Source organism: Desulfobacterales bacterium, from assembly GCA_021647905.1.
Lineage (GTDB): Bacteria > Desulfobacterota > Desulfobulbia > Desulfobulbales > BM004 > JAKITW01.
In genome coordinates this window covers 1-56,951 of sequence record JAKITW010000004.1, presented here as the reverse complement: position 1 = coordinate 56,951, position 56,951 = coordinate 1, and the positions used below count along the sequence as shown (strand labels likewise).

Below are 56,951 nucleotides of genomic sequence, written 5' to 3'. Positions count from 1 at the left end.
GGCGGCGATGTATTCTCCTTCCTGATGCAGTATCACCGGATGACCTTTCCCGAGGCCCTCAAAACCCTGGCCGAGCGCTACCAGATCACCCTGCCGGAGCGGGAGTATTCGCCGGCTGACCAGGCCCGGGCCCGGAAACGGGAGATTCTCTACCAGGCCAACGAACGGGCCGCCTCGATCTATCAGGAGTTTCTCCGCTCGGACCCGGCCGCCGAACCGGCCCGTGCCTATCTCGAAAAACGGGGCATCCCCGGGGAGATCATCGACTCCTTCCGGCTCGGTTATGCCCCGCCGGGCTGGGATTTCCTGAGCAAAAAGATCGTTTCTTCCGGGTTTGCGCCGGAGCTGGCCGAGGAGGCGGGCCTGATCGTGCGCAAGCCCCAGGGCGGGGCCTATGACCGTTTCCGCGACCGGGTGCTCTTCCCGATCAGCGATCTCACCGGCCGGGTGGTGGGGTTCGGCGGCCGGATTCTCGGGCCGGGGAACCCCAAATACCTCAACTCCCCGGAAACCCTGATCTATGACAAGGGCCGGACCCTGTTCGGGCTGTTTCAGCATAAGGAGCAGATCCGCCGGACCCGGCGCTGTCTGATCGTGGAGGGCAATTTCGACCTGCTTGCCCTGGCGGCCCATGGGGTGGAATATGTGGTCGCCCCGCTGGGCACGGCCCTGACCCGAGCCCAGATCCGGATACTCAAGGGATTTGCCGATGAGCTGATCCTGCTCTTTGACGGCGACAGCGCCGGGGTCAAGGCCGCCCTGCGCGCGGCCCCGCTTTTCCTGGCCGAGCAGGTCACGGCCAGGATCGCGATGCTGCCCGCTGAACATGATCCCGACACCTTTGTCCGGGCCCATGGCCGGGAATACCTGGAGAATTTTCTCAACCAGGCCCAGGGACTCCTGGAATTCGTCTTTGGCCGGCTGGTGGAAAAACATGGCCAAGATCTGGAAGGCAAGTTCCGGGTCCTGGCCGAGCTGCGGCCGTTGCTGGAGGCAACGGCCGATAATCCGCTCCAGCGTTCGGTGCTGGTTTCCCATTTCAGCGACAAGCTTAAGCTTGATCCGGAGCAGGTGGAGCGCGGCTTCCGGGCCGCGGCCCGGGCCGAGACCCGGGGACCGGCCCGGCCGCCGGCTGAAAAGGGGGCTGAAGGACCCATGACCCTCTCCCGGGTCCAGCGGCAGATGCTCGAATTTCTGGTTCTCTACCCCTGCTTTCTGCCCCGGTTCCTTGAGCAGGGCCTGGAAGAGATCCTGGCCGAGCCGGGCGCGCGAACCCTGCTCGCCGCTTTGCAGGAGCTGGTTGCCGCGGCTCCGGACCCGAATCCGGAACAGCTCCTCGACGTGCTGCCCGCCGGTCCGGAGCGGGCCTTTGTCACTTCCTTGTTTACCTCGGGCCGGGTTTATAGTGATCCTGAAGAAGATGATGATGGAAAAGCGATGGCAGAGGATCATCTCAGATGGCTCAGAAGGATCGGTCTGGAAAGGGAAATCCGTTCTCTTTCCGAGGCGACTGAAGAAGCCAGGAAGGCCGGTGACCAGGAGCTTATTCTACAGCTCTCCGCCAGAAAGGTCGAGTTGAACCAGGCCCTGGAGAAGAATGTTGTCAGCGATTGATGGGGAGCGGTATTGAGCGATAAAACAGGGCAGCACATTCTGGCCTGGCTGACCCTCCACCTTCTGCCCGGCCTGGGCGCGGTGGGCGGCCAGGCCCTGGTGGAACATTTCGGATCGCCCGAGGCGGTGCTGACCGCGGACCGGTCCGCCCTGGGCCGGGTTGAAGGGATCCGGTCGACAACCATCGCGGCCCTTGCCGGTCCGGCCCGGGCCCGGGCGGCCGCTGCCGCGGACCTGGAACTGGAGCGGACCGGCCGGATGGGGATTTTTATTATTGCCTGGGACGATCCCCGTTACCCGGAGTTGCTTAAGGACATCTACGGTCCGCCCCTGCTGCTCTACGTCAAGGGCGATCCGGCCGCTCTTGCCGACGGCCCGGCCCTGGCCCTGGTGGGATCGCGGGCCTGCACCGACTATGGCCGGCGGATAGCCTATCGCCTGGCCCATGATCTGGGCCGCCGGTTTGTGATCATCAGCGGTCTGGCCCTGGGCATCGATGCCCAGGCGCACCGGGGCGCCCTGGCCGGCGGCGGCCGCACCGTGGCGGTACTCGGCTGCGGTCTGGACCTGGTCTATCCCTGGGGCAACCGGGACCTGTTCGACAAAATTCCCAGCCAGGGCGCCCTGGTCAGCGAGTATCCCCTGGGCACCAAGCCGGACGGGTTCCGTTTTCCGGCCCGCAACCGGATCATCAGCGGCCTGGCCCTGGGAGTGGTGGTGGTGGAGGCGGCCAGGAATTCCGGCTCGTTGATCACCGCCCAGCATGCCCTGGAACAGGGCCGCGAGGTCTTTGCCATTCCCGGCCGGGTTGATTCCTGCAAGAGTACCGGCAGTCACGGTCTGCTCCAGCAGGGGGCCAAACTGGTGCAGGGCGTGGCTGACATCATCAACGAACTGCCCGGGGAGATGCTAAGTGATAATCCGGTGGAACCGGCCCTGCCCCGGCTCGCCGTGGAGATCAATGACCAGGAGCGGCGGTTGCTCTCCTGTCTTGACGTCTATCCCCGGACCATTGACGAGATTGCCGTGGCCGCGTCCCTGCCCGGGGCCAAGGTCAGTGAACTGCTCCTGCTGCTCGAGCTGAAAGGCGCGGTGCGCAGCCTGCCCGGGGCCTGTTACCAGCTTGCCGTCTCTTTGGAATAAGTTGTTTTTTCCCTCTTTATCTTTACCCTTCCGTCATCCGTCATCCGTCATCCGTCATCATCGCTTCTTCCGCGGTTTTGCCCTGCTGGTCGGTGCGGCGTTGAGCGGGTCCCCGGGCCAGTAGTGCCTGGCATAGCGGGCCCGCAGGTCCTTGCGCACTTGCGGGTAGGTGTTTTTCCAGAAACCGGCCAGGTCCCGGGTCACCTGCACCGGCCGGCCGGCCGGAGAGAGGAGGTGGAGCAGGACCTGGACCTGGCCGCCGCCGATCCGCGGTGTATCGCTGGCCCCGAACATCTCCTGGAGCCGCACCGCCAGTACCGGCGTCTCGTCGGGCCGGTACTGCAGCCTGATCCGCGAGCCGCTGGGTACGGTGAGATGGGTGGGCGCCAGTTTTTCAAGATTTTTTTGCTGCGGCCGGTTCAGCAGGCTGGTCAGGGCCGACTTGAGATCAAGGCGGGCAAGGTGGGCGCAGCCGCGCATCCCGGTAATATACGGAGCGAGCCACTCCCCGAGCGTGGCTTGTAACCCATTGTCGCTGACGTCGGGCCAGCCGGCCCGCGGCGCAAGCCGGCGCATAAGCAGGACCCGGGCCTGCCAGGAGCGCAGTTCTCCGGTCCAGGGCAATACCTCCAGCCCCATCTCCCGGATGCCGCTGATCAGGGCATTGATAACTCCGGGATCATCATTGCCTGCCAGCGGTTCGTCCCATAGGACCAGATGGCCCAGTTTTTTCTGTTTTCGGGCCAAGACCGACCGGCTGCGGCTGTCCCAGGCCACAATTTGCCGCCAACTGATCGCGTCTCGCCACTGTTCCTCCAGCTCGGCCCGGGTAACCGGCGCGCCGAGAAAGATCCGGGCCTCTTTTTTTCCGCCGTCCAGGGCCGCGGCCACCAGATAGTCGGCCCGGGCCAGGAAGGAGGCGGCCGGAACAATGCCGCCGCGGCCGTTGGCCAGGAGAAACCGGCCCGTCCGGCCCGGCCGTTTTTGCCCGATCCGGTCCGGAAAGGCAAGGGAGAGCAGCAGCCCGGCCCGGTCCGGGTCGCTGTTTTCCCGCGCGATTTGAAGCTGTTTGCGCCACCTGGCCGCGGTTCTGATTATCCGTTTTTTCGCCCCCCGGTCATGGGCTGCCGGGTGGCGTTGATCGGCCAGGATCTCCAGCCGGGTCCGGATATCCGGGTCATTGTTCCCCTGGATGATGTCCCGCTCGCTGATCAGCGCGGCCAGGTCGCAGGCCAGGCTGCCCAGGCCCTGTTTTTTGCCGGCCAGCACCATCCGGGCCAGGCGGGGATGCATGGCCAGTTGCGCCATCCTCCGGCCCTGTCCGGTGAGCCGGCCCTGACCGTCCAAGGCCCCCAGTTCGGTGAGCAGTTCCCTTGCCTGATTAAAGGGGCCGGCCGGCACCGGGTCGAGCCAGGCCAGTGATTTCGGATCACCGACCCCCCACCGGGCCAGTTCCAGGGCCAGGGGGGCCAGGTCCGCGGTCAGGATCTCCGGGCCGGTTTGTTCCCTCAACTGGATCTGGGTGGACCTGGTCCACAATCGAAAGCAGACCCCGGGTCCCAGGCGGCCGGCCCGGCCGCGCCGCTGGTCGGCCGCGGCCCGGGATACGGGGAGGGTTACCAGGCGGCTCATCCCGCTGTTCGGATCGAAGCGGGAAACCCGCATCAGGCCGGAATCGATCACCACCCGGATCCCGTCAATGGTGAGGCTGGTCTCGGCAATGGAGGTGGCAAGGACGATTTTGCGGCTTGCCAAAGGACAGGGCCTGATCGCCCGGTCCTGCTCAGGGCGGGTAAGGTTGCCGTAAAGCGGGGCCAGGTGGACATTGGCCGGAAGGCCCGCCTCTTGCAGGAGCGCGGCCACCCTGCGGATCTCGCCGACCCCGGGCAGAAAGACCAGGATGGAGCCCTCTTCTTTCGCCAGGGCCCGGAGCACGGTGGTGATTGTCAGTTGTTCCGGATGGAGGCGCGGTTCAGCACCAAGGTAATGGGTGGTCACTGGAAAGGAGCGGCCCTGGCTGGTAATCACCGGTGCCTGGCCGAGCAGCTCGGCTATCGGTTCCGTGCTAATGGTGGCGGACATGATCAGCAGCCTGAGATCCGGCCGCAGGATCGACCGGGTCTCCAGACAGAGGGCCAGGCCCAGGTCGGCCTGCAGGCTGCGCTCGTGAAACTCGTCAAAGATCACCAGACCCGTCTCTTCCAGGGCCGGATCGTCCTGGAGCATCCGGGTGAGGATCCCCTCGGTGATTACCTCGATCCGGGTCCGGGCACCGACCCTGCTGTCCAGCCGGGTGCGGTAGCCCACGGTTTCGCCTACCTGCTGGTTGCGGAGTTCGGCCATCCGGTTGGCCGCGGCCCGGGCCGCCAGCCGCCGCGGTTCGAGCAGGATGATCTTTTTATTCTCCAGCCATGGTTCTTCCAACAGGGCCAGGGGCACCAGGGTGGTCTTGCCGGCCCCGGGCGGGGCCTGGAGCACGGCCCGGCCGGCAATGGCAATGGCCTCTTTGATATCCGGCAGGAGCGGTTCGATGGGCAGCATTTTTGTCAACATCAGCCGGGGAGTCAGCTGGCAGGGCCGGGGGAAACCGGTTTTGTTTATATCCTGAATCGTAACCGTTCACCAGGGGCTACAAATTTACGGAACCCACCGGCCTGTAAGTGGTTACGCACCCCCTGTTTAACCAGTGCCCATCCAGAAATGGCCCTTTCGCCCAATCTCGGCGTCATGCTCAAAAAATAATCCTCGTAATATCATTTATATGATGAACTCGTAACAACCCGAAAGGCTTCAAATGCCACCCAATAAAATCAACAAGTTACAAGACGAATCACGTCCGTCGAGCGGGTTGTTGCGAGACCGACATTTATATGACTCCGGTTATTTTTTTCGCGATCCTTGATCTTGAACGAAATTGCTCATTTCTGGACGGACACTAACCAGGAGTTGAACAGTACCCGAAAGCAATGGCGCCGACAAGCCGGGATCATGTTGCCGGACCGGGTCCTAGCCCTATCATGGTGTTTATATGAAAGTCGTCACCAAGCCCCGGCCTTGCCATGCCGGAGTGAGGTCTTTGATTATTTCGTTGTGGCTGGGCAAATATGGTCCAGCCATGCTGGTTAGCCGGGGTTAGCTGTAATCCGCGGCTGCAATAACGGAATATCGGCCGGATCGACAGTTTTTGTTTTACTGGCCCCTTGTTTCCGAATATACTCCTTGCAGGTGCCCTGCGGACTTTTTTGCCTGACGGAAAAGATGCTTTCCTCTTGAAATCAACCGGTGGCGAGCCGGTTCTCCGTCAAGGGATTGATTCCATTCCGGACTGGCGGGGCGCCGAGGGGGTGAGCAATGGGTTTTTACTGCTGCAAAATGGTGCAGGGCATAACAGTGGCCCTGTGTTCTGTTCTCTTTGTGGTCTTTCTTGGTCCTGCTGTTGTCCTTTCCGGCAAACCGCCGCGCTATGTCGGCTCCGAGGCCTGTCGCGACTGCCATCCGGCCGAGTATGCCAGTTTCATGACCTATGCCAAGAAGAGCAGATCGTTCGAGAGTATCGACAAGCTGAAAAAGGGGCTGACCGAGGCAGAGATCGAGAAGTGCTACTCCTGCCACACCACCGGCTACGGCAAGCCGGGCGGTTTTGTCAGCCCCGAGACCACCCCGAACCTGAAGAACGCCGGCTGCGAGGTCTGTCACGGCCCGGGCAGCAACCATTGTGCCAGCAAGGATCCCGCTGATATCAAGAGCGTCCTGACCACCGGGGACTGCGAGGGATGCCATATCTCCGAACGGGTCAAGGCCTTTCGCTACAAACCGATGATTCACGGGGGGGCGCACTAGCGATGATCAACCTGCCTCCGTTCATCAGCAAGCGGCTCAGCGTCAAGATCCTGCTGGCCCTCACCGTGGGGGTGGCCATTGTCATGGGGGTGATTATCTGCCTCGGGGTGACCAGCCAGCGCCGGCAGATCCGGGAACGGATGACCACCTCGGCCCAGGAACTCCAGTTTCTCGCCTATGCCGGAATCAAACACCCGATGTCGGTGGGCGACAGCGCCTCGGTGGAAAAACAGCTCCTTGACGTAAAAGAGCATCTCCATGACGCGGAAATTGTCATCTGCGACTTTAACCAGCGGATCGTTTTTGCCACCCATGCCGAACGGATCAATGCCACGGTTTCCGGCTTTATCCATAACCCCGCGGCGATCACCGCCCTGGGGGTCCTGCTGGAAGGCGGCGCCTCGCCGGGTGAAAAATATTTTGAAGAAAAGGTGGGTGGAAAGCGTTTCCTGGTCACCATCCACAGCATGCCCAATGAAAAGGAATGCCATCACTGCCACGGCGCCTCCCGCAAGGTCCTGGGCGGGATGATCATCCGCCAGTCCACCGATGAAACCTATGCGGTAATCGCCGCCCTCAGGAACCGCACCATCCTGGTCAGTGTTCTCGGGATCGGCGCTCTGATCGCGATCATCTATTATATGCTGGGCCGGCTGGTGACCCGGCCGGTGGACGAACTGGCCAGCAAGGCCGAACAGCTTGCCCAGGGGGATCTCTCCGTCTCGGTTGCGGTCTCCACCGAGGATGCCATCGGCGTACTCGGCCGTTCGTTCAATGCCATGGTCGCCAGCATCAAGGACCAGATCGAGTATGCCTCCAGCCTGAAGGAGGCCATTGCCGATCCCCTGTTCATGGTGGACACCGGGATGGTCATCACCTATATGAACGAGGCCTGCGCCCAACTCACCGGGTACAGCAAGGAGGAGGTGGAGGGCCGGATGACCTGCCGGCAGGTGTTCCGGAGTGATATCTGCGAAAGCACCTGTCCGCTCCGCTACTGTTTTGACAGCGGCAAGCCGGTGAGCGGGGTCAGGGCGACGATGACCAGCCGGACAGGGAAACCGGTGCCGCTGATGGCCAGCGCCAGCCCCTTGCGGGACGCCCACGGCGCCCTGGTCGGCGGGGTGGAGATCTGCCGGGACATCACCGAGGTGCTGGAGGCGGAACGGCTCCAGTATATCAAAAAGGCCGCGGCCCGGGAGGAGGAACAGCGCCGGTACCTGGAGGAGCGGGTGACCAGCCTGCTCAACACCCTTTCCCTGGTGGCGGAGGGCGATCTCAACAAGCGGGCCGAGGTGCTGGACAAGAACGACATGATGGATGAGATCGCCGGAAACATCAACCTGATGCTGGACGACCTGGAAAAGCTCTATGAGCGGATCTCCTCCTTCAGCAAGGACCTGGAACTGGAGGTGGCCCGGCGGACCATGATGCTCAGGGAAAAGACCCTGCTGCTCGAACGGGCCAACCGGGAACTCCGGGAACTGGACCGGCTCAAGTCCGCCTTCCTGGCCAACATGTCCCATGAACTGCGCACGCCGATGAACTCGATCATCGGTTATACCGACCTGCTCCTTGACCGGATCGACGGCGAGATCAACGAGGAGCAGGAGAAGAGCCTGCGCAAGGTGGTGAATAATGCCAGGCATCTCCTGCAGTTGATCAACGATATTCTTGATATGTCCAAGATCGAATCAGGCAAAATCGAGCTTGATCCCCATGAGGCCTCAATCAAGAATCTGGCCGAGACCTATGCCGCCACCTTTGAACCGGCCATGAACAAGAAGGGATTGAAGCTGGTCTTTGACTTTAGCGACGACCTGCCGCCGGTCTATATTGACGAGGACAAGATCGGCCAGGTGTTCCTCAATCTCATTTCCAATGCGGTCAAGTTCACCAACTCCGGCGAGATCCGGATCAGCGCCTACCCGTCCCAGCGCGGCATCAAGCCCGGGGAGCCGCCCCGTTTTGTCGAGGTCTGCATTGCCGACACCGGGATCGGCATCAAGCAGGGGGACATTGACAAGCTGTTCGACAAGTTCAGCCAGATCGACGTCTCCTCCATCCGCGAGTATGAGGGCACCGGCCTGGGCCTGAGCATCGCCAGGGGGCTGGTGGTGCTTCACAAGGGGATGATCTGGGTGGAGAGCCGTTTCGGCCGGGGCAGCCGTTTCTGTTTCACCCTGCCGGCCCGCAAGGATCTGCTGGAAAAACCGAGTGAAGTGATTATCGAGCCGATGATGGCCGAGGAACTGGCCAGCTACTTTGACAAACCGGTGCAGACCTTTCTCAAGGAGCCGCGTTATGCCGGCAAGCCGATCAAATGCTGGGAATATGTACACTGCGGCCAGACAAGCTGCCCGGCATACGGCAGCAAGGATCATCGCTGCTGGCTTATTTTCGGCACCCACTGCAAGGGGACCAAGGTGGCTTCCTTTCCGGAAAAAAGCGGGTTCTGCCGCGGCTGCGAGATCATTGAACGGGTGATAATGGAGGAGTATGACAGCAGCGGCAGCGGGTTGGAGCGGACCGGAAAGAATAGCGGGCCGGCCGCCGGGGACGGGGAGCGGAAGATGACCGTCCTGGCCATTGACGACAATCCGGAGATGATCGAGATCATAAGTAAATACCTGGGCCGGGAATACAATGTGGTCGGGCTCCAGGACAGCGCCCGGGCAGTGGCAACGGCCCGGGAACTGCAACCGGCGGCCATCACCCTGGACATCAGGATGCCGGGCAAGAACGGCTGGCAGGTTCTGCTCGAACTGAAGCAGGACCCGCAGACCCAGGATATCCCGGTGATCATTCTTTCCATTGTCGACGAGAAGCGGCTCGGTTTCAGCCTGGGGGCGGCCGAGTACATCGTCAAGCCGGTGGACAAAAATCTGCTCCTGCGCAAACTGGATACCGTGGCCTGCTCGGCGCGGATCAAGAGGGTATTGGTGGTGGAGACCGATCCGGAGGTGGTGGGTGCGATCCGGCCGGCCCTTGAGGAGGCCGGCTGCCAGGTGACCGTTGCCCGTGACAACCGCCAGGCCCGGGATGAGATCCAGAAGGCGGTGCCCGACCTGATCGTCATGAATCTGATCATGCCCGATGTTGACGGCACTGACATGATCGCTTATTTAAAGAGTAACAAGGCGATGCGGCATATCCCCCTGGTGCTGATAACCGAAAGGCAGTTCAGCAAAGCGGAACTGGATCGGCTGGACGGCCGGGTGGAGACCATTCTCAACCGCAAACTCCTGACCATGGATGATATGCTCAGGGAACTCACCGAGATCCTGCGCCGTTACTATACCTGAACCTTAACCGGTGCCGGTCCGGGCCGGAGAGAGTGGGACCATCCGAATGGAAACGAAAAAGACAGTGCTGGTTGTGGAAGATAATCGGGACAGCCGCGAACTGGTGGCCAAGGTACTCAAGGCGCGCGGCTATGGAGTGGTGGAGGCGGTTGACGGCGAGGAGGCCCTGCGGTTGGTGGAGCAGGTGCGGCCCGGCCTCATCCTGATGGACATCTCCCTGCCCAGGATGGACGGCCATGAGGTTACCCGGCGGCTGAAGAGCAGCGAGGAACTCAAGGCCATTCCGGTGATTGCCCTCACCGCCCATGCGATGAAGGGCGACCGGGAAAAGGCGCTGGCCGCCGGCTGTGACGGCTATATCACCAAGCCCATCAATATCAGGGAGCTGCCCGGCCAGATCGAGCAGTTCCTCGGCGAACCGGATCGGAAATGACCTGATGATGATGACCCGGCGATGAAAAAGAAGATCCTGATTGTAGACGATTTTGTCGATACGGTGGAGCTGTTGACCAAGCGGTTCCGGGCCGAGGGCTATGAAACGGTCGCCGCCTATGACGGCCAGCAGGCGCTTGACCAGGTCAAGGCGGTCCGGCCCGACCTGGTCATCCTTGATGTGATGATGCCCAAGTTGAACGGGCTCGAGGTCTGCAAACGGCTCAAGGCGGACGAGCGGGACCGGCACATCCCGGTGCTGATGCTGAGCGCCAAGAGCGAGTTGCCGGACAAGATCGACGGTCTTGATATCGGGGCTGACGACTATGTGACCAAACCCTTTGAGTACAAGGAACTGGCCGCCAGGGTGCGGGCCTTGCTGGCCAAAAAGGAGGCCAGTGAAAAACTGGCGGCAACGGAAAAGACCGAGGCCCTGGATTACCTGGTGGGCGAGGTCTCCCACGAGGTGCGCAACCCGTTGATGATCATCGGCGGGCTTGCCCGGCGGATCCAGAAAAACCTGGCCAGGGAAGACCCGAACCACAAGTACCTTCAGATTATCCTGGAGAATGTCGAGGCCCTGGAGAAGATGGTCACTCACCTGGTCGAACTCAAGGGAACGGTGGTCTCCTATTTCGAGGAAACGGATATCAACGAACTGATAGGCGCGGCCCTTGATCAGTATCGTTCCGAAATGAAAAAAAAGGGCGTTACCCTGCGGGTCGACCTGATGGCCGATCCGCCTCTGCTGCAAACGGATCGGAACAACTTGCAACAGGCCTTTGCTATTTTTATCGAGAACGCCATTGAGGCCATGGAAGGCCCGACCCGGGTGCTGGAGATCACCAGCCAGCGGAATAACGGATTCCTCGAGGTGCGGGTGGCGGACACCGGCAAGGGTATTTCCCGGGAGACCATCAAGAACATCTATGACCCTTTTTTCTCTTCCAAGACCTATGGCCCGGGCCTGGGCCTGACCTTTGCACTCAAGACCATCCAGGCCCATGGCGGGATGATCTCCGTAAGCAGTGAGGAGGGAAAGGGAACGACCTTTACGGTCCGGTTGCCGATCAGATAGACACCGGCCCCGGTGTCTATCCCCTCCGGGCAGCATCATTTGGTTGCAGGTCAAACCGGTCCCGGGGCCCGGCGGCCGGTTCAGATAACGTGCTTGAAATAATCGGCGCAGAATTCGCCCAGCCGGCCCAGGTCCCGGCAGACCCCGATTCCGGCCGCCTCCATGGCGGCAAGCTTGGCCCGGGCTCCACCGCTGTTACCGCTGACAATGGCCCCGGCATGGCCCATTCTTCTTCCCGGCGGGGCAGTGAGCCCGGCGACAAAGCCGACCATTGGCTTGCGCACATGTTCGCTGATATGGGCGCAGGCCTCTTCCTCGGCGCTGCCGCCGATTTCCCCCACCATGACCATCCCCCGGGTTGCCGGGTCCTGCTCAAAGGCCCGCAGACAGTCGATGAAACTGGTGCCCACCACCGGGTCGCCGCCGATACCGATACAGGTGGACTGGCCCAGCCCCTGCCGGCTCAATTGGTGGACCACCTCGTAGGTCAGGGTGCCGGAGCGGGAGACCACCCCGATGGGACCGGGCTGGTGGATGGCCCCCGGCATGATCCCCACCTTGCATTGTCCCGGGGTGATGATTCCCGGACAGTTGGGGCCGATCAGCCGGGTGGCGCTGTCGGCCAGGATATTTTTTACCTTGAGCATGTCCAGCACCGGGATGCCCTCGGTGATGGCCACGATCAGTTCGATGCCGGCTGAGGCCGCCTCGAGGATGGCATTGGCGGCAAAGGGGGGCGGCACGAAGATCAGGCTGCAGTCAGCCTGGCTGGCGGCCCGGGCCTCGGCCACGGTATCAAACACCGGTATCCCGTCCAGGTCCCGGCCGCCCTTGCCCGGGGTGACCCCGGCCTTCACCCGGGTACCGTAGGCCACACACTGCCGGGTGTGGAAACTGCCCTCCCGGCCGGTGATCCCCTGGACCAGGACCCTGGTGTTGCGGTCAACAAAGATGGCCATTTTTTTCTGAACCGTTTGAACGTTTAAACCGTTTGAGCGTTTGAACCGTTATTTACTATTTGGGTTATCTTGCCAGCGGCGTCGCTTAAGTCGGTGGCAATGATCAGATCAAGGCCCGACCCGGCCAGGATTTTTTTCCCTTCCGCGGCATTGGTTCCCGCCAGTCGCACCACCATCGGCACCGTGATCTCGTTTTTGCGAGCCGCCTCTACCACCCCGGCGGCCAGCACGTCGCAGCGGAGGATTCCCCCGAAGATATTTATCAATATCCCTTTGACCTTGGGGTCGGCCAGGATGATCTGTAATCCTTTTTCCACCTTCTCGGCCCTGGCACCGCCGCCCACATCGAGAAAGTTGGCCGGTTCGGCGCCATTGTTCTTGATCAGGTCCATGGTGGCCATGGCCAGGCCGGCGCCGTTGACCATGATGCCCACATTGCCGTCCAGCCGGATATAGTTGAGGTTGGCCGCCGCTGCTGCTGCCGCCTCCAGCGGGTCCTCCTGGTCCGGGTCGCGGAGCGCGGCCAGGGCCGGCTGCCGGAACAGGGCGTTGTCGTCGATCTCCATCTTGGCGTCCAGGGCAACGAGCCGGTCGTCGCTGGTTGCCGCCAGGGGATTTATTTCCACCAGCGTGCAGTCGCATTCCACGAAAAGCAGATAAAGCCGCTCCAGCAGGTCGGTAAACCCTGTGATCAGCACGGGCTTAAGGCCCAGGCCGCCGACCACTTCCCGGCAATCGGCTGGCTGCAGACCCTTGCGCGGATCCACCGTCACCCTGACGATCTTGTCCGGGTCCGTGGCGGCCAGTTCCTCGATAGCCATGCCGCCGGCCGCACCGGCCATGATCATGATCCGGGCGCTGGCCCGGTCCGGCAGGATGGCCAGATACAGTTCCCGAGCAATGTTCTGGGCCTGTTCAATAAGGATTTTCCTGACCATCCGGCCGGCCGGACCGGTCTGGGGGGTAATCAGGGTCATGGCCAGGAGTTCGCTTGCCCGGGCCTCGACCTCGGCAGGAGTGGCGGCACGCTTGATACCGCCGCCCCTGCCGCGGCCGCCGGCATGGACTTGGGCCTTGACCATGGCCGGCAGCCCGGGCAGCTCCCGGGCCCGGGCCGCTGCCTCCGAAACCGTAGTCGCCATGCCGCCGGCCGGCACCGGTATCCCGTACTTGCGGAACAGCTCCTTGGCCTGGTATTCGTGGATTTTCATCTTTTGAAGTAGAACGACCAGGGGTGAAAAACTGAAGGTTTCAGCCGCATTTTCTTGAACATCCGGGAATTACTATGTTCCGTCTAACGTCTGCCGTTTTCTGAGCGTTGATATTTGAAATAGGCGCCGCAGGCCCCCTCGCCCGAGACCATGCAGGGGCCGATGGGATGTTCCGGGGTGCAGGCGGTGCCGAACAGCCGGCACGCATCGGGCTGGGTGATCGATTTGAGTACATCGCCGCAGGCGCAGCCGGCCGGGTCTTTGGCATCAGTGATGGTCAGATCGAAGCGTTGGCAGGCGTCGTGGGCTGCGAATTCCGGGCGGATTGCCAGGCCGGTGCCGGGGATGACCGCCAGCCCGCGCCACTCGCCGTCAATGGGTGCGAATACTTTGTCCATCACGGCCATGGCCCGGCGGTTGCCCTCGTTGCTTACCGCCCGTTGATAGGCCACTTCCACCCTGGCCTTGCCGGCCAGGATCTGGCGGGCGAGCCGCGCCACCGCCTCGAGAATATCCACCGGCTCGAACCCGGCGATCACGCAGGGGATTTTATATTTATCCACCAGGGGACGGTAGGCGTTGGCGCCGATCATGATCGAGACATGGCCGGGACAGATCAGGCCGTCGATCTTGATCTCAGGGTCGCTGGCCAGGGCCTCAAGGGCCGGCGGGATCAGCTTGTGGGCCGAGATCACCGAGAAATTTTTCAGCTTTTCCGCGGCCGCGGTAAGGATCGCCGCGGCAATCGTCGGAGTGGTGGTCTCAAAACCCACCCCGAGAAAGATCACCTCGCGGTCCGGGTTGCTGCGGGCGATCTCCAGGGCGTCCAGGGTGGAATAGACGGTGCGGATATCACTGCCGTTGGCCCGGGCCTCCTGGAGCGAGGAACGGCTGCCCGGCACCCGGAGGAGATCGCCGAAGGTGGTGATGATCACCCCGGGAATTGCCGAGGCCTTGATAAAGCTGTCGATTTCAGCGGTGGCGGTCACGCAGACCGGACAGCCCGGGCCCGAGGAAAGGGTGATCGTGTCCGGCAGCAGGTCGCGGATCCCGTGTCTGCAGATGGACACCGTATGGGTGCCGCAGACCTCCATCAGCTTGATCGGCATTGGCGACAACTTCTTGAGGGACGCGACCATTCTGCCGGCCAGCTCCGGGTCTCGATAGGAATCAAGCCATTTCATATATTAACCCTTTCCATTGCGCCGCTGCAAGATCGCATGGCCGGCCACGGCCTGGCCCAGGGCGAGGCCGCCGTCGTTGGCCGGCACCTGGTTATGGACATACACGGTAAAGCCAATGCGTTCCAGGCGTGTCTTCAACGCGGTCTGCAGGGTCATGTTCTGAAAAACCCCGCCGGACAACACAACCTGATTTATCCCGGTCTGTCCCCTGAGAAGCATGGCGGTCCGGGCAAAGAGTTCTGCCAGGGTGTTATGAAACCGGCTGCTGATCACCGGGGCCGGGACCTGTTCGCGGAGGTCCTGGACCACCCCCTTGATGATCGGCGCAATGTCCAACTGCACCGGCACCCCTGCTTTTTCCCGGATCGCAAAGTCGTAGACCCCCTGGTCATGATCGTGGCCAGGCAGCACCATCTCCAGCATTGCCGCGGCCTCCCCTTCAAAGGACACAGTGTAGCGTAGATTCAGCAGGGCGGCAACCGCATCGAAAAGACGACCGCAACTGGAGGTGAGTGGCGAGTTGATCCCCTTTTCCATCATCTGGACAAGGGGGATGAGCTTGTCCCGGTAATGGTCGAGCACCGGCAGCTCCAGTTCCCGGAACCCCGGGCCAAAGGCATGGGCCAGGTGGCTGGCCGCCATGCGCCAGGGCTCGCGGATCGCTGCCTCGCCGCCGGGCAGGGGGACCGGGGCGAGATGGGCGGCCCGGGTATAGTCAGCGTATCCGGCCACCAGCACCTCGCCGCCCCACACGGTGTTGTCCGGCCCGTAACCGCTGCCGTCTAACGTTATGGCGATGACCGGGCCGGTCAGCCGGTGCTCGGCCATGCAGGACACTGCATGGGCATGGTGATGCTGGACCGCCACCAGGGGCAGGTGCTGTTCGCGGGCGTAGCGGGTGGAGGGGTAGTCGGGATGAAGGTCGTGAACGATCAGCTCCGGCTCGATCCGGAGCAGGGCGGTAAAATGACCGATCAGCTCCTTTAAATTCCGGAGGGTGTCGAGGTTATCCAGGTCGCCGATGTGCTGGGAGACAAAGGCCTGCCGGTTGCGGGTCAGGCAGATCGTGTCCTTGAGCATCGCTCCCAGGGCCAGGGTGCGGCCGGCGTCTTCGGCCAGGTCCAGGGCGGTGGGCACAAAGGAGCGGGCTCTTCTGAGCAGGGAGACCTGGCCGCGGTCATTGAGCCGCAGCACTGAATCATCGACCCGGGTGACGATCCGCCGGGTGTGGAGCAGAAAACAGTCGGCAATCCCGGCCAGCTGCAGAAGGGCCTCGTCGTTGTCCTTGGCAATGGGCGTGCCGGAGCGGTTGCCGCTGGTCATCACCAGGGCGGGCCGTTCCACTCCGGCCAGGAGCAGATGATGGAGCGGGGTATAGGGCAGCATCACCCCGATATACCGGTTGTCCGGGGCCAGGTTGGCCGCCAGTTCGAAGGGGTTTTTTTTGCGGAGCAGCACCACCGGCTTCTGCGGCCCGGCAAGCCAGGCCCGTTCATGGTCGCTGATCCCGGCAAAGGAGGCTGCCGTATCGATATCCGGGGCCATGACCGCCAACGGCTTGGCCGGTCTGCCCTTATGGCGCCGGAGCCGGGTCACTGCCTGTTCATTGGTGGCATCCACGGCCAGGTGGAAACCGCCCAGCCCCTTGATCGCCACGATCTGCCCGGCCCGGAGCCGGGTGGCGGCCGCGGTCAGGGGATCGTCTGAGCCCAGGGGCTGGTTGCTGGCGTCTACCAGCAGGAGATGGGGGCCGCAGTCAGGACAGCAGGTGGCCTGGGCATGGAACCGGCGATCAGTGGGATCCCGGTATTCGGCCCGGCAGGCAGCGCACATGGGAAAGTCGACCATGGCGGTCATGGGGCGGTCATAGGGGGTCTGTTTGATCAGGGTATAGCGGGGGCCGCAGTCGGTGCAGTTGATAAAGGGGTAGCCGAATCTGCGGTCAGCGGGGTCGAGGAGTTCGGCCAGGCAGGCCGGGCAGACATCGGAGTCCGGGGTGACCGGGCCGGTTTTTTCCCCGGCCGGGATCGACTCGCGGATCTGGAACTCGGGATGAGTCTGCTCCGGATCAATCTTGCGGCGTATTGTGGTCAGTTCGGTTATTACCGCCAGGGGCGGGGCACCGGGCCTGATTGCCGCCTCGAAGCGATCCACTTCCCTTTCCGGGCCGTTGACCACGATCACCACCCCGGCCGGGGTGTTGGCCACGCTACCGGTCAGGCCGTGGCCCCGGGCCAGCCGAAAGATGAAGGGCCGGAAGCCGACCCCCTGGACAATGCCGCTGGCAATTATTTCAGCCCGGACCATTCCCCTGTTCAATCTCCCCGGACCTGGGCCCGGACCCAGTCATGCCAGGTATCGAGACCCTGGCCGGTATAGGCGGAGATCTCGATGATAACGAGATCGGGGTTGATCGAGCGGGCCGCTGCTTTCATCCGTTCGATATCGCAGCGGAGATGGGGCAGGAGATCGATCTTGCTGATCAGCAGCACTTCCGACTCCTTGAACATCAGGGGGTATTTCAACGGCTTGTCGTCGCCCTCGGTGACCGACAGCATCATCACCTTGCACTTCTCGCCCACCTTGAACTCGGCCGGGCAGACCAGGTTGCCGACGTTCTCGATGACCAGCAGGTCGAGTCCGTCCAGGTCCAGCTCGGCCAGGGCGTTGCGGACCATGTTGGCATCCAGGTGGCAGGCCCCGTCGGTCTCGATCTGCACCGCGGTCAGCCCGGCCGCCGCCACCCGCTCGGCATCAAGACTGGTCTGGATGTCGCCCTCAATGACCCCGATCCGCAGTCGGCCGGCAAATGCCTTGCCCATCTCTTCCAGCAGGGTGGTCTTGCCAGCGCCCGGTGAACTCATCAGGTTGAGCACGATCAGTTTCCGGTCGGCAAACAGCTGGTTGTTTTCAATGGCGATCCTGCTGTTGGCATCGAGTATGTTCTTAACGACCTGTACGCGTTTCATGTTGAGTATCCCTTTTCAGCCCTTGCTTCTCTCCGGCTGGCAGACCGACAAAAGACGCAGGGCAATGGCCAGGACCAGGATGATCCCGACATTGACGCCCAGTTCCACCAGCACCGGCCACAGGGCCTGCCATTCCGCGCCGCCGCTGGTTATCCGGGCAGCCATCGAGTGCTCGGCCTCGATCAGGAGGATGCGCCGGGTGCTGGAAATAATACCGATGTAGAGAAACGGGTTAAGGCTGAAGGCCTCCCGCTTCAGGAAGCGGACAATGGGCCACATCAGCTCCATGACGATCAGGGCCAGCAGCACGTCGTTCAACACGTGGAGGATGGCGCTGGAATCGGGATGGAAGAGGTTGGGAATGGTCCGGACCAGGATCAGGGCCGCGCAGATCATCAGGGTCACTGCCACCGCGAAATGGATCAGGTCGTCGACCGCGATCAAGAGCCGCCTGAGCAGGGTGACATTGAGCAGCGAGGTTTTTTTCGGCATGGGGACTCCCGTCTTACAATGGTTGTCTTGATTTTGTCAAGGACCGGTCAGTGGCCCGCCATCATGGCCAGAACCCCGGACAGTACGGCCCAGACCAGCACCAGCCCGGTGAGCAGCAGGCAGGCGCCGGCCAGCAGCTGGTGGGCAAAGGTGTCCGGCCGCCTTTCCCGGTAGCCCAGGAGCAGGCCCAGGAGCAGGCCGGCGGCAATGCCGCCGCCATGGCCCCAGTTATTGATTCCCGGTACCAGGAGGCCGAAAATAAACAGGCTGATCACCCAGCCGCCCACATGGCGGTACACGGCCCGGCCATAGGCGCCGCCCCGGCTCTTGCCGTAATAAAGGGCCGCGCCGATCAGCCCGCAGACCGCGGCCGAGGCGCCGATGGTCAGGGAGACCCCGGCCAGGGCGGAGAGCAGGTAGCCGCCGATTCCGGCGCCGGTATAGATGACGAACATCCGCGCGGCCCCGTATTCCCTGATCACCAGCGGGCCGAGCTGGTTCAAGGCGATCATGTTGAAGAGGATATGGAGGATGCCGCCGTGCAGGTAGCTGGCGGAAATGAGCGTCCACCAGCGGTGTTCAACCAGCAGGGGATAGGAGCCGGTGGCGCCCAGCAGCCAGAGGCTGACATTGCTGGGCGCGAGAAAGGTGAGCGGGTTCATCGACAGACCGGTCTGCGCCGGGTTGAAGAGCAGGGAAATGACATACATCACAACATTGGCCCCGATCAGGAGCCTGATCAGGGCCGCGCCGTTGTCCGCGTCCGGGAAGCGCAGCTGTTTCCAGCGGGCTCCGGGCCGGGACAGGCCGCAGTAGGGGCATTCCGTTACATAGGTGCTGATCAGCTTCTTACAGTTGGGGCAGAGCAGCGGTCCGGTTCTGGATCGGGTCATCTATTTAATCCTGGGGATGGCGGGGGATTGGTTGCGCGGCCCTGTTTCCGGCTCGCAGCTTCCTGTTTCATCCCCACCGGGGTGCGGGGGACAATGGCGTATGATTTCCTGTCGCGTTGGAGAATGGCGCTGCGCGGGGTGTGGTCCATATCTGCACCTCGGGTGTGTGTTTTCAACTGTATTGCTTCCATTGTACGTGTTCCAGGGGCCAAGTTTCAAGGTTTTCCTGGCCGCCGGGGTCAGTCTGCGTGGGGCAGCGGGATCTTTTCGCTGTTCTCGTTGATCCGCACGAATGTGACCCGGGTCGAAAAGATCAGATCTTCTTGCGCGGTGCTGTTGCCGTGATAGACGTGGACACAGTATTGCACGGAGGTGGTTCCGGCCCTGGTCTTTTCAACGAGAAACTTGAGGATGGTGCCCTGGCGGACGCTTTTCTTGAAAACGACCTTATCCATCCCCCTGGTAACGAAGTTGCACCCCGGGTAGTCCATGGTTGCGGTGATCCAGGCATACTCATCGACCCATTTCAGCAGGTCGCCGCCGAACAGATAGCCATATTGATTTAAACTTACCGGAAGGACCAGTTTATGATTTTCCATCAGTGCTTGTTACCTCAAACAGTGGCGGCCGGCGGTCTCGTGTTGACCCTTGGCCCCGGGATAAGCAAGGGGCTCTGTTCAGAGCCCCTTGCGTGAATCGAGCATCAGGGTGACCGGGCCGCAGTTGACCAGTTCCACCTCCATCATTGCCTGGAATTCACCGGTGGCGGTCCGTATCCCCCTTTTTTTCACCTCATTGACGAAAAACCGGTACAGGGTGTCGGCCAGCTCGGCCGGGGCCGCGCTGGCATAGGAGGGCCGCCGGCCCTTGCGGCAGTCGCCGTACAGGGTGAACTGCGACACCACCAGCATCTCGCCGTTCACCTCGCGCAGCGACCGGTTCATCAACCCCTGGTCATCGGCAAAGATTCGCAGGTTGACGATCTTGCCGGCCAGCAGCGTGCCATCCTTGGCCGTGTCCTCCGCATGCACGCCGAGCAGGACCATCAACCCCCTGCCGATCGCGCCCACGGTCCGCCCGCCGACCCGGACCGTGGCCTTGTTCACCAGTTGTACCACCGCCCGCATGGTTTTCCCTGCTCCGGTTCTGTTTCAGACACTGTCACGCTGTGTCCGCACGGCCTGTTCGATCATGCGGCCGCTTTTGTGAAAAGAGGTTGCTGTTTTGTTATTCATAGCATATCGTGTATTGATTATGGAAGAGTAACCAGGTGATATTGGACAGAAATTCCTTGTGCCGCAGAGGATCTCTCCCTTCGGGCCGCCGAGATGGATAATAAAAAATACCGCCTGCACAACCTGCTTGCCGATGAGTCCCCCCCGGCCCTGCGGATGGAAATCATCCATATTGCCGGGTTGATTTCCGCTGATTTCGATTCCACTACCTTTGAGCAGATCTTTAACGACATTGTCAAGCTTTTCTCCGGTGATTTTCCCGGGTACCAGGCCAGCAATACCGCCTATCACGACCTTGACCACAGCCTGATGGTGACCCTGGCCATGTCCCGGCTGCTGCACGGGCTCTCCCTCGAAGGACAGCGGTTTTCCGGGCGGGAGGTGCTCCTGGGACTCTGCGCGGCCCTGTTTCACGACACCGGCCTGATCCAGACCGATGATGATATCGAGGGAACAGGCGCCAAGTATACCCTTGGCCATGAACAGCGGAGCATCCGGCTGATGAGCGGCTATCTCGCCGGCCTGGATTTTAACGCCGAGGAGATCAGCGACTGTTCCCAGATGATCAACTGTACGATTCTGACCCTGCCGCCCGGTGAGATCCCCTTTCGCAATGAACGCTGCGCCCTGCTCGGCAAGGCCCTGGGCACGGTGGATCTGCTCGCCCAGATGGCGGATCGGAAGTACCTGGAAAAACTGCCGCTGCTCTTCAAGGAATTCGGGGAGGGCGGGATTCCGGGCTATAAGTCGGAACTGGAGATGCTCAGGAAAACCGAACAGTTTCACCGCTCCGTGGTCCAGACCCGCCTGATCAACGAACTTGACAATATCGCCCTGGTGATGAAGCGCCACTTTTATGAGCGCTGGGGACTTGGCCGCGATCTTTACGCCGAGGCCATTGCCCGGAACATCAACCACCTGAACTATATCGACGAATTATGCCGGGGCGATGAGGACTGCTTCGAGCAAAAGCTGCGGCGCGGCGGCATTCTCAGGGATTTCATCGACAAAGAGACAAAGGCGCCGGCCAGGGGCGATTAGTCCGCCGGGTAAAGGAAGCCCGGGTCAGGGGCCGGCCCAGTTGTTCAGGACTGTTGCTCAAGGTTGCCCAGCAGGTACTGGAGGATGGCAACCACGGCCAGGGAGGCGGTCTCGGCGCGCAGGAGCCGGCGGCCCAGGCCCACCGGGATGAAGCCCGCGGCAATCGCCTGAAGCACTTCCTGTTCACTGAAGCCGCCCTCCGGGCCGACCAGGGCCAGCAATGATAGCGGGCCGGTCTTGGCGGCCCCGGGGAACAACCCGGTGAGGCTCCGGCTCTTCTCCTCTTCCCAGAAGATTATCTTCAGATCGTATTCCCTGGCTGTTGCCAGTAATTGGTCCAGGGGGACCGGCGCCGGGCAGTCCGGCGGCAGCGGCCGGTTGCACTGTTTGCAGGCGGCCCGGGTGATTCTCCGCCACCGTTCGAGCCGGCGCTGTTGTTGTTCGGCGCCGGGCCGGATGGCGCAGTAGCGGGAGACAAAGGGATGGATCGCGGCCACCCCCAGTTCGGTCGCCTTCTCAACGATGAGATCCATCTTGCCGGCCTTGACCAGGGCCTGTCCCAGGTGGAGTCGCGGGCCGTGTCCCTGTTTCTCCTGCTCTGTTTTCAAAATGGTCGCCTCGACCGCCCCCCTGCCGGTATGGCTGATCTCCGCGACATAGACCGCGCCCGTGCCGTCAAAAAGATGGATTCTCTGCCCCGGCCCGAGCCGGAGTACGGTGGTGAGATGGCGGGCCTCCTGGCCGGTGATGACCGCTTTTGCGCCGGAGATGTCGGCCGGATCGATAAAGAAGTGTCGCATGATCCCTCTTTTTTTGTAACCGTTCACCGGGTGGCGCGACCACCTGTCGAGTACACTCCTTGCCCGGCGGCTGGTCATTCCCGCGGTTCAGGTTTGTCATTCAAGCCGCGGGGGGCAATGACCTCTTTCACGGTCCAGGCCCCGGATTTCCGCTGTTCGCCCTTGCGGTCCCCGCATGAAGTTACCCGGCAGTCGGGGCAGTACTCCGGCTCGCATGGATCCACATGGATCATCACGTCCCCCTCCTCGCCCATGGCCTCAAGCAGCCGCTCGGTGATCTCCTGTTCCGTTGCATGGATCTTGTCCAGGGTCCAGTAATGGGGCATGGAGATGTGGAGATCAACATGGTGGTAGCGGCCCGAGCGGATGGCCCGCAGCTTGTGGGGATAGAGCCAGCCCGGTTGTTTGATCTCGTTGAGGCAGGCAACGATCCGGTCGAGCAGTTCCGGGTCTGCCTTGTTCATCAGGTTGCGTCCGGCGCCGCGGACCAGGTTGATGCCGGGCAGGAAGATGTTTACCGCCACCAGGCAGGCGATCAGCGGGTCGAGCCAGACAATACCGGTAAAACGGACCAGCAGCAGAGCGACGATCACCCCGGCACTGGTATAGAAATCGGTGAGCAGGTGGTGGCCGTCGGCCCGGAGCGCATCGGATTTGAGTTTTTTCCCTGAATGGAGTAGATAAAGCCCGACCCCCAGGTTGATCAAGCCGGCCGCCAGCACCAGGGAGAGACCCGGTCCCAGGTTGGTCAGCGGCTTGGGGTTGAAAAAGGCGGGCACCGCCTCCACCATGATCATGATTGCCGCAAAGATGATCAGCCCGCCCTCCAGGCCGGCGGCAAAGGCCTCGATCTTGCCGTGTCCGTAAGGATGGTCCTGGTCGGCCGGCTGGGAACTGATCGCAACGGTCATTACCAGGAAGGCGCCGGTGCCCACGTTGATGATTGATTCAAGGGCATCGGAGAGGATCGCCTTGGAATCGGTGAGATAGTAGGCAATAAACTTGACGATCAGGAGCAGGAACGAGGTCAGCAGTGCCACTCTCGCCGCCCGGCGGATGGCCGGGTAACGGAGCCTTGATTCCGGCACGGTTTGTTGGTGAGCAGGGGAAGTCATTTCTGCCAGATGTACCAGGTGATCGTTGTTTTTGCCAAGTGATTTTCTTTAATGTCAAGGAATGATCCATGGATGCAACCCGGCTCAAGGAGCTGCTTCTGCAGGTCAAGAACGGCGGTTGCGGGATCGACGAGGCCCTGAACCGGCTGCGGCACTGGCCCAGCGAGGAGATGGGCTTTGCCTGCCTCGACCATCACCGCTCCCTGCGCACCGGGATGCCGGAGGTGGTGTACGGCGAGGGCAAGACCGCGGCCCAACTCATCGGGATCATCGGCAAGATGGTTGGCTCGGGCGGCCCGGTGATCGCCACCCGGGTGGACCCGGACAAGGCCGGTCCGGTCCGGGTTCGTTTTCCCGATCTTGTCTACCACCGGACCGCGCGGATGCTCACCGGCGCGGAGAAAAATTTTCAGCCATGCCCGGACGCCCGGGGCGGGATCCTGGTGCTGTCGGCCGGGACCTCGGACCTGCCGGTGGCTGAGGAGGCCCTGGTTACGGCCCGGGCCCTGGGCCATCCGGTTTCCCTGGTAAACGACGTGGGGGTGGCCGGGGTCCATCGGCTCCTGGCCCACCGGGAACTGCTTGACAGCGCCATTGTGCTGATCGTGGTCGCCGGCATGGAGGGTGCCCTGCCCAGCGTGGTGGGCGGCCTGGTGGCCCGGCCGGTTGTTGCCGTGCCCACCAGTGTTGGTTACGGCACCGGTCTCGGCGGGCTCGCCGCCCTGCTCGGAATGCTCAATAGTTGCGCCCCGGGCATGGCGGTGGTCAATATCGACAACGGTTTCGGCGCCGCCTGCATGGCGGCGGCGATCAACAGGGGTTGATTTTTATACAACAGGACCGTTTCCCTGTTTCATCCCCCCGGACCGGGGCGGTGTGGGCCGGGAGTTTGACTGGTAACTGATCATAGTATCCGGGAATGCAAATTGACACATCTTGCAGGTAGGGTATAATCGACCGGTTTGATGTATGTCTGCCCGCGCCTGTCTGCCCGCGCCTGTTCGGCGGCCCTGGAGTCGCACCGGTTCCTTTGCCGGCGTGGGAATAGTTGTTACTGGTTTGTCAAAGCTGAAAGTTTATTAGGAGTCTGGTGAATGAATAGAACCATAAAATGGAAGATCGCCACCTTGATGGTGGCGATCGCCTTTGCCGGCGTGATTCTGGCGCCGTCACTGTTTCCCTCCACCCCGGAATGGTGGAGCAAGTATCTGGCCCCGCAGGGGCTGCGTCTCGGTCTTGACCTCCAGGGCGGCATGCATCTGGTACTCAAGGTTGACCTGGACAAGGCCCTGGAAAACACCCTGGACCTGGCGGCCAGCGACCTGAAGGAAAGTCTGGCCGAGAAAGGGGTGTCCGCGGTGCGCACCAAGTCCGACGACCCGCGGGTGGTGCGCTTGACCCTGCCCAATATCGACAGCCTGAACACGGTCCGGGAGGTGATCAAGGACGATTTCCCCAACCTTGATATCGAGGTCCAGACCGAGCAAGGCTCCTTTCCCCGGGTCCTGCTGAGCCTGACCAGCGAGGAGGTCGCCTATATTCACAAGAATGCAGTGGCCCAGTCCCTGGAGATCATCCGTAACCGGATCGATCAGTTCGGGGTGTCCGAACCGGTGATCATCCGCCAGGGCGAGGACGAGATCGTGGTGCAGTTGCCCGGGATCAAGGACCCGGACCGGGCCCTGGACCTGATCGGGCAGACCGCCCAGCTGGAGTTCAAGCTGTTGGCCGAGGATGCCGGGGTGGACCCCGGGGCCCTGGTCCGCGAGGCTGAGAACAGTGGCCAATGGCGCCCGGGCGAGGGCCGGAAAAAGCTCAACCTGGTCCTGCAGAACCGTCTGCCGCCCGGCACGGAGATCTATTTCGAGAAGCAGGTCGATCCCAAGACCGGCCAGGAGCGGAAAACTCCGCTGTTGATCAAAAGCCAGGTATTGATGACCGGCGACATGGTCAAGAACGCCCAGGTGCGGATCGGCGGCAACTTTAACGAGCCCTATACCAGCCTTGATTTCACTGGTCGCGGTGGCCGGATCTTTGGTCAGATCACCGAGAAGAACGTGGGCAAGCGCTTTGCGATCATCCTTGACGAGGTGGTCCGTTCGGCGCCGGTGATCCAGGAGAAGATCCTGGGCGGCAGCGCCCAGATCACTGGTAACTTTACCTATGAGGAGGCCAACGACCTGGCCATTGTCCTGCGGGTCGGCGCCCTGCCGGCGCCGGTGTCGATCATCCAGAATCTCACCGTGGGCGCCTCCCTGGGCCAGGATTCCATTGACCGCGGCCTGATGTCCGGCCTGCTCGGCACAGCGCTGGTCATGGTTTTCATGGTGTTTTATTACCGTTTTTCCGGGCTTAACGCCAATTTTGCCCTGATGCTCAATATCCTTTTTCTCTTTGCCGGGCTGGCGGCCATGGGCGCCACCCTCACCCTGCCGGGTATTGCCGGGATCATCCTCACCATCGGCATGGCAGTGGACGCCAATGTGCTGATCTTTGAGCGGATGCGCGAGGAGTTTGCCCTGGGCAAGTCGGTCAAGTCCGGGATCGAGGGTGGCTATGACAAGGCCTTCTGGACCATTGTCGACTCCCAGGTGACCACCCTGATCACCGCCCTGGCCCTGTTTCTTTTCGGTACCGGACCGATCAAGGGTTTTGCCGTCACCCTCTCCCTGGGCGTGCTCTTCAACCTGTTCACCACCCTGTTCGGCACCCGGACGGTCTATGACGTATTGTACGCCAAGCGCTGGCTGCGGCCGATTAAATTTGTCCAGGTTGTCGGTATTCCCAAAATAGACTACATGCGGTTGAAAAAGATCACCTTTACCGTATCCGGGATTTTTGTGTTAATCGGCCTGGTCGCCTTTATCCAGATCGTCCGGGGCAAGGCCAATCTGGGGGTGGATTTTGCCGGCGGCTCCATGATCCAGTACCATGCCGATCGCTCCTTTGAACTGGACAAGGTGCGCAAGGCGTTGCAGGCCCACGGCCTGGGCGGGGTGGACCTGCAGCAGGTGGTGAACGAGAACCGGCTGATCGTCAAGCTGAAGAAATCAGAGGCCGTGGTCGGCAACCTCGGCGATGCCATCTCCAAGGCCCTGGCCGCTGAGATACCGGGCAATGATTTTATCATGGAGAGCCAGTCCGAAATCGGCGCCTCGGTGAGCGAGGCGCTGCGGGACAAGGCCCTGCTGGCCATCGCCATTTCGTTGATCGGGGTAATCTGTTACCTGGCCGTCCGCTTTGATCTGACCTTCGGGTTTGCCGCGGCCATTGCCACCTTTCATGACGTGCTGGTGGTTCTGGGCATCTGCTGGCTGCTGGACATTGAGATCACCCTGCTCATCGTCACCGCGCTCCTTACCCTGGCCGGCTACTCCTTAAACGACAGCGTGGTGGTCTTTGACCGGATTCGAGAGAATCTGAACAAGGCCTCCAAGGGACTGGTAAAAAAGGATTTCGCCGGGATCATCAACCTGAGCGTCAACGAGGTGCTGGGCCGGACCATGGTTACCTCGCTGACCACCGCCTTTGTGCTCCTGGCCCTGTTCCTGCTGGGCGGCACCGTGATCCACGATTTCTCTTTCGCCCTGTTGGTCGGGATCCTGGTGGGGACCTATTCCTCGATCTTTGTGGCCAGCCCGCTGCTTTCCCTGTGGCGCAAGGAGTAAGACCGGAATGTTGACCCAGGGATTACACCTGCCGGACCATGTTGAACAACTTGGCCGGGACCAGACATTCTGTTTTGCCTGCCATCCCGGGGTGGTCTGTTTTACCGGGTGCTGCCGGGAGCTGGAGCTGGCCCTGACCCCCTATGACGCCCTGCGGCTCTCCCGGGAACTGGGTCTGACCAACAGCGAGTTCCTGGATCGCCATGTGGTGATCGAACAGGAGGCGGGTGAAACCTTTCCCCGCTTCTATCTCGGCATGGTGGATGACGGCCGGGCCAGCTGCCCATTTGTCTCAACCGCCGGCTGCGCGGTCTATAACGGCCGGCCCGGCGCCTGCCGGGCCTATCCGGTGGGCCGGGCCGCGATGCTCGGCCGCAACGCCCGCCGGGAGGAGTTCCATGTCCTGGTCAGGGAGCCCCATTGCCGGGGCTTTAATGACCAGGCCCGGACCTGGACCGTGGACCAGTGGATCGCGGACCAGGGGTTGCTCGAGTACAACCGGATCAACGATGAGCTGCTCTTTCTGTTCCACCACCCCCGGGTCAGGAGGGGGCTGGTGTTGAGCAAGGATGAGCGCGACCGGTTCATCCTTGCCCTGTACCGGCTGGATGAATTCCGGGCCCTGGTGGCCGGGCCGGGACTTGGCAAGGATTTTACCCTTGACCCGGCGACCCGGGAGGCGGCCCTGGACAATGATACCGAACTGCTGCGGCTGGGGGTCCGCTGGCTGCAGACCCTGTTGCTGGGGGGTGATCGACTTGCGCAAGGGATAAAAAAGGGGCTGGACCCTAATAATAAAAAAAAGGGTTTTGCCGAATCCGTATGATTCCGTTAAGGATAGGAGCTGTGGATAGTACCGATGTAAAGGAAACCATCCCCTTGGGAGAAGAAACGACCAGGACCTTACGGCGGGTCGCTGCCGAGTACCGCGACGGCGAGGGTGGCTGCCACGGTCCGGACCATGCCGAACGGGTACACTGGACCGCCCTGCATATCGGCCGGCTGATGGGGGCTGACCTGGAGGTGTTGAGTGGCGCCGCCCTGCTCCATGATATTGGCAGGCGCTACGAAATGGCTGAAAAGGGGGGGATCTGCCATGCGGAAAAGGGCGCGGAACTGGCCCGCAAGATCCTGGCTGATCTCAACTTTAGCCCGGAGCGGATCAAGGCCATTACCCACTGCATTGAAACCCATCGCTACCGGAACGACAAGGCCCCTGAGAGTCTTGAGGCCAAGATCCTCTTTGACGCGGACAAGCTGGACTCCATCGGCGCGATCGGCATCGGCCGGGCCTTTCTGTTTGCCGGTCAGGTGGGGGCCAAGCTCCATAACGGCGAGGTGGATATCCTTACCAGCCGTTCCTATTCCACCGAGGATACCGCCTACCGGGAGTTCAGGTTCAAGCTGTCCAAGATCAAGGACCGGCTGCTCACCCCGGAGGGACAGCGGCTGGCCCGGGAGCGGCATGCCTTTATGGAGGTTTTTTTCGAGCGGCTGGAAAAGGAGATCAACGGCCGCGGTCATATTGCCACCGAATAAGAGCGGCCCGGGTCCGGGTGTTGAGTTTATAATTTATCAGGTTATTGTGAGGGGACAGGGATATGGCGAAAACGGTTCATGCCATGGTGCTCACCGGCTACGGCACCAACTGTGAGATGGAGATGGCCCATGCCTGCAGGCTGGGCGGCGCCGACCGGGTCGATATCGTTCACATGAGCGAACTCCTCCATGGTGAATACCGGTTGGACGATTATCATTTTCTCAACCTGCCCGGCGGTTTTCTTGACGGCGACGATCTCGGGGCCGGCCAGGCCGGGGCGCACCGGATCCGCTACGCCACCCTGGCCGGCGGCAATGAGCGCCTGTTTGCGCATCTGCAGCGATTTATCAATGCCGGCAAGCTGGTCCTGGGGGTGTGCAACGGCTTTCAGTTGATGGCCAAGATGGGGCTGCTGCCCGGTTTTGACAACAACCACGAGAACCGGGTGGTGAGCCTGATCTACAACGATTCCAGCCGGTTCGAGGACCGTTGGGTGACCCTGGCGGTGGACCCGGAGTCGCCCTGCGTGTTTACCCGGGGGCTGGATTATCTCTACTATCCGGTCCGGCACGGGGAGGGCAAGTTCGTCACTGACAGCGAGGCCACCCTGGCCCGGATCCGGGCGGAACACCTGGTGGCGATGCGTTACTGCGATCCCGAGACCAGGGAGGCGACCTCGGTATATCCCCTGAACCCCAACGGCTCGATCAACGCCATTGCCGGGCTCTGCGACCCCAGCGGCCGGCTGTTCGGCCTGATGCCCCATCCGGAGGCCTTTCTCCACCGGACCAACCATCCGCGCTGGACCCGGGAGGAGCTGCCCGAAGAGGGGCAGGGGGTGGCCCTGTTCCGCAACGGTATTGATTTTATCCGCAGGAATCTCCTTTAGCCATGAGCCGACTCAAACTGGTGGTCTTTGACTGCGACGGGGTGATGTTCGATTCCCGTGATTCCAACCGTGAATATTATAACCAGCTGCTGACCCGGTTCGGTCATCCTCCCATGGATGCCGGGGAACTCGACTATGTCCACAGCCATAATGTGATGGACTCGGTGGCCCATATCTTCCGCCACTATCCGGCCGCGGAGATCGAGGCGGTGCATCAATTGCGCCGGGAACTGGACTATACCCCGTTTCTCAAGCATATGGTCATGGAACCGGACCTGGTGGAGTTTCTCTGCTGGCTGAAGCCGGGTATCCATACCGCGATCAGCACCAACCGGACCAACACCATGCCGGCGTTGATGGCGATGTTCGGACTTGAACCCTATTTTGACAAGGTGGTCACCGCCCTGGACGTGACCCGGCCCAAGCCCCATGGCGAGGCCCTGGAGGTGATCCTTGACCATTTCGGGGTAAATGTTGACCAGGCGGTGTTTATCGGCGACTCAATGGTGGACCGGGAACATTGCGCCGGGGTGGGAATGGAGCTGATCGCCTTTAAGAACCCGGCCTTGCCGGCCCGATACCATGTGAACCGGTTCATGGAGATCGTTGAGCTGCCCTTTTTCCGGAACAGGTAGATTTACGCTACGGGTTTTTGCCCGGAAAGCACAGGATGCGACCATGGAACCCCAGGTGTATTCCCACGAGATTCTTGTTGCCGGCGCTGACTTTTCAACCTGTGAGGCCAAGGTGCGCCGTTTTTTCAGCCGCACCGAACTGGTCCGCTACGACAGTGTGCGGATCGCGGCCCCGGCGGCGCTGCGCGGTGACGCGCCCGGGTTCTGGCAGCGGCTGGAGCAGGGTGTTGCCGCCAACCGGCGGGTGGTCGGTGAACTCTTGGAGGAGCTTAACCGGGAAGGGATAGAGAGTCTGGCCGCCATCCGGGAGATGGACCAGGGCAGCGGCAGCAAGGTCTTTCACACCATTGCCCACCTGCTGGACGGTTTTTTCGGGATCGATTCAGTGTTCTACAACCTGGAGGACGATTCCCACTGGGTCTCTCCGCTCCTGGATGAACGGATCAAGGCCGAGCCCGCCTCCTTCTGGCTGCTTACGGTAGAGGGAATCATCCAGATCGGCGGGGCGGTCCTGCCGGGCCAACTCCGGCCCTTTGAGCGCACGGACGAGTGAGCGGATTTCGGCGGCTTCTACGGTGCCAGGCTGCGTGACAATGGGTAAAGAAAAATACCACGCCCGCAAGGCGTGGTATTTTTTATTCGTGATGATGGTGGTGATGCGGTTCCCCGGTGGGTCCGCCCAGCCGTTCCAGGGCCTGCTCCAGGAGCGCCTCGGCTTCCTCAAGGCGGCCCGCGGCCTGCTCGATTAAGGCCGCGGTTTCCGGGTCATCCGCTTGGCGGGCAAGGGCCGCCCACTTGGAGAACTCCGCACCATGGCTGCGGTTATGTTCGATCCAGTGCGGCAGCAGGACCCGCAGTTTTTCCAGGTCGGTCATTGGATTACCCTCCTTGCTCGCTGTCCCGCACCAGGGTCACGGTGTTGCTGTTGAAATCTATTTTATGGATAATTGCCGCCAATACCTCCCTTGGCTCCTCGAACAGGGCCGTGACCCGGATTCCCGCCCCGGTTCTTTCCAGGAGGGAGACGTTCTCCATGATCAGTTCCTCTTGGGCGTCATGCTCAAGCACAACCCGCATCTGACACATATTTTCACCTCGCGTATTTTAATCAGTTCAAACGCTTAACCATTCGAACGGTTCGAACGGTTCTTATATCACACCAGAAACCGGAATTCACCCTTGCCGAGAAGATCGTGCAGGTGCAGGATGCCCTTGAGGAAACCGTCCGGGTCGGTGACCGGCAGGGTGGTGATTTCGTGGCGCTGCATAATGCTCAGGGCATCGGCGGCCAGCAGGGTGGCATCGATGGTCTTGGGCCCGGGGGTCATGTCGTCGGCCGCCACCCGGTTGGTCAGGTCAATGGATTTGGCCACCAGCCGGCGGATATCGCCGTCAGTGAGAATTCCCGCCACCCGCCGGTCCTGGTCCACCACCAGGACCGCGCCCAGGTTCTTGTCGTTCAATACCGCAACCGCCTCGGTCAGGGGGGTATGGTGCTGGACCACCGGGATCTGGTCACCGGTGAACATCACCTCGGAGACGCTGACCTTGAGCCGCTCGCCCAGGCTGCCGCCGGGGTGGTTGCGCCGGAAATCGCTGGCCTTGAACCGTTTTTTTCCCAGGAGAACAACGGCCAGGGCATCGCCCAGGGCCAGGGCCGCGGTGGTGCTGGCAGTGGGGGCAAGTCCCAGGGGGCAGGCCTCCCGGGGCACGGCAACGTTCAGGTTCACCTCGGCGAACCGGGCCATGGTGGAGTCGGGATTGCCGGTCATGGCGATGATCGTTATCTGCCGCCGCCGCAGGCTGGTGAGCAGCAGGTTCAGTTCCGCGGTCTCACCGCTGTAGGAGATTGCCACCACCACGTCGCGGGAATCAACGATCCCCAGATCGCCGTGCATGGCCTCAACCGGATGGAGAAAAAAGGAGGCAGTGCCGGTGCTGTTCAGGGTGGCGGCGATTTTCTGGGCAATGATCCCTGATTTGCCGATCCCGGTAAGGATCACCCGGCTCGGGCAGGCCAGGATAACCTCGATGGCCCGGTCGAACTCAGGGCCGATCTGTTCCGCCAGGGCAAGCAGGCCCTGGGCCTCGATCCTGACCACCTCTTTTGCTTTTGCTATGGACATCAATTTTCCTGTTGTTTATATGAAAGTCATGCCGGACGAAGCCCGCTGTCCGGAGAGATTTTTATTGTTGGTTGTGGCTGCGGCCCAAAACAGACATTTTACCTCTATTCAGCGGAAAAACCAAGCGCGGCCCGGTTCCTTCAGCAGCGAAGATGCATAAAAAATACCCAGGAACCGCTCGCGGTTCGGGTAAAAAGGGAACATTATCCCGGTCATCTCCCTTTCTCCTGCCAGGGTGGTTAGATAATATTTTCTTTAATAACGATTGTCGCTCTCGCAACAACCGCTCGACGGACGGGATTCGTCTTGTAACTTGTTGATTTTATTAGGTGGCATTTGAATCCTTTCGGATTGTTACGAGTTTATCACGATGGGTTGGCAACAAAAAAATGAGATGGCACGGTTCGTGAAGGATGTATGAATTAGACAAGGCAACATATCTGGTCGATGGGTATTAAAGAGGTGGGCCCGTATTGAGGATGAACATATTGCTTAAAAGAGGTGACTTATGAAGAAGCAGGCTAAATGGATCGTGACGGTGGCAATAATGGTTACCCTGGGATTTGCGGCGGCGCAGAGTGTTGATGCCCGCGGTTATGGTCAGGGACAGTGCAGCAACAACGAGACCCGGATTGACGAGAAGACCGCGGCGGCACAGCAGAAATTCTTTGAGGATACCGTGGAGCTGCGCAAGCAGATCGTGGTCAAGAGTGCTGAACTGAACGCCCAGATGCACCGGCAGGACCCGGATGCAAAGGCGGTGGGCAGGCTGACCGGCGAACTTTTCGAACTGAGAAACACCATGCGCGGAAAGGCCGAAGAGGCCGGGCTGACGCGGAACGGCTGTGACTGCAGCGGTCCCGGTTCCCGTGGGCCTGGTTCCGGCCCCGGTTGTGGTGGGATGAGGAATTAATCGAGACCCCCTCCCCTTGTTTTTTTCTCCTCCCTTGAAGAGCCCCGTCCGGATTTGCCGGGCGGGGCTTTTTTAATGCCCGAACCGGGAAGAGCTGCCGGGAAATGGTTGTCACCTGACAGCGGGTCGATTATAAGGGTGGCCATGGACCTGCCCACCATTCTGTTGATCGCCCTGGCCCTGGCGGTTGACGCCTTTGCCGTGGCCGTGGCCGCCGGGGTTTCCCTCTGCCGGGTAACCGGCCGGCAACTCTTCAGGCTGGCCTTTCACTTCGGGCTGTTCCAGGCCGGGATGAACATCGTTGGCTGGGGTGGCGGTCTCTCTGTCCGGGGTCTGATCAAGGGCATTGACCACTGGGTGGCCTTTGTTCTCCTGGCCCTGGTGGCTGTAAAAATGGTGCTCGACGGAATAAAGGGGCCTGGGGACCAGGCAGACAAGGTGGACCCCACCCGGGGCGTTACCCTGGTGATGCTGTCGGTGGCCACCAGTATCGATTCCCTGGTAGTGGGCCTGAGCTTTGCCCTGCTCAAGGTATCGATCTGGCTGCCCGCCGCGCTGATCGGCCTGGTGGCCATGCTGTTGACCGCGGCGGGACTCCGGCTGGGATGCCTGGTGGGCCGCAATTCCCGGATCGGTTCCCGGGCCGAGATCGGCGGCGGCCTGGTACTCCTGGCCATCGGGATCAACATCCTCCGCCGGCACGGAGTGTTTTAGGGGCAGTGAAATGTGATGAACCCGTAACAACCCGAAATGCTTCAAATGCCACAGAATGAACTCAACAAGTTACAACATGACACACGTCCGTCGAGCGGGTTGTTGCGAGACCGACAAATGTGAATAGTGAAAAAAACAAACATCCCACCCTGTTATCTTAAAACATTTCACATTTTACTATTCACATTTTACTATTCACTGTTCACTATTCCTGTTCCCAGGGCAGCTTGGGCAGGGCAAAAAGCGCGGCCACGAACCGGTCCCGGTCAAAGCGGCGGCCCTCTTCCATCACTCCCATCACCTCGGCGGTTACCACGTAGCCGATCAGATTCAGGGCCTCGCCCTGGGAAAAGCCTTCTGACAGCAGCCGCTCCAGGGTCTGTTTGGTCTCGGGTGGATCTTCTTGTTCTATCTGTTGCCGCACCACCTGTAGAATCGCCTGCTGCAGCCGTTGGTTATCCTGTCTGGCCATGCCTTCCGTCCTCTGTCTTCTGTCCTCTGCTCACGCCGGCCCCTGGATAAGCATCCGGGCCAGGGTCATCCTGACCCGGGGCATTTGCCGGCGGCCCTGTAAAAAAGTCATCTCCAGTTCAACCATCCGCTGGAACAGAACGGTCCGGTCCATGGCCGGCGGGTCCGGCCGGTCGCCGACCAGTTCCTGACAGCGGAAACAGCCGGGAAATCTTGTTGTCCGGCCGTCCGGCCGGGAGATGGTGGCCGGGACCCCGTGCAGGCGGCAGATCAGCAGCCGGTGTGTATACAGGACGCAGAGCCCCTGTTCGTTTAGGGGGCAGAGCAGGCTCGGCCGTTGACCCGCGGCCAGGATCAGTTCGCTCTGCCGGACATACTCCCGGGCCCGGGCAACTATTGCCTGCTGCTCATCCTCAGGCAGGCTGTGCAACCCCTCCCGGAGATAGGCCCATTCGATATAGGTATGGTGGAGGAAATAGCTGTCGCAGCAGTTGTCCGGGCAGTCGCGGCAGGTATGGCCCAGTTGTCCGGCAACCTCATCGTAGGCCTGTTCCATTTCAGCATACAGTTCGACGAGATGGTGGCGAAGCGCCGGGGGAAGCTGGAGTTCATCCAAGATCAACATGTTTTTTTATGTGAACGTCGTCCCGGGCAACGCCCGCTGTTCGAGAAGATTTTCATTGTTAGTTGCAGCCACGGCCTGAAAATATGGTCCAGCCGTGCTGGTTATTACGGCTGTTCCTTAAAATATTGTACCTGGTAGGTTGAAACCGCAAGGTCTGGTTGCTGCCAGGCATCGGCCGGCAGTCCGGCCTTGAGACAGAGGTGGGTGAGGAAATCCTCCGGCCGGGGCAGCTGGTCCCATACCTGGGGGAGAAAGGTGGCCGAGGCCCCTTGCCGGCTGACGGTCACCCCGTCAACACCGGGGCGGAGGCTGCGGATCAAATCCCGGCCAGGGCCATGCTCCAGGGGACGGCTTGGGGTGAGAACACTTATTGAGATCAGGATTTTTTCGAACTCCGTTGCGGTCAGGGGCTTGAAGCGGTGGTCATGGAAGGCGGCGTTGACCGCGTTGCGGCGGATATTTTTTACTATCGACTCATAGGCGGCCAGACTGCCGATGCAGCCGCGGAGCCGGCCATTGATCTTCAGGGTGACAAAGGTGGCCCGCTGCCGGGCAAAAGCCGGGTCAGCGAGTTGATCGGCAAGCCCCGGGTCCTCCTGGTCCGCCAGGCCAAGCTGCCGGCCGATGGCCTGCCGGGCCAACCGGATCAGGGTCTGGCCCTGGGCCTCGGTCAACGGTCGCTCATGGTTTTGTGTTTCAATCATGGTCGATGTACCCTCATCTGCCCCCTTACCATTCCACTCCCAGCATCAGACAGTTGATGCCGCTGCCGATCCCCAGGAGCCCGGCCTTTTGCCCGGGTTTGAGCGCTCCCTGTTCCAGCCCCAGGGCCATGGTGACCGGTACCGAGACCGAGCCCACGTTGCCCAGGGTCTCCAGGGTCTCGAAATTTTTTGCCGGGTCCAGGTCCAGGGCCCGGAACAGCTCCCGGGCATGGGCCCGGCCCACCTGATGACAGAAAAAGGTGTCGATCTCCGCCGGGGTCCAGTCCATTTCCACGAGAAAATTACGCCAGGTGACAACCGCGGCCTCGATTCCCCTTTTCAGCAGGGCCTCCGAATCAGTGGCCATCAGGGTGGATGCGGTCTCCCGGTGGCTGTCATCGGTATGGCCGCCCTGGCAGAGATCGTTGTGCGCGGTATTGGCCAGAAAGGTGCCGCCGCGCAGCCGCTGTCCAGGAGTTTCCGGGGTGGCCCGGCCCATGACCAGGGCCACGGCGCCGGAGCCGATGGTCAGCGAGGCAAAGGATGGTTTGATCGATTTCCGGGTCAAGGCGGGGTCACCGAGCAGCCCGCTGATGGTGGACTCGATCAACTCCTCGCCGGTTTCCCCGGCAACCAGCAATCCGCATTCCACCTGGCCCAGTTCGATCATGTTGGCGAGCATCATCATCCCGTTGAGAAATCCCAGGCAGGCGTTGGAGATGTCGAATATCAGGCAGCGGTCGGCCAGGCCCAGCTCCCGGTGGACAAAGGAGGCGGTGGCCGGCTCCATCATGTCCCGGGAGACCGAGGTGAAAAAAAGGCATTCCACCTTTTCCGGACCAATGCCCGAGGCGGCCAGGGCCTTGGCCCCGGCAAGGGCCGCGGCCTTGCTCGGCCTGGTGCCCGGCTGCCAGAGCCGCCGTTCCCGGATGCCGCTCATCAGCTCCAGCCGGCCCGGGGGCAGTTTCAACCGCTGGTAGACCGGGGCCAGCTGCTCCTCGATATCAGCGGAACTCACCACCCGGGGCGGAAGCTGGTAGCCGAAGCCGTGCAGGCGGACGTTCTGGTAGCGCATCTTTGTATTCCTAGCCAATGGCCTTGTTGATGATATCGGCGTCAAAATAGTTGATCCCCATGCCGGCATCTATTACCAGGCATTGGCTGGTGATCCCGGACGAACGCTCCGACAGGAGAAATGTTGCCGTATCCGCCACCTCCCGGGTGGCCAGGGCCTTTTTTCGCAGGGTGAGCTGTTCGGCATAGAGGTAGCTGTCGATATAACCGGGGATTCCGGCCGAGGCCGAGGTCTTTAACAACCCCGGGCAGACCGCGTTGAAACGGACCCGGGAAAAACGGGAAAAACTCTTGGCCAGAAAACAGAGCGATGACTCCAGGGCCGCCTTGATCGGGGCCATGTAGCCGTAGTTCTCCGCCGCCATCCGGGTGCTGGAGATGGAGATGGTTACCACCGAGGCGTCCTTGGCCAGCAGTTCCTTGAAATGGTTGCAGATGGAGATCAGCGAGAAGCAGGAGATGTCCATGGCCTGGAGAAAGTCTTTTTTGCTGGTCTGGTGGAACGGCTTGATCCCCTCGCTGTAATTGGCAAAGGCAATGGAATGGACCAGCCCGTGGATAGGGCCGTCAATTGCCCGGCCGATCTCCTGACTCACCCGGATGATGTTTTCCTCATCCTCCACGTCACAGATAAAGACCTTGGATTCGGGAAAGAGTTTCCGGGCGGTCCGTTGCCGTTCCTCGGAGCGGACCACATGGATGACCTCGGCCTTGGCCGCGGTCAGAACCTGACCAATAGCACACGCCACTGATTTGCGGTTGGCCAGTCCGAAGATGACAAATTTTTTATTGTCAAGATCAAGAAAATTCATATGAATCCGGAGGTTGTGTTTTGCCGGGCCGCGCAGCAGCGGCCCTGCCGAATGCTCCCGCGACCCGGCGTGAATGGCACTTTAAAGGCGCTTCCTGCTGAAGTCAAAGTTTTTTTGGCCTTTTTGCCCAGGGATGGAGTTCCGTTCCGGAGCGGGCCGGAAAAAGGTCGTACCGCCGGAAGCCCAAGTGCTTCAGGGCATTGCACTATTCTCCGGAACCGGCTATATTTTTTCTTGGCCAATCGGCAAGCATGTTGCTATACTGGCTGTCCATGAAACCTACACATACCCCCCCCCAACGGACCAAGTTCATTTTCGTCACCGGCGGCGTTCTCTCTTCATTGGGCAAGGGGCTTGCCGCTGCCTCCATCGGCGCCCTTCTGGAAAGCCGGGGATTATCCGTCACCTTTCAGAAGCTGGACCCGTACATCAATGTCGATCCCGGCACGATGAACCCCTTCCAGCACGGCGAGGTCTACGTCACCGACGACGGGGCCGAGTGCGACCTGGACATGGGCCATTACGAGCGGTACACCAACGCGGTGATGGCCCAGAAGAACAACTATACCTCGGGCCGGATCTACTACTCGGTGATCACCAAGGAGCGGCGCGGCGAGTACCTGGGCGGCACCGTGCAGGTGATCCCCCATATCACCGACGAGATCAAGCGCGCCATCCTTCAGCTGGACGGCAGCGTTGATATCGCGATCATCGAGATTGGCGGCACCATCGGCGATATCGAGAGCCTGCCCTTTCTGGAGGCGATCCGGCAATTTCGTTTTGATCTGGGCCGGGAAAACACCCTGTTCATCCACGTCACCCTGGTGCCCTATATCAAGACCGCCGGCGAGGTCAAGACCAAGCCCACCCAGCACAGCGTCAGAGAGCTGCGCGCCATCGGCATCCAGCCGGACATTCTGCTCTGCCGTACCGAGGGGCTGCTGTCCATGGATCTGAAGAGGAAGATCGCCCTGTTCTGCAACGTGCCCACCGACGCGGTGATCACTGCCCGGGATGTGAAGAGCATCTACGAGGTGCCGGTCCACTTCCACCGCGAGGGGCTGGATGACAAGATCCTGTCGCTGTTGAACGTCTGGACCAGGGCGCCGCGGATCGAGCCCTGGGTGGAACTGGTTGAAAAGATCAATAATCCCGCCCACCAGGTGACTATTGCCATCATCGGCAAGTATGTCGAGCTTACCGAGTCCTACAAGAGTCTGCACGAGGCCCTGGTGCATGGCGGTGTGGCCAATGACACCCGGGTGGAACTGCGCTACGTCAGCGCCGAGGACCTGGAGGAGATGGAAGATGTCTCCCAACTGCTGGACGGCTGCCACGGAATCCTGGTGCCCGGCGGTTTTGGCGAGCGCGGGGTGAACGGCAAGATCCGGGCCACCACCTATGCCCGGGAGCGGAAGATTCCCTTTTTCGGCATCTGTCTGGGGATGCAGCTGGCAGTGGTGGAGTTTGCCCGCAACATCGCCGGGATGGACGATGCCAACAGCGGTGAATTCGATTCCACCAGCAGCCATCTGGTGATCTATCTGATGAAGGAGTGGTACGACTACCGCACCAGGCAGGTCCAGGTGCGGGACGAGACCTCGGACAAGGGCGGCACCCTGCGTCTGGGCAGCTACCCCTGCCGCCTGGCTCCCGATACCCTGGCCCATGCCGCCTATCAGGCCGATGAGATCCAGGAACGGCATCGGCACCGCTACGAGTTCAATCCCGAGTTCCGCCAGGCCCTGGTTGAAAAGGGGTTGATCATCAGCGGCACCTCGCCGGACGACACCCTGGTGGAGATCGTCGAGCTGGCCGACCATCCCTGGTTTCTGGGCTGCCAGTTTCACCCTGAGTTCAAGTCCAAACCGATGCAGCCGCATCCCCTGTTCCGGGCCTTTATCAAGGCCGCGCTCACCTTTTCCACCACTTAAGTAGGGTGCGGAAATGGATGCCGTGACCATTCCCGGGGTTGGCGATAACACCCCTCCCATTGCCATCGGCCCCGGCCGACCCCTGTTGCTCATCGCCGGTCCCTGCGTGCTCGAGTCGATGGAACTTGCCCGGCAGGTGGCGGCCGGGGTCAAGGCGATCGCTTCGCGCCTCGGCCTGCCCTATGTTTTCAAGGCCTCGTTCGATAAGGCCAACCGGACCTCGCTGACCTCTTTTCGCGGGCCGGGCCTGGAAAAGGGGTTGCGGATGCTGGCCGATATCCGGGCCGAATTCCAGGTGCCGGTGGTCTCTGATGTGCACGAAACCGTTCAGGTCGCGCCGGCGGCCGAGGTCCTCGATGTCCTGCAGATACCCGCCTTTTTGAGCCGCCAGACCGACCTGCTGGTGGCAGCGGCCCGAAGCGGCAAGGTGGTCAATCTCAAGAAAGGCCAGTTCCTCGCCCCGTGGGATATGGAGAATGCGGTGCGGAAACTGCGCAGCGCGGGCAGTAAAAAAATTCTTTTAACCGAACGCGGTTTTTCCCTGGGGTACAACAATCTGGTGGTGGATATGCGCGGCCTGGTGATCATGCGTTCCCTGGGCTGCCCGGTGATCTACGACGCCACCCACAGTGTTCAGCTCCCCGGCGGCGCCGGCGCCAGTTCCTCGGGCCAGCGCCAGTTTATCGGTCCGCTGACCCGGGCCGCAACGGCAACCGGTATTGACGGCCTTTTCCTGGAAGTTCACCCTGATCCGGACCATGCCCTGTGCGATGGTCCCAACTCCCTGGACCTGGAGCAACTGGAGCCGCTGCTCCGTTGCCTGCTCAAGATCCGGGCCGCGGTTGCCGAGACCGCGACCGATTCGGGAATGGTCAACCTATGAGTAATGGAAACCATGAGTTCTGCCCCCCGGGCAAGGGTGGCTACCCGTCGGACTGTGAACTGACCGAGGCCCTGCGGCAGCGGGCCCGGGAGCGGCAGGAGCCAGCGGCCCGGCGGCCGGAATGGCGGGCCTGCCTGGAACAGGCCCGGCCGGTCAAGCTGCTGCTGCTGGACGTGGACGGGGTGCTTACCAACGGCACCATCACCTATACCGATGACGGCAACGAGATAAAATCGTTCCATACCCGGGACGGGTTCGGCTTGAGAATTCTGCAGCAGGGCGGGGTCGAGGTGGGGTTGATAACCGCTCGCAGCTCCAAGGCGGTGACCCGGCGGGCCGAGGAACTGAAGCTCAAACATGTGTACCAGAAGTCGGGAAACAAGCTGGAGATCTTTGAGAAACTGCTGAAAGAGCTCTCCCTGACCCCGGCCGAGGTCGCCTATATGGGCGACGACTGGCTGGATCTGCCCCTGCTCACCCGGGCCGGCTTCAGCGCAACCGTGGCCGATGGGGTGGCCGAGGTGCGGCAGCGGGTCGATTATGTCACTGAAAACCCCGGCGGCCACGGCGCGGTGCGCGAGGTCTGCGATCTGATCTTGGAGGCCAGGGGCGTGCATTGGGAGTTGTTGAACAGATATCTGCGTAAAGGGGGCTGAAGATGAAGACCGTTCCCGCGCGGCACCTGTTCTGGATAATTCCCCTGACCGCCCTGATTACATCCCCGCTCTGGGGGCCGCCGGCGGCCCGATTCCTGCGGCCCCGGGTCAGCGAGACCAGTGTCAAGGGGGCGGAGCTGAAGTCCGTTGGCAAGACCTTTGTCATGGAGGATATCGTCTTTACCCAGTGCAACAAGGGGAAACAGCAGTGGCGGCTCAAGGCGGCAAGCCTCTATACCGCCGGGTCGGAGGATGATATCCGGCTGATTAGGGTGCAGGCCGAGTTTATCGGTGATGACCACGATCAGCGGACCACGATCAGCGGCGACCGGGCCCGGTACCAGGCCGATCGCCAACTGCTCAGCATCAACGACAAGGTGACGGTCAAGACGGCCAACGGTTATGAGATGCATACCCCGCAGCTCCGCTTCCAGGAAAAGAAGCGGCTGCTGCTGGCTGACAACGGCGTCACGGTAACCGGCGAGCGGTTTCAGGTCACGGGCCAGCGGCTGCGCTACTACCTGGACAGCAACGATGTCCGGGTCGAGGGCCGGGTGATCTGCACGGTGCGCTGATCCCGATTTATCCCCTTTTTGAACTAGGCCATGGTTTCTGCTTTATCGGTCGCCATCGAGCTGAAGATCGGCGAGTTTGATCCCGAGCGTGCCGGCAAGCCGGGACCGGAGAGCATGGAGCAGGTTATGGCAGGGCTCAGGGCCCGGCTGGAAGGGCGGCAATTTTCTTGTTTCACAAAAAGAATCGCGATCCTGCCGGAAATACGCCTCCTTGACAACCTGAAAAGGTTCCTGCTATTCTGCCGGTTTGTCTTTGTTCTTGCCCGGCCTCTTCCGGGAAAAGGTTCGGAAAGCAGAGAAAATATGATTCAGGCGTAAGGTATCCATGGCAGAGAAAAAAACCGTACAGTTTCTCCCTGACAACACCAGGGTCAGCGTGGACAAGGGGGAAAACCTGTTAAATGTCGCCGCTGTTGCCGGGGTATACATCCACGCCTTCTGCGGCGGCGACGGGGTCTGCGGCAAGTGCAAGGTCAAGATCGAACAGGGCGAGGTTGCCGTTGACCAGGCGGTGCAGTTGAAGCAAACCGACCGGGATAATGGTTTCCAACTGGCCTGCCAGTCCCGGGTGCTCTCGGACCTGGTGGTGCGGCTCCCGGAGTCCGGGGCCAAGGAAGGCCGCGCTCTCAAGCGGAAGCCCAAGACCACCCGGTCCATTTCCGCCCGCTCGATGGTCCCGTTAATCGGGACCTGGGAGGTGGACCCGCCGGTGGAGAAAAGATGTCTGCAACTCCCGAAGCCGACCCTGGAAGACAACATTCCCGACCTGCAACGGCTGATAAGGGCGATCCGCAAGAGTTGTCACGACTGCAAGGAGCCTTCCTACGATCATCCGGGACTGCTCCGCGAACTGCCCTTTGCCCTCCGTGAAAAAGAGTGGCGGGTGACCACCATCCTGTTGCGCGGCCGGCTGGCCGAGGAGCCGGACCGGATCATTGCGGTGGAACCCGGCGACACCACCGACGCACTTTACGGCCTGGCCGTGGATATCGGCACCACCACGGTCTGCGGGGCGCTGATCGACTTGAACAGCGGCAAAATCATTGCCGAGGCCTCGGCTTACAACGAACAGATCCGCTACGGCGAGGACGTCATTTCCCGGATCGTCTACTCCCAGCGGCCCGGCGGCCTCAAGGCCCTCCAGGAACGGGTTGTCCATACCCTGAACAGCGTGATCGATTCGGTGTGCAAAAAGGTGATCATCAGTCCCAGCGACATCAGCTACATCATGGCCGCCGGCAACACCATCATGTCCCACCTGCTCCTGGGTCTTGATCCCAAGTTTATCCGCGAGTCGCCCTATACCCCGACCTGCAGCCAGTTCCCCCTTACCCGGGCTGCCGGCCTGGGCATTGCCGCCCATCCCTCGGTGCGGCTGTTTCTCTATCCCTCGGTGGCGAGTTATGTGGGCGGCGACATCATTGCCGGGGTTCACGCCTGCCAGATGTACAAGAGCCCGGAGTTGACCCTGTTCATCGATATCGGCACCAACGGCGAAATCGTGGTCGGCAACCAGGAGTGGATGGTCTGCGCCGCCTGTTCCGCCGGCCCGGCCTTTGAGGGGGGCGGGATCAAACACGGGATGCGGGCCAGCAGCGGGGCCATTGAAAATTTTCATATCCATCCCGAGAGCCTGGAGCCGATGATCATCACCATTGATCTGACCAAGCCGGGGGGCATCTGCGGCTCCGGCCTGATCAGCATCGTGTCCGAGTTGCTGGAGGCCGGGGTGATCGACCAGCGCGGCAAGTTCAAGCGGACCCTGGACCATCCCCGGATCCGGGAAGGGATGGATGGTTACGAGTATGTGCTTGCCTGGGCCAAGGACGCGGTGGGCGACGACATCGTGATCACCGAGGTGGATCTGGACAATCTGATGCGGGCCAAGGGGGCGATGTTTGCCGGCTACAAGACCCTGCTGGAATCGGTGGGCATGGACTTTGCCGACCTGGACCGGGTGATTCTGGCCGGCAACTTCGGCAACTATATCGACCTGGAACGGGCCATCTGCATCGGCCTGCTGCCGGACATCGACCGGGACCGTTTCTACTATCTCGGCAATGCCTCCCTGCTCGGCGCCCAGATCAGCCTGACCGACCACAAACGGTTCCGGGAACGGACCATGGTCAGCCGGTTGATGACCAATATGGAACTCTCCGAGAACCCTGATTTCATGAACCACTACATGGCCTCGCTCTTTCTGCCCCATACCGACATGGACCTGTTCCCCACGGTCAGGGAAAAACTGGAGGACCCGGAGTAGGGATACACCGGAATGTTCCTGGTTGACATCACGGATCTTCCACGCTATTTTGAAAAATTATTTCTTGTTCAGGACAGGGCGCGGGGATTTGCATCTTTTGTGCCCCCGGTGAACGCTTACGATTTTTTGTAATCCAGATATAAGGCACGGGTTTTGACAGCAACGGCGGTCGCCATGATGACCGTCAAGACCGACAAAGGAGATTGATAATGGCAAACACGGTATTAAGTATCGCGGAAAGCATCAACATAATGGGCAAGCGCAGCGGCACGGCCATGAAGGAAAGGAACCCCGGTCCGGTCCAGGAGATGGCCAGGGAAGAGAGCGCGGCCGGCGCCGCCTACCTTGACCTGAACATCGGCCCGGCCAGGAAAGACGGCACCGAGTTGATGCCCTGGGTGGTTGAGACGGTCCAGGCGGTGAGCGACACCCCCCTCTGTCTGGACACCACCAATACCGCGGCCATGGCCGCCGGGTTCAAGGTGGTTGCCAACAAGGAGGCCGCGATCATGAACTCGATCTCGGCCCAGCCCGAGCGGATGGAAAAGCTGATCCCGGTTGCCGCCGAGGCTGGCTGCAATGTTATCGCCCTGCTCTGGGGACCGGACGGCATGCCGCGGGACTCCAACGAGCGGGCCGCCATGTCGGTGGACCTGATGATGGCCCTGACCGAGGCCGGAATCCCCAATGAGAAGATGCTCTTTGATCCCATTGCCACCCCGATCACCCTGGGGGCCGACCAGATCGCATCCGGCCTTGAATTCCTGGGCATGCTCAAGGATATCGCCCCGGGCGCCGGCTCCACCGTGGGCCTGTCCAACGTGTCCAACGGGGTGGCCGAGCATCTGCGCAAATACCTGGACCGGACCTACCTGATCATGCTGATGAAACACGGGCTCAGCACCGCCATTGTCAACTCCTATGACAAGGAACTGATGGCGATCTGCAAGGGCGAACGCCAGAACCTGGTCAACCTGGTCCACGGGATGATGGATGGCAACGATCCCGGCAGCGCCGGTCTTGCGGGCACTGAACTTGAGCATTACAAGACCTACAAGGTCCTGGCCGGCCAGTCGGTGTTCTCTGAGTCCTGGCTGGAGTTGTAAGCCTCAACCGACCGGAAATCGCGACTTGGCCCGGGCAGCCCTGCAAAGGGGCCGGCCCGGGAACACGGTGCAAAAAGGGGGCGGTGAGCCCCCTTTTTGCGTTTCCTCTCCAGGCGGAAAAGATGAGCGACATCCCGACCCACCATATCGTCTATGGGCTTACCGCCGACTTTATCACCGGTGAGCAGGTGGTGGATACCGATGACGAGCGGTTGCGTCAGAAACTGGCCCGCTTCCTGGTCGCGGAGAAGAACTATGCCAAGGCCGAGATCGAGCCGCGGCTGAAGATCGAGACCATGTTTGCCGGCCAATTCGTGACCTCAGGTATTGATTTCACCATCAGGCTCCATCACCGCCGCCTGATGATCATCCGCTACGGACCCGGCTCCCTGGTTACCAGGGAACGTCCGGCCATTGCCGCGGCCCGGGTCCTGGAACCGGAATACCGGATTCCCCTGGCCGTGGTGACCAATGGCCGGGATGCCGAGTTGTTGGACACTCACCGCGGCAAGGTCCTTGCCTCCGGCCTGGACTCCATCCCGGATCGGGCAAGGGCGGAGCAGTTGCTCGATACCCTGCGTTTCGAGCCCTTTGCCGACCCGGGCCGCCGGGAACGGGAGCTGCGGATTTTGAATGCATTTGATATCGAGGTATGCTGCGTCGGCGGGCCTTGCGCCCTGCCTTCGGCATCCGAAGGGTAGAAAAAAACGTAAATGATCAGGGGATCCACATCTGCACCACCCGTGATCACTTACCAAAAGGAGAGTATCAAAACATGACCAGCAATCAACCGAACTGGAGCAAGTCCAGTTGGCGTAACTTTCAGGCCCTGCAACAGCCGAACTGGCCGGATGGGGCCGAATATCAGGCAGCCCTGGACAGCATTTCCAAACTTCCGCCGCTGGTCTTTGCCGGCGAGATCCGGCGGTTGAAAAAATTGCTGGCCAAGGCGGCCACCGGCGAGGCCTTTCTCCTCCAGGGCGGCGACTGCGCCGAGGATTTTGCCAACTGCACGGCCCCGGGGATCCGGGAGACCCTTAAGATTATCCTGCAGATGGCGGTGATCCTGAGCTATGCCGGCGGCAAACCGGTGATCAAGGTGGGCCGGATCGCCGGCCAGTATGCCAAGCCGCGCTCAAGTGACACTGAGATGATAAACGGCCGGGAGATCCCCAGTTACCGGGGCGACATGGTCAACAGCCCGGACCCCACCCCGGAGGCGCGGCAGCCGGACCCGCAGCGGCTGGTCAAGGGCTACTATCTGGCCGCTGCCACCATGAACATCCTCCGGGCCTTTACCCGGGGCGGCTATGGCGCCCTGAGCCGGGTCCATGCCTGGAACAACGAATTCGTCAAACGTTCGCCCATGGGCCAATCCTATGAACGGCTGGCCAAACAGATCAGCCAGGCCATCGACTTCATGCGGATCATCGGCCTGGACCCGGAGATGCCCCAGATCAGCCAGGCCGAGTTCTTCACCTCGCACGAGGCCCTGATTCTGGGTTATGAAGAGGCCCTGACCCGGCAGGATTCAACCACCAACGACTGGTATGACTGCAGCGCGCACATGCTCTGGATCGGCGACCGGACCCGGCAGCCGGACGGGGCCCACATCGAGTTCTTCCGCGGGGTGTTGAACCCGCTCGGGATGAAGGTCGGCCCTTCCCATGACCTTGACCGGATCAAACGGATTCTCGACCGCCTGAACCCGGACAACGAGGCCGGCCGCATGACCCTGATCACCCGGTTCGGGGCCAAACAGATCGAAAAATATCTGCCGCCCCTGGTCAAGGAAATCACCCGGTCCGGCCACACCGTGGTCTGGAGCTGCGACCCCATGCACGGCAACACCTATACTGCCGAGAGCGGCCACAAGACCCGTAATTTCGAGGAGATCATGGATGAGATCCGCTGCTTCTTCGAAATCCACTGGGCCGAGGGCACGGTACCGGGCGGGATCCACTTCGAACTCACCGGCGAGAACGTCACCGAATGCATCGGCGGCGGCCGCAACATCCTGGACCAGCAGCTGCAGGAGAGGTATCTCACCAACTGTGATCCGCGGTTGAACGCCGAGCAGAGCCTGGAGCTGGCCTTTCAGATCGCCGAGTTGATTCGAAGCTGAGCCGCAGCGGAAAGATATAAAAAAGCCCCGGCCGAAGCCGGGGCTTTTTTTTGCTTTTTTCCCGGGGCTGAAAAAATATTCAGCCGCAACAGTATGTAACTTATCCCAGAGAGAGTTTTCTGAAGCTGGTATCCGCCTCAATCGGGTACTTGCCGTCAAAGCAGGCCTTGCAGAAGGTATCCGTGCCAGCGCCGATGGCCTCCACCAGCCCCTCCAGGCTGAGGTAGTAGATGGAGTCAAGGCCGAGATGCTCACGGATCTCGTCCACGCTCTTGACCGCGGCGATCAACTCGCCGCGGGAGGCAAAGTCGATCCCGTAATAGCAGGGATGGCGGATGGGCGGGCAGCTGATCAGCATGTGCACCTCCTTGACTCCAGCCTCCTTGAGCGAACGGATCCGGCTGCGGCCGGTGGTGCCCCGGACAATGGAGTCCTCGATGATGATCACCCGCTTGCCCTTGATAAAGGAACGGACCGGGTTGAGCTTGACCCGGACCCCGAAGTCCCGCATGGACTGGGTCGGCTGGATAAAGGTGCGGCCCACATAGTGGTTGCGGATCATCCCCATTTCCAGGGGGATCCCCGCGGCCTGGGAATAGCCGAGGGCCGCATAGTTGCCCGAATCGGGAAAGGGCATGACAAAATCAGCATCGATCCTGCATTCCCGGGCCAGGATCTCGCCCATCCGTTTCCGGCTCTGGTAGACGTTGAGGCCGAAGATATCGCTGTCCGGCCGGGCAAAATAGACGTGCTCAAAAATACAGAAGCTGGCCGGCTGCCTGGGCCAGGGAAAGAGCGATTTCAGGCCGTCCTTGTCAATAATCAGCACCTCGCCCGGCTCCACGTCGCGGACATACCTGGCCTCGACCAGGTCCAGGGCGCAGGTCTCCGAGGCAACGATGTAGGCGCCGTTGTTCAACTTGCCGAGGCAGAGCGGCCGGAACCCGGCCGGGTCGCGGATCGCCACCAACTGGTCCTGGGTCATCAGCAGGATCGAATAGGCCCCCTTGGCCTGGGAAAAGGTCTCGATGATCGCCTCTTCCAATCCCCGGGGAGTGGCCCGGGCCAGGAGATGGACCACCACTTCACTGTCCATGGTGGTCTGAAAGATCGAGCCCTTGAGTTCCAGTTCGTCACGCAGGGCCCGGGTGTTGACCAGGTTGCCGTTGTGGGCCAGGGCCAGGGTCCCGCCCCGGTGGGTGACCGTGAACGGCTGGGCATTGACCAGGTGGGAGGCGCCGGTGGTGGAATAACGGACATGGCCCACGGCCAGGTGGCCGGTCAACCGCTGGAGGGTTTCTTCGCTGAAGACCTCGGGGACCAGGCCCATGGCCTTGTGCTGGACGACATGGGTTCCATCGGAGGCAACGATCCCGGCACTTTCCTGGCCGCGATGCTGAAGGGCATAGAGGCCGAAATAGGTCAGCTTGGCCGCGTCCGGGTGACCGAAGATCCCGCAGACGCCGCATTCCTCGCGCGGCCGGGTCTGGTCTTGTTGGTAAATCATCGGATATTCCTTGCAGTTTGTGAAACAGCCGTCTTTAAAAAAAAACAGTGCAACAAAGGCAGGTCATAAAAATTTCAGCCTGTTGCACAGAATACACCCGGCACCGGGTATCTTTTAGCCTTTGCAGGTCGATCCACCGGACCGTTTGGTTGCCGGTTCCCCGGACAAACCAGCATCGCTGGACCATAATTTCAGGCCGCAGTCACAACCAACAATGAAAATCTCCTCAAACACAGAGCTTTGCCCAAGGCGGCTTTCATATAAAAGGGAAAACATCTATATAATCATTTTTTGCAATAGAGAAAGTGTTTTTTCACTTTTTTTTCATCCCGGACCCTTGGGCTCGGGCAGCGGTGTGATCCAGGCCCAGGAAGAAGTTGGCCCAGGATGAGGTGTTGTTGAGCGCCCAGTTGCGGGGCGGGATGAATCCCCGGCGCATATCCTCCTCCCGGCCCAGGGATTTAAGCCGTTCGTAGACCAGGACATAGAGGCATTGTTTCTTGCCGGGATAGACCTCGCACCAGCCGTCCCGGCTGCCGCCACAGGGTCCGTTCAAAAGATATTTGGCGCACCCCGCCTGGGGACAGAGATAGGCCAGCTCCGCCAGAACGCAGTCCCCGCAGTTCCGGCAGCCGAAGAGGATCGCCTTGCCGAGATGCTCGAACCGGTTGAGCCCGGAGCGGAACCGGCCTTGGGCCAGGGCCAGACACCCCCTTTTCATCACCCCGTACAGTGCTCCCTGGGGTACAAAGACCAGGTCATGAAATCTCCTGGCCAGGGCAAAATGAAGACCGCCCCCGGGCCGGGGGGCGGGGCGCGGGGTCGGCTCGGCCCGGTTGAGCCCGGTGCGCGGGTCCAGTTGATAGTAATAAAAACCATGCCCGGGCCAGAAGGAAAGCTCGCGTACCAGGTCCTGCCAGTCCGGGGCCAGGGCCCGGGCCTGGCGGACAATGAAATCCAGATCTTGATAGGTCAGCCCCGGGCCGCCGATATGGGCCCCACCATAGCCCATGCCCTTGAGCACCGCCAGCAGCCGGGCCGCCCGGACAAGCCTCGCCTCCCGGCCCTTATCCGGGGTGCGCGCCTCCCATTGCAACTGTTCGTACAATGACTGCGGAATCACGCAGCCGGGTATCCGGCCCTGGTACATCAGTTCCGCCACCGGCAGGGTCGGGACAAAGACATTGCCGAGCAACGGGATGTCCAGCCGGTTCTGTTCCACGTACAGGAGCAGTTCGTGAAATTTGCGGGCATCGAACCCCACCTGGGTGATGGCGAAATCCGCACCCGCCGCCACCTTGCGATGCAGCTTGTAATACTGCATCATCAGCTCGGATTCGAGCAGTTTGAAGGGCGAGATCGCCACCCCCTTGACAAAGGAACAGGGCTGGCGTGTTTCGGCCTCAGTGGCGGCGGTCCCCTCCTGGCCGCAGTTCAAAAAGGAAAGCATGTCCAGGGCCTGAACAGTGTCCAGGTCAAAGACCGGTTTGGGAAGGCCGCGGTACCCCTCTTTGGGATAGTCGCCGGCAATGACCAGGAGGTTGTGGAGTCCCTGCCGGTCCCAGGAAAAAAGCAGGCTCTCCATCTGGTTGCGGTTTTTGTCCTTGCAGGAAAAATGGATGATCACCTCGGTGCCCATGGCCATGATCTCCTTGCCCATGACCTCGGGCGACAGGGCCGGGTGGCCGCCCGCGTTCTCGGTGATGCTCAGCGCAACAAACCGCTGGTCCGCGGCCAGCTGCCGGGCCAGGTCCAGGATCCGGTTGATCTCCCGGGTCTTGCCGCCCCGGCCGGGCACCAGCTCAAAGGTCAGGGTAAAGGTGGCCGGGTCACGGAGCGAATCGATAAAGCGGGATTGGGTATGCATGGATGGTTTCCTTGGTCAGGATTCACCGGGCTGATAATTTTCCCCCTTGATCTCCGTTGCCGAGTCGGGTATCCAGAGAGAAAATATCAGGCCCGGCCTCGGGGTTGCCGATCCTCATCTGCAAGGTAAGACATCTTGTTGGTTATGGCAATAAACGACCCGGGAAAACGCACGGACCAGGCGAGGACAGTCCCTTGATCATCACCCTGACCACTGATTTCGGAACCAGCGATGAATATGTCGGGGTCATGAAAGGGGTGATTCTGGCCCGGGCCCCCCAGGTCCGGCTGGTGGATCTGACCCACCAGGTTCCGCCCCAGGACGTGGATCGGGCCGCGGAAATCCTGGCCGCGGCCTTCCCCTACTTTCCGGCCGGCACCATCCACCTGGCCGTGGTCGATCCCGGGGTGGGAAGCGACCGCGATATTGTCCTGGTCGCAGCCGGGGGCCAACTGTTTCTGGCCCCGGACAACGGCCTGCTTACCCCCTTGCTGGCTCGGGATATTTTCGAGTCCGCCCGGGCGGTGCGGTGCGAACACCTGTTCCTGGAACCGCTGAGCCATACATTTCACGGCCGGGACATCATGGCGCCGGTGGCCGCGGCCCTGGCCCACGGGATGAATCCCGAGGAGGTGGGCCCGCGCCTGTCTGGTGATGAACTCATCAGCCGGGCCCGGCCGGAACCGCGGCTGGACCCGGCTGAAAAAAAACTGGCCGGAATGATTACCGGCAGCGACCGGTTCGGCAACCTGACCACCAACATCACTGCCGCGGACCTGGCCGGGCTTATCCCCGGGGATTACGACCGGAGCGAATTAACGGTCACTGTCCGGGACACACCGATAAAAGGCCTGGTCACCGCCTATGCCCGGGCCGAACCGGGCCGGCTGCTCTGCCTGATCAACAGCCGGGGATTTCTGGAGATCGCGGCCCGCGAGGCCAGCGCCGCAACAATCCTCGCGGCCGGTCCCGGCGTCCGGGTCCTGGTCACCCGCCGGTCCGCCGGCAACGGCTGACCAGGATGGTAATGTAAGGTTTCGGTAAACCCCGTACGTTTGAGGTTGGACCGGGAAAGGGGTTTTCTTATAGCGAACGGTGTAGCGGACCCTGAGCCGCGGCCGTGACGGCAAAAGCGGAATTTGAAACAACTTCGGCATGATATGCTTATGGATTCCGAATCGCCGCCGCGACGAAGCGAGTTCCTGCTTGATAGCCTGTTTATGAACAGCCGGCCCTTCTCAATGGAGCGGCCGTTGGTAGAAGAAGACCCCTTTCCCGACAGGAGGGGGTTTACTGAACGACCAACCGGCATGGCTGGACCAGATGTCAGGCCGCAGCCATAACGAACAATGAAAATTCCCCGGGCACCGGACTTCTTCCGGGGCGACTTTCATATAACTCTTGCCTGGAGTTTATACTAAAAAACTCCACGAAGGACATACAAGGTCAAGGCCAACCCCAGCAATCCAACGATTCCGTTAGTGATTACACCGGCGTATATGTTATACCCCGCTGGTATCTCCGCCGGACTCAGCGTGGCCAACGCCCTCTTGTATTGAACAATCGAACAAAAAAGAATGATTGTCGACAGCCCGATAAAAACCGCGCCGATGGATAGAGAAACAATCCTGTGAAAGGCCATGACTTCCTTTTTCTGGAGCAGTTGCATGAAGAGACCGAACCGTTCAATCACAAAGCCCAGGGCCATCAGCGAGACACCGGTGCGGTTCCAGGCCAGTAATGTCCGTTCCAATGCAAAAAATACCCTTGGGTCCTCTAGATCCGACACTGGCGCCCCACGTTTGAAATTTTATCGATCATGTTGTCTGTGGTGGTGAAGAGCAGGTTGCCGGACGAGCCGGTGGAACCTGCTTAACGGCCCGGCCGGGTCGATGATTCCAGGCGAGGAAATCCGCCAATAACAAAGCGGAGGGTTGACAATTGATGAAGCAGTATTCATTATATGGGTTAGAGCTTTGTCCGGCCGCGGAGGGAACGCGGCCCTGACCCGACATCGTATACAGCCTAATATGAGGAGGAGAAAAAATGCAAGAAATTAAGAAAATAGTTGTTCCGGTTGATTTTGGCGAACATTCGGACAAGCTCGTTGAATTTGCAACTTATGTTGCGGATAAGTTTTCAGCCCGGCTCTCTTTTTTCCATGTGGCTAAATTGTATGAAACCTATGTCGAGGTCGAACTGGTGGCGTTTCCATCCGTGCAGCAGGCGGAAAAGGAGATCTGGGACCACGCTGAGAGGAAAATGACAGAGCTTGTCGAGGGATGCACGGCAAAATCCCCCGGCTGCACCGGCAAGGTTGGCAAGGGCGATGTTGTCAGCGAGGTTATCGCTTTTGCCAAGCAGGAAAAGGCCGATCTGATCATTATCGGTACCCACGGCGCCAAGCGGCTGGAGGAAGTTCTGCTGGGATCCGTGGCCCGGCGGGTTGTCAAAAGGGCGCCCTGCCCGGTATTGACCTTTAATCCATACAAATAATGTGATCCAGCGCATAATCGGTCAGCGGATAAACTGCCCGCCGGTCAAGACCGGCACTGGCAAACCCTTACAGCGCGGTGGATTAACCGGATTGGTTACACCCGGTGAACCGTTACCGGGCGGGCCGGTTTGAATTGAAGATTATTCACCGATAACACCCTTGATACCGCCGGAAACGAGGACGGCGATATCAATAAGCACCGGCAGCAGTTGTACCCGGCCCGGGGCGGCGAGATAACGGGGCTCCCAGACAGGATGAAATTTTTCCTTATACCGGCGCAGCCCCTGGAAGTTGTAAAAATGTTCACCATGCCGGAAAATAAAGGCCCCGGTCCGGTTCCAGAGCGGCGCCAGGGCGTGGTCCTTGACACCGGCCAGGGGCGCCATGCCGAGATTGAACCGGCGGAAGCCTTTTTCCTTGCCCCAGAGCATGAGGTGGATGAACAGGAAATCCATCACTCCAGATGGCGCTTCGGCAAGGTGCCGCATGAGATCAATGGAGAGTTCGTTGCCGGCCGCGGCTTGCCATATATTGGCAAAGGCGTATATTTTGTCTCCTTTCTTGACAAGGGCCACGGGAAAATGTTTCAGATATTCAGGGTCGAAAAAACCCAGGGAAAAACCTTTTTCCCTGGTCTGCTTCCGAGCAAGCCAGGCATCGGAGACAGCCTGCAGGTCCGGCAGCAGTCCTGGCACGTCTTCACGGGGCGCCACTGAAAACCGCCACCCATCTTTTTCAAACCGGTTCTTGGTATAACGCAGTCCTTTTACCGAACGGCCGTTAAGGGTGAAATCATCAAGCAACACCCTGGCCTCCTCGCCAAGTTTAAAAAGCGTAAGACCGATATCAACGTAGTAATGGAGGTATTTATGGCTTGTTTCATAGAATACCGGCCATCCCCCATGGCGGTCGCTCATCTCCTTAAATTGCCAGATAAGCTCGGGCAACTCATTCACCGGACCGACCGGGTCACCCATGGCCACCCAGCTTTTCCTCCTGATACCGTACATGAGAAAGGATTCGCCGCTGTTACTGAAGAGAAACCGCTTGTCGCCCAACAGGGCAAGGTTGGCCGAGGTTGTATCGGCGCGGGCGACAATGGCCTTTGCCCGGCTGATGTCTCCGGGGTCGGCCGGTGAAATCAGGGCACGGGGCGGCCGCGGCCGCAGCAGCCTGGCCAGGGCAAAGCAACCGGCAACGGTGACCACGCCCACCATGCTCCGCAGCGACCGGGGCGCATCGGCGCTGAAGGCGAATCGCCACCACAGTTCATGGGAATAGGCCACATGTTTGTATGAAAAAAAGATCAACCAGGTGGTGGCTGATATTACCAGGGTGATGGCCGTTATCCAGCCGAAGGTGAAGGGCTGGCTCAACAGGGCGGCCTTGCGGTAAAAATGTCGGCGGCAAGGTAAAAGAGCCGCAAACAAGGCGGCAAGCAGAATTGCCTCCTCGTAATCAATACCTTTCAGCAATGAAAAGACAGCTCCCGCAGCCAACAACAAAAGCGTGAGCAGGTAGGCGCCGTCAAGACGGCGCTGCAATCCCCTGGCAAGAATCAGCAGCCCGACGCCCATGAGACTGGCAACAAAGTGGAATGTTTCGGTAAAGGCCAATGGCACAAAATGTTCAAGCCAGGCAAGACGGCGGGGCATTGCCGGCGTGGCGCCGGAGAACAGCAGGACAATGCCGCCGGCAAAGGCTGCCAGCGAGAAAAGCCGCGGCGCGACCATGGAGAGGCCGCTGTCCAGTCCATGAAGTATGCCGCGCAGCCGGGCCTGATGGCGGCGTAATCCGAACCCGCCCAGCAAAACAGCGGCCAGTACAAGGGGCAACAGATAATAGACGACCCGGAAGATTGCCAATGACCCCAGAATCTGTGGAACAGGAAAGTAGGGTTTCAGGAGCAGCAGACAAACGGTCTCAAAGACCCCGATGCCGCCGGGAAGCTGGCTGGCCAGCCCGGCCAGTTGCGCGATTAGAAAAACAGCCAGAAAAACAGGATAGGAAAATGAGGGTGAGGACGGCAGGAGTACATATAGGACAGCGCCTGCCATGGCCCAGTCACAGACAGCAACGATTATCTGCGGAAAGAGCAGCCCGGGTTCCGGCAGCCACAGGGTTCTGCCAAAGAGCTTGAGCGGTTTTCTTCGTAAAACGCAGAGAACAAGATAGGCGGCAACGCAGAGGACAAACAACATTCCCAAAAGATGAAGAGAGGCAAACGGGAAATGAAGCCCAGCGGGAAGGGTTAGGGGGATTGCCAGGAAAAGTACCCCGCCGAGGCTGAAAAAACCGAGCCAGAGGGTGATGGCGCAGAAGGCAATTATCCTGGCTATTTCGGCGGGAGTCAATCCCCAGGCGGAGTAGAGGGTATAGCGGACCGAGGCGCCCGCCAGCATGGCCATGCCGATATTATTACTGAATGCATAGCCGACAAAGGAGCCCAACACCACCTTGCGACAGGCGAGTGGATGTTTGATGGCCCGCAGGGCCAGGATGTCGTAGCCGGACATCAGCAGATAACCGGCAATCGTCAATAACGAGGCAACGGCAATTCGTTGCGCGGAAATTTCCGCCAGATAATGTCTGATATCGGAGAAATGATATTGCGTCAGCTCACGATGGAGCACCCAGAGGGCGGTGCCAAAAAGAAGCATGCCGACAAATGCCGGCAGGATCCGAACGATTCTGCTCTTCATTTTTCCCGGGCCCAGCCAACCGGCCTCACCATAAAGGAAAGCATTGGCGTCATTTCCCCGCTATTTGAACCAGCCCTTTCTGGCAAGCGCCCAGAGAAGCCCGGCGGCAATGAGGCACATGAGCAACAAGGCCCCGGCATAGCCATAGCGCCATGAGAGTTCCGGCATATGACGGAAGTTCATCCCATAGATGCCGGTGACCAGCATCAGGGGCAGGAATATTGTCGAAACAATGGTCAGGATCTGCAGCCGCTTGTTCGTTTTATCCTGAAGTTGTAAAAGAAAATGCTGCCGCAGGGAGGTCAGCCGGTCGAGCTGCCGCCCCACGGACCTGACGGTATGGTCCAGGTGGGCTATGGCATCACGGATATAGTCCTGGATATCCCCGACATTGAAGGCTGCCGATTCGATGGTCTGCAGGGAGCTGACGCAATGGTGCTGATCCTCCAGTATGGCCTCGAGAAGAACGGCCTTGCGTTTCAGGGAGCGCGTTTCCCCGGGCAGGTCCATAACGGATTCCGCTTCCAGGGCCTCCTCCAGGTTGTCGATTTTTTCACGCACCTCAAGGGTCAGCACAATTTGCCGGTCAATAATAAAATCCAGTATCTGGTAGAGAACAGCCGAGGTGTTGGGGGCATGAAACTGCATGGCCGCGGTGAAATCTTTTTTTATGCTGTCAAGCATGGGCACCGGTTTTTCGTGGATTGTAATCAGTATTCCGGGAAGGCAGAGAATGGAAAGAAATGTCCGGCCGTGGTCTGCCCAGTCAAGCAACATCGGCAAGCCGATGAACAAGGATTTCCCATAGACCCCTATTCGTGAATTCGGCACTGTTTCGAGACAGGCTTCCAGGGCCAGGGGGTGCACCTTAAGGGAGCGGAGAAATTCCGTCAAGGGACCAGGGTCGCGGCGGGTGATGTCGATCCAGACGGGCAGGGCGCCGCCGGGCACGGCAGGTGATGCCAGGCCCGGGTGCGGACGTTTTTTAAGCATCCGGTCCGGGTCTATTTCATAAACAGCATATTCCACGACTGGTCCTTCGGGTTTATGGTCTTTTTTGGTAAAGGCGCCGTAACCGGGGGGGCGCTGAAGCTATACCGGAACAGGATACTCGGCAATTGGCCGGGAAGCCAAAAAAATATTGCGCTTGTTCATAGTTGATGAACTGGTAACAACCCGAAAGGCTTCAAATGCCACCCAATAAAATCAACAAGTTACAAGACGAATCACGTCCGTCGAGCGGTAAGGTTTCGGTAAACCCCGTACGTTTGAGGTTGGACCGGGAAAGGGGTTTTCTTATACCGAACGGTGTAGCGGACCCTGAGCCGCAGCCGTGACGGCAAAAACGGAATTT

At 60.7% G+C, this 56,951-nt stretch carries 53 protein-coding genes (1 of these 53 running past the window's edge); 28 read left to right on the top strand and 25 right to left on the bottom strand.

Annotated elements, in window-relative coordinates; translation table 11 throughout:
- Positions 1 to 1,614: the 3' portion of a DNA primase gene (gene dnaG, locus L3J03_01320; protein MCF6289636.1), read on the top strand. The gene continues 201 nt to the left of window position 1, outside the view; 1,614 of the gene's 1,815 nt are visible here — the last part of the coding sequence; the start codon falls outside the window, past its left edge; its stop codon occupies positions 1,612 to 1,614.
- Positions 1,615 to 1,626: 12 nt separating this feature from the next.
- The gene (dprA, locus tag L3J03_01315) at positions 1,627 to 2,757 is read left to right on the top strand and encodes a DNA-processing protein DprA (protein MCF6289635.1); all 1,131 of its coding nucleotides are present in this window, start codon (positions 1,627 to 1,629) and stop codon (positions 2,755 to 2,757) included.
- A gap of 57 nt (positions 2,758 to 2,814) precedes the next feature.
- On the opposite strand, the gene hrpB is transcribed toward dprA, so the two are convergent.
- Positions 2,815 to 5,298 (bottom strand): ATP-dependent helicase HrpB, encoded by a 2,484-nt coding sequence (hrpB, locus tag L3J03_01310; protein MCF6289634.1) that lies wholly within the window; start codon positions 5,296 to 5,298, stop codon positions 2,815 to 2,817.
- Positions 5,299 to 6,108: 810 nt separating this feature from the next.
- On the opposite strand from hrpB, the gene L3J03_01305 reads away from it, so the two are divergent.
- The 4 genes from L3J03_01305 to L3J03_01290 are packed head-to-tail and all read left to right on the top strand — an operon-like array spanning position 6,109 to position 11,412.
- Entirely contained in the window at positions 6,109 to 6,597 is a 489-nt protein-coding gene (locus L3J03_01305) for a cytochrome c family protein (protein MCF6289633.1), read from the top strand.
- 2 nt (positions 6,598 to 6,599) lie between these two features.
- On the top strand, positions 6,600 to 9,902 hold the full coding sequence (locus L3J03_01300; GenBank protein ID MCF6289632.1) for a response regulator: 3,303 nt from the start codon (positions 6,600 to 6,602) through the stop codon (positions 9,900 to 9,902).
- 46 nt (positions 9,903 to 9,948) lie between these two features.
- Positions 9,949 to 10,335, top strand: coding sequence for a response regulator (locus tag L3J03_01295; protein MCF6289631.1), 387 nt, complete (start codon positions 9,949 to 9,951; stop codon positions 10,333 to 10,335).
- 21 nt (positions 10,336 to 10,356) lie between these two features.
- Positions 10,357 to 11,412: a response regulator gene (locus tag L3J03_01290; protein ID MCF6289630.1), complete on the top strand. Its 1,056-nt coding sequence runs from the start codon at positions 10,357 to 10,359 to the stop codon at positions 11,410 to 11,412.
- 80 nt (positions 11,413 to 11,492) lie between these two features.
- On the opposite strand, the gene sucD is transcribed toward L3J03_01290, so the two are convergent.
- The 9 genes from sucD to dtd form a co-directional block, all read right to left on the bottom strand.
- Positions 11,493 to 12,371 (bottom strand): succinate--CoA ligase subunit alpha, encoded by an 879-nt coding sequence (gene sucD, locus L3J03_01285; GenBank protein ID MCF6289629.1) that lies wholly within the window; start codon positions 12,369 to 12,371, stop codon positions 11,493 to 11,495.
- A 23-nt stretch (positions 12,372 to 12,394) separates the two neighbouring features.
- A complete protein-coding gene (sucC, locus tag L3J03_01280) occupies positions 12,395 to 13,582 on the bottom strand; it encodes an ADP-forming succinate--CoA ligase subunit beta (protein MCF6289628.1) in 1,188 nt (395 codons plus the stop codon).
- Positions 13,583 to 13,665: 83 nt separating this feature from the next.
- Positions 13,666 to 14,766, bottom strand: coding sequence for a hydrogenase formation protein HypD (hypD, locus tag L3J03_01275; protein MCF6289627.1), 1,101 nt, complete (start codon positions 14,764 to 14,766; stop codon positions 13,666 to 13,668).
- A gap of 3 nt (positions 14,767 to 14,769) precedes the next feature.
- Positions 14,770 to 17,085 carry a carbamoyltransferase HypF gene (gene hypF, locus L3J03_01270; GenBank protein MCF6289626.1) on the bottom strand — a complete coding sequence of 772 codons (2,316 nt, stop codon included), beginning with the start codon at positions 17,083 to 17,085 and terminating at the stop codon, positions 14,770 to 14,772.
- Positions 17,082 to 17,735 (bottom strand): hydrogenase nickel incorporation protein HypB, encoded by a 654-nt coding sequence (gene hypB / locus L3J03_01265; protein MCF6289625.1) that lies wholly within the window; start codon positions 17,733 to 17,735, stop codon positions 17,082 to 17,084. Before hypB ends, hypF begins: the two co-directional genes overlap by 4 nt.
- Before the next feature lie 15 nt (positions 17,736 to 17,750).
- Entirely contained in the window at positions 17,751 to 18,227 is a 477-nt protein-coding gene (locus L3J03_01260; GenBank protein ID MCF6289624.1) for a phosphate-starvation-inducible PsiE family protein, read from the bottom strand.
- Positions 18,228 to 18,274: 47 nt separating this feature from the next.
- Positions 18,275 to 19,120, bottom strand: coding sequence for a rhomboid family intramembrane serine protease (locus L3J03_01255; protein MCF6289623.1), 846 nt, complete (start codon positions 19,118 to 19,120; stop codon positions 18,275 to 18,277).
- A gap of 239 nt (positions 19,121 to 19,359) precedes the next feature.
- Positions 19,360 to 19,719: a hypothetical protein gene (locus L3J03_01250; protein MCF6289622.1), complete on the bottom strand. Its 360-nt coding sequence runs from the start codon at positions 19,717 to 19,719 to the stop codon at positions 19,360 to 19,362.
- A gap of 78 nt (positions 19,720 to 19,797) precedes the next feature.
- Positions 19,798 to 20,247, bottom strand: coding sequence for a D-aminoacyl-tRNA deacylase (gene dtd / locus L3J03_01245; GenBank protein ID MCF6289621.1), 450 nt, complete (start codon positions 20,245 to 20,247; stop codon positions 19,798 to 19,800).
- Positions 20,248 to 20,448: 201 nt separating this feature from the next.
- Here dtd and L3J03_01240 point away from each other — a divergent pair, with 201 nt between their 5' ends.
- Positions 20,449 to 21,396 (top strand): HD domain-containing protein, encoded by a 948-nt coding sequence (locus L3J03_01240; GenBank protein MCF6289620.1) that lies wholly within the window; start codon positions 20,449 to 20,451, stop codon positions 21,394 to 21,396.
- Positions 21,397 to 21,440: 44 nt separating this feature from the next.
- On the opposite strand, the gene L3J03_01235 is transcribed toward L3J03_01240, so the two are convergent.
- Together L3J03_01235 and L3J03_01230 are read right to left on the bottom strand one after the other, a co-directional pair.
- A complete protein-coding gene (locus L3J03_01235; protein MCF6289619.1) occupies positions 21,441 to 22,196 on the bottom strand; it encodes a 16S rRNA (uracil(1498)-N(3))-methyltransferase in 756 nt (251 codons plus the stop codon).
- Between the two features lie 74 nt (positions 22,197 to 22,270).
- Entirely contained in the window at positions 22,271 to 23,311 is a 1,041-nt protein-coding gene (locus tag L3J03_01230; protein MCF6289618.1) for a cation diffusion facilitator family transporter, read from the bottom strand.
- A gap of 68 nt (positions 23,312 to 23,379) precedes the next feature.
- Between L3J03_01230 and larB the strand changes: the two genes are divergently transcribed.
- The 7 genes from larB (at position 23,380) to L3J03_01195 (ending at position 30,596) form a co-directional block, all read left to right on the top strand.
- Entirely contained in the window at positions 23,380 to 24,135 is a 756-nt protein-coding gene (gene larB, locus L3J03_01225; protein MCF6289617.1) for a nickel pincer cofactor biosynthesis protein LarB, read from the top strand.
- Positions 24,136 to 24,405: 270 nt separating this feature from the next.
- The gene (gene secD / locus L3J03_01220) at positions 24,406 to 26,979 is read left to right on the top strand and encodes a protein translocase subunit SecD (GenBank protein ID MCF6289616.1); all 2,574 of its coding nucleotides are present in this window, start codon (positions 24,406 to 24,408) and stop codon (positions 26,977 to 26,979) included.
- A 7-nt stretch (positions 26,980 to 26,986) separates the two neighbouring features.
- Positions 26,987 to 27,805: a YkgJ family cysteine cluster protein gene (locus L3J03_01215; GenBank protein ID MCF6289615.1), complete on the top strand. Its 819-nt coding sequence runs from the start codon at positions 26,987 to 26,989 to the stop codon at positions 27,803 to 27,805.
- 20 nt (positions 27,806 to 27,825) lie between these two features.
- Entirely contained in the window at positions 27,826 to 28,518 is a 693-nt protein-coding gene (locus tag L3J03_01210; GenBank protein ID MCF6289614.1) for an HD domain-containing protein, read from the top strand.
- Between the two features lie 62 nt (positions 28,519 to 28,580).
- Positions 28,581 to 29,408, top strand: a complete 828-nt coding sequence (locus L3J03_01205; protein MCF6289613.1) for a phosphoribosylformylglycinamidine synthase subunit PurQ — start codon at positions 28,581 to 28,583, stop codon at positions 29,406 to 29,408.
- A 2-nt stretch (positions 29,409 to 29,410) separates the two neighbouring features.
- On the top strand, positions 29,411 to 30,043 hold the full coding sequence (locus tag L3J03_01200) for an HAD family hydrolase (protein MCF6289612.1): 633 nt from the start codon (positions 29,411 to 29,413) through the stop codon (positions 30,041 to 30,043).
- Between the two features lie 43 nt (positions 30,044 to 30,086).
- Positions 30,087 to 30,596, top strand: a complete 510-nt coding sequence (locus L3J03_01195; protein ID MCF6289611.1) for a hypothetical protein — start codon at positions 30,087 to 30,089, stop codon at positions 30,594 to 30,596.
- 82 nt (positions 30,597 to 30,678) lie between these two features.
- Here the strand turns inward: L3J03_01195 and L3J03_01190 are convergent, their stop codons facing one another.
- The 3 genes from L3J03_01190 to L3J03_01180 all read right to left on the bottom strand — a co-directional run bounded on the left by L3J03_01190 (position 30,679) and on the right by L3J03_01180 (position 32,169).
- Positions 30,679 to 30,918, bottom strand: a complete 240-nt coding sequence (locus tag L3J03_01190) for a hypothetical protein (protein ID MCF6289610.1) — start codon at positions 30,916 to 30,918, stop codon at positions 30,679 to 30,681.
- Between the two features lie 4 nt (positions 30,919 to 30,922).
- On the bottom strand, positions 30,923 to 31,129 hold the full coding sequence (locus L3J03_01185; GenBank protein MCF6289609.1) for a CooT family nickel-binding protein: 207 nt from the start codon (positions 31,127 to 31,129) through the stop codon (positions 30,923 to 30,925).
- A 68-nt stretch (positions 31,130 to 31,197) separates the two neighbouring features.
- On the bottom strand, positions 31,198 to 32,169 hold the full coding sequence (locus L3J03_01180; protein ID MCF6289608.1) for a KpsF/GutQ family sugar-phosphate isomerase: 972 nt from the start codon (positions 32,167 to 32,169) through the stop codon (positions 31,198 to 31,200).
- A 508-nt stretch (positions 32,170 to 32,677) separates the two neighbouring features.
- Here L3J03_01180 and L3J03_01175 point away from each other — a divergent pair.
- Both L3J03_01175 and L3J03_01170 read left to right on the top strand, forming a co-directional pair.
- Complete coding sequence (locus tag L3J03_01175; protein ID MCF6289607.1) at positions 32,678 to 33,082, top strand: hypothetical protein; 405 nt, start codon at positions 32,678 to 32,680, stop codon at positions 33,080 to 33,082.
- 75 nt (positions 33,083 to 33,157) lie between these two features.
- A complete protein-coding gene (locus L3J03_01170; protein ID MCF6289606.1) occupies positions 33,158 to 33,796 on the top strand; it encodes a manganese efflux pump MntP family protein in 639 nt (212 codons plus the stop codon).
- A 205-nt stretch (positions 33,797 to 34,001) separates the two neighbouring features.
- Here L3J03_01170 and L3J03_01165 read toward each other — a convergent pair whose 3' ends face one another.
- From L3J03_01165 to L3J03_01145, 5 genes are all read right to left on the bottom strand, one after another.
- Entirely contained in the window at positions 34,002 to 34,268 is a 267-nt protein-coding gene (locus L3J03_01165) for a hypothetical protein (GenBank protein MCF6289605.1), read from the bottom strand.
- 30 nt (positions 34,269 to 34,298) lie between these two features.
- Positions 34,299 to 34,892 (bottom strand): hypothetical protein, encoded by a 594-nt coding sequence (locus tag L3J03_01160; GenBank protein MCF6289604.1) that lies wholly within the window; start codon positions 34,890 to 34,892, stop codon positions 34,299 to 34,301.
- A gap of 104 nt (positions 34,893 to 34,996) precedes the next feature.
- A complete protein-coding gene (gene amrA, locus L3J03_01155; GenBank protein MCF6289603.1) occupies positions 34,997 to 35,596 on the bottom strand; it encodes an AmmeMemoRadiSam system protein A in 600 nt (199 codons plus the stop codon).
- Between the two features lie 25 nt (positions 35,597 to 35,621).
- Entirely contained in the window at positions 35,622 to 36,671 is a 1,050-nt protein-coding gene (locus L3J03_01150; GenBank protein ID MCF6289602.1) for a 3-oxoacyl-ACP synthase III, read from the bottom strand.
- Positions 36,672 to 36,681: 10 nt separating this feature from the next.
- On the bottom strand, positions 36,682 to 37,482 hold the full coding sequence (locus L3J03_01145; protein MCF6289601.1) for an SDR family oxidoreductase: 801 nt from the start codon (positions 37,480 to 37,482) through the stop codon (positions 36,682 to 36,684).
- 272 nt (positions 37,483 to 37,754) lie between these two features.
- On the opposite strand from L3J03_01145, the gene L3J03_01140 reads away from it, so the two are divergent.
- The 9 genes from L3J03_01140 (at position 37,755) to L3J03_01100 (ending at position 47,024) form a co-directional block, all read left to right on the top strand.
- Positions 37,755 to 39,416, top strand: coding sequence for a CTP synthase (locus L3J03_01140; GenBank protein ID MCF6289600.1), 1,662 nt, complete (start codon positions 37,755 to 37,757; stop codon positions 39,414 to 39,416).
- A 13-nt stretch (positions 39,417 to 39,429) separates the two neighbouring features.
- Complete coding sequence (gene kdsA / locus L3J03_01135) at positions 39,430 to 40,299, top strand: 3-deoxy-8-phosphooctulonate synthase (GenBank protein ID MCF6289599.1); 870 nt, start codon at positions 39,430 to 39,432, stop codon at positions 40,297 to 40,299.
- Entirely contained in the window at positions 40,296 to 40,955 is a 660-nt protein-coding gene (locus L3J03_01130) for an HAD-IIIA family hydrolase (protein ID MCF6289598.1), read from the top strand. The genes kdsA and L3J03_01130 overlap by 4 nt, the downstream gene beginning before the upstream one ends.
- A 2-nt stretch (positions 40,956 to 40,957) precedes the next feature.
- On the top strand, positions 40,958 to 41,530 hold the full coding sequence (lptC, locus tag L3J03_01125; protein ID MCF6289597.1) for an LPS export ABC transporter periplasmic protein LptC: 573 nt from the start codon (positions 40,958 to 40,960) through the stop codon (positions 41,528 to 41,530).
- A gap of 30 nt (positions 41,531 to 41,560) precedes the next feature.
- Positions 41,561 to 41,848, top strand: coding sequence for a hypothetical protein (locus L3J03_01120; GenBank protein ID MCF6289596.1), 288 nt, complete (start codon positions 41,561 to 41,563; stop codon positions 41,846 to 41,848).
- Positions 41,849 to 41,855: 7 nt separating this feature from the next.
- Positions 41,856 to 43,793 carry an ASKHA domain-containing protein gene (locus L3J03_01115; GenBank protein ID MCF6289595.1) on the top strand — a complete coding sequence of 646 codons (1,938 nt, stop codon included), beginning with the start codon at positions 41,856 to 41,858 and terminating at the stop codon, positions 43,791 to 43,793.
- Positions 43,794 to 44,002: 209 nt separating this feature from the next.
- A complete protein-coding gene (locus L3J03_01110; protein ID MCF6289594.1) occupies positions 44,003 to 44,899 on the top strand; it encodes a dihydropteroate synthase in 897 nt (298 codons plus the stop codon).
- 122 nt (positions 44,900 to 45,021) lie between these two features.
- Positions 45,022 to 45,600: a type I restriction enzyme HsdR N-terminal domain-containing protein gene (locus L3J03_01105; protein MCF6289593.1), complete on the top strand. Its 579-nt coding sequence runs from the start codon at positions 45,022 to 45,024 to the stop codon at positions 45,598 to 45,600.
- A 74-nt stretch (positions 45,601 to 45,674) separates the two neighbouring features.
- Entirely contained in the window at positions 45,675 to 47,024 is a 1,350-nt protein-coding gene (locus L3J03_01100) for a 3-deoxy-7-phosphoheptulonate synthase class II (GenBank protein ID MCF6289592.1), read from the top strand.
- A gap of 100 nt (positions 47,025 to 47,124) precedes the next feature.
- Here L3J03_01100 and purF read toward each other — a convergent pair whose 3' ends face one another.
- Positions 47,125 to 48,531 (bottom strand): amidophosphoribosyltransferase, encoded by a 1,407-nt coding sequence (gene purF, locus L3J03_01095; protein ID MCF6289591.1) that lies wholly within the window; start codon positions 48,529 to 48,531, stop codon positions 47,125 to 47,127.
- A 313-nt stretch (positions 48,532 to 48,844) separates the two neighbouring features.
- Positions 48,845 to 50,398 (bottom strand): methylenetetrahydrofolate reductase C-terminal domain-containing protein, encoded by a 1,554-nt coding sequence (locus L3J03_01090; protein MCF6289590.1) that lies wholly within the window; start codon positions 50,396 to 50,398, stop codon positions 48,845 to 48,847.
- A gap of 194 nt (positions 50,399 to 50,592) precedes the next feature.
- Between L3J03_01090 and L3J03_01085 the strand changes: the two genes are divergently transcribed.
- Positions 50,593 to 51,414 (top strand): SAM-dependent chlorinase/fluorinase, encoded by an 822-nt coding sequence (locus L3J03_01085; GenBank protein ID MCF6289589.1) that lies wholly within the window; start codon positions 50,593 to 50,595, stop codon positions 51,412 to 51,414.
- A gap of 150 nt (positions 51,415 to 51,564) precedes the next feature.
- Positions 51,565 to 51,741: a hypothetical protein gene (locus L3J03_01080; GenBank protein ID MCF6289588.1), complete on the top strand. Its 177-nt coding sequence runs from the start codon at positions 51,565 to 51,567 to the stop codon at positions 51,739 to 51,741.
- Between the two features lie 74 nt (positions 51,742 to 51,815).
- On the opposite strand, the gene L3J03_01075 is transcribed toward L3J03_01080, so the two are convergent.
- On the bottom strand, positions 51,816 to 52,151 hold the full coding sequence (locus L3J03_01075) for a DUF202 domain-containing protein (GenBank protein ID MCF6289587.1): 336 nt from the start codon (positions 52,149 to 52,151) through the stop codon (positions 51,816 to 51,818).
- A 293-nt stretch (positions 52,152 to 52,444) separates the two neighbouring features.
- On the opposite strand from L3J03_01075, the gene L3J03_01070 reads away from it, so the two are divergent.
- A complete protein-coding gene (locus L3J03_01070; GenBank protein MCF6289586.1) occupies positions 52,445 to 52,894 on the top strand; it encodes a universal stress protein in 450 nt (149 codons plus the stop codon).
- A 141-nt stretch (positions 52,895 to 53,035) separates the two neighbouring features.
- On the opposite strand, the gene mprF is transcribed toward L3J03_01070, so the two are convergent.
- Positions 53,036 to 55,597, bottom strand: a complete 2,562-nt coding sequence (gene mprF / locus L3J03_01065) for a bifunctional lysylphosphatidylglycerol flippase/synthetase MprF (GenBank protein MCF6289585.1) — start codon at positions 55,595 to 55,597, stop codon at positions 53,036 to 53,038.
- A gap of 60 nt (positions 55,598 to 55,657) precedes the next feature.
- A complete protein-coding gene (locus L3J03_01060; GenBank protein MCF6289584.1) occupies positions 55,658 to 56,626 on the bottom strand; it encodes a magnesium transporter CorA family protein in 969 nt (322 codons plus the stop codon).
- Positions 56,627 to 56,951 lie beyond the last annotated feature (325 nt).

Coding starts and splice junctions, on each gene's coding strand:
- purF (MCF6289591.1), bottom strand. CDS start 48,531: ATGATTTACCAACAAGACCAGACCCGGCCGCGCGAGGAATGCGGCGTC.
- lptC (MCF6289597.1), top strand. CDS start 40,958: ATGAAGACCGTTCCCGCGCGGCACCTGTTCTGGATAATTCCCCTGACC.
- L3J03_01295 (MCF6289631.1), top strand. CDS start 9,949: ATGGAAACGAAAAAGACAGTGCTGGTTGTGGAAGATAATCGGGACAGC.
- L3J03_01175 (MCF6289607.1), top strand. CDS start 32,678: ATGAAGAAGCAGGCTAAATGGATCGTGACGGTGGCAATAATGGTTACC.
- amrA (MCF6289603.1), bottom strand. CDS start 35,596: ATGATTGAAACACAAAACCATGAGCGACCGTTGACCGAGGCCCAGGGC.
- L3J03_01190 (MCF6289610.1), bottom strand. CDS start 30,918: ATGACCGACCTGGAAAAACTGCGGGTCCTGCTGCCGCACTGGATCGAA.
- L3J03_01180 (MCF6289608.1), bottom strand. CDS start 32,169: ATGTCCATAGCAAAAGCAAAAGAGGTGGTCAGGATCGAGGCCCAGGGC.
- L3J03_01070 (MCF6289586.1), top strand. CDS start 52,445: ATGCAAGAAATTAAGAAAATAGTTGTTCCGGTTGATTTTGGCGAACAT.
- hypB (MCF6289625.1), bottom strand. CDS start 17,735: ATGAAACGCGTACAGGTCGTTAAGAACATACTCGATGCCAACAGCAGG.
- sucC (MCF6289628.1), bottom strand. CDS start 13,582: ATGAAAATCCACGAATACCAGGCCAAGGAGCTGTTCCGCAAGTACGGG.
- sucD (MCF6289629.1), bottom strand. CDS start 12,371: ATGGCCATCTTTGTTGACCGCAACACCAGGGTCCTGGTCCAGGGGATC.
- L3J03_01200 (MCF6289612.1), top strand. CDS start 29,411: ATGAGCCGACTCAAACTGGTGGTCTTTGACTGCGACGGGGTGATGTTC.
- L3J03_01080 (MCF6289588.1), top strand. CDS start 51,565: ATGGATTCCGAATCGCCGCCGCGACGAAGCGAGTTCCTGCTTGATAGC.
- L3J03_01255 (MCF6289623.1), bottom strand. CDS start 19,120: ATGACCCGATCCAGAACCGGACCGCTGCTCTGCCCCAACTGTAAGAAG.
- L3J03_01165 (MCF6289605.1), bottom strand. CDS start 34,268: ATGGCCAGACAGGATAACCAACGGCTGCAGCAGGCGATTCTACAGGTG.
- L3J03_01195 (MCF6289611.1), top strand. CDS start 30,087: ATGGAACCCCAGGTGTATTCCCACGAGATTCTTGTTGCCGGCGCTGAC.
- kdsA (MCF6289599.1), top strand. CDS start 39,430: ATGGATGCCGTGACCATTCCCGGGGTTGGCGATAACACCCCTCCCATT.
- L3J03_01250 (MCF6289622.1), bottom strand. CDS start 19,719: ATGGAAAATCATAAACTGGTCCTTCCGGTAAGTTTAAATCAATATGGC.
- L3J03_01160 (MCF6289604.1), bottom strand. CDS start 34,892: ATGTTGATCTTGGATGAACTCCAGCTTCCCCCGGCGCTTCGCCACCAT.
- hypD (MCF6289627.1), bottom strand. CDS start 14,766: ATGAAATGGCTTGATTCCTATCGAGACCCGGAGCTGGCCGGCAGAATG.
- secD (MCF6289616.1), top strand. CDS start 24,406: ATGAATAGAACCATAAAATGGAAGATCGCCACCTTGATGGTGGCGATC.
- L3J03_01235 (MCF6289619.1), bottom strand. CDS start 22,196: ATGCGACACTTCTTTATCGATCCGGCCGACATCTCCGGCGCAAAAGCG.
- L3J03_01290 (MCF6289630.1), top strand. CDS start 10,357: ATGAAAAAGAAGATCCTGATTGTAGACGATTTTGTCGATACGGTGGAG.
- L3J03_01215 (MCF6289615.1), top strand. CDS start 26,987: ATGTTGACCCAGGGATTACACCTGCCGGACCATGTTGAACAACTTGGC.
- L3J03_01185 (MCF6289609.1), bottom strand. CDS start 31,129: ATGTGTCAGATGCGGGTTGTGCTTGAGCATGACGCCCAAGAGGAACTG.
- L3J03_01105 (MCF6289593.1), top strand. CDS start 45,022: ATGAGCGACATCCCGACCCACCATATCGTCTATGGGCTTACCGCCGAC.
- larB (MCF6289617.1), top strand. CDS start 23,380: ATGGATGCAACCCGGCTCAAGGAGCTGCTTCTGCAGGTCAAGAACGGC.
- L3J03_01090 (MCF6289590.1), bottom strand. CDS start 50,398: ATGCATACCCAATCCCGCTTTATCGATTCGCTCCGTGACCCGGCCACC.
- L3J03_01115 (MCF6289595.1), top strand. CDS start 41,856: ATGGCAGAGAAAAAAACCGTACAGTTTCTCCCTGACAACACCAGGGTC.
- L3J03_01130 (MCF6289598.1), top strand. CDS start 40,296: ATGAGTAATGGAAACCATGAGTTCTGCCCCCCGGGCAAGGGTGGCTAC.
- L3J03_01240 (MCF6289620.1), top strand. CDS start 20,449: ATGGATAATAAAAAATACCGCCTGCACAACCTGCTTGCCGATGAGTCC.
- L3J03_01150 (MCF6289602.1), bottom strand. CDS start 36,671: ATGCGCTACCAGAACGTCCGCCTGCACGGCTTCGGCTACCAGCTTCCG.
- L3J03_01145 (MCF6289601.1), bottom strand. CDS start 37,482: ATGAATTTTCTTGATCTTGACAATAAAAAATTTGTCATCTTCGGACTG.
- L3J03_01305 (MCF6289633.1), top strand. CDS start 6,109: ATGGGTTTTTACTGCTGCAAAATGGTGCAGGGCATAACAGTGGCCCTG.
- dtd (MCF6289621.1), bottom strand. CDS start 20,247: ATGCGGGCGGTGGTACAACTGGTGAACAAGGCCACGGTCCGGGTCGGC.
- L3J03_01230 (MCF6289618.1), bottom strand. CDS start 23,311: ATGACTTCCCCTGCTCACCAACAAACCGTGCCGGAATCAAGGCTCCGT.
- L3J03_01100 (MCF6289592.1), top strand. CDS start 45,675: ATGACCAGCAATCAACCGAACTGGAGCAAGTCCAGTTGGCGTAACTTT.
- L3J03_01170 (MCF6289606.1), top strand. CDS start 33,158: ATGCCCGAACCGGGAAGAGCTGCCGGGAAATGGTTGTCACCTGACAGC.
- hrpB (MCF6289634.1), bottom strand. CDS start 5,298: ATGCTGCCCATCGAACCGCTCCTGCCGGATATCAAAGAGGCCATTGCC.
- L3J03_01300 (MCF6289632.1), top strand. CDS start 6,600: ATGATCAACCTGCCTCCGTTCATCAGCAAGCGGCTCAGCGTCAAGATC.
- L3J03_01260 (MCF6289624.1), bottom strand. CDS start 18,227: ATGCCGAAAAAAACCTCGCTGCTCAATGTCACCCTGCTCAGGCGGCTC.
- L3J03_01110 (MCF6289594.1), top strand. CDS start 44,003: ATGGCAAACACGGTATTAAGTATCGCGGAAAGCATCAACATAATGGGC.
- L3J03_01205 (MCF6289613.1), top strand. CDS start 28,581: ATGGCGAAAACGGTTCATGCCATGGTGCTCACCGGCTACGGCACCAAC.
- L3J03_01140 (MCF6289600.1), top strand. CDS start 37,755: ATGAAACCTACACATACCCCCCCCCAACGGACCAAGTTCATTTTCGTC.
- L3J03_01120 (MCF6289596.1), top strand. CDS start 41,561: ATGGTTTCTGCTTTATCGGTCGCCATCGAGCTGAAGATCGGCGAGTTT.
- mprF (MCF6289585.1), bottom strand. CDS start 55,597: ATGAAGAGCAGAATCGTTCGGATCCTGCCGGCATTTGTCGGCATGCTT.